This window comes from Streptomyces sp. NPDC051636 (genome assembly GCF_044453765.1).
GTDB lineage: Bacteria > Actinomycetota > Actinomycetes > Streptomycetales > Streptomycetaceae > Streptomyces.
This window is the reverse complement of sequence record NZ_JBITDA010000015.1, coordinates 1-55,543: the sequence shown is the minus strand read 5'-3', so window position 1 is coordinate 55,543 and position 55,543 is coordinate 1. Positions and strand designations below refer to the sequence as shown.

Genomic DNA, 55,543 nt, shown 5'->3' with positions numbered 1-55,543 from the left:
TGCGGATTGCCGCGCGACGGCTGGGGCGGCAGATGATGCGGGCGGCGCGGGCGGCGTGGCCGTCCGCTGAACTCGCCGCCCTGGCAGGGCAGTTCCCCAAGGGTGCCCATCAGCCGGTGGTGCTGGGAGTTGCGGCGCGGGCGGCGGGGCTGGGGCCGGACGACGCGGCGTACTGCGCGGCGTACGAGAGTGTGAGCGGGCCTGCGACGGCGACGGTGCGGTTGCTGAGTCTGGACCCCTTTGACGCCACTGCCGTGCTGGCCCGGCTGGCGCCGCAGCTGGATCGCGTCGCGGATCGGGCGGTGGATGCGGCGCGGCGGGTGGCCGACGAGGGTGTTGACGCCCTGCCCGCGTCGTCGGCGCCGTTGCTGGAGGTCGGTGCGGAGTGGCATGCCGGCTGGCCTGTGCGGCTGTTCGCGTCTTAGGGGCTCGTCCCCTTCGACCCCGCCAGAGGGCTCCGCTCCCTGGACCCCCGTTCGGCCTGAACGGCCTCGTCCGCAAACGCCGGACGGGCTGGGAATGGTCAGGCCGGCTGAGAAGCAGTACGCCCGATGGGCGCTTGAGCAGACAGTTTGGAGCCGTCTCCATGCATCTCGAACACACTCACACCCACGAATCCCCCGCCCTCAGCGCCGACGCCCGCCGCCCCGACGGCACCCGCCGCGCCCTGCGGATCGGGCTCGGCGGGCCCGTCGGGTCCGGGAAGACCGCCACCGTCGCCGCCCTCTGCCGGGCTCTGCGGGACGAGTTGTCGCTGGCCGTCGTCACCAATGACATCTACACGCGCGAGGACGCCGAGTTCCTGCTGCGGGAGGCCGTGTTGCCGCCTGAGCGGATCACGGCCGTGGAGACCGGCGCCTGTCCGCACACCGCGATCCGGGACGACATCTCCGCCAACCTCGAAGCGGTGGAGGACCTGGAGGACGAGGCCGGGCCGTTGGACCTGATCCTGGTGGAGTCGGGTGGGGACAATCTGACCGCGACCTTCTCCAGGGGGCTCGTCGACGCGCAGATCTTCGTCATCGACGTCGCCGGGGGTGACGACATCCCGCGCAAGGGCGGGCCCGGGGTGACCACCGCCGATCTGCTCGTCGTCAACAAGACCGACCTCGCGCCGTACGTCGGCTCCGACCTCGTGCGGATGGCCGCCGACGCGAAGGCGCAGCGGGCCGAACTGCCGGTGGTCTTCCAGTCGCTGAGGAGCGAGGCGGGCGTGGCGGAGGTGGCCGGCTGGGTGCGCGCGCGGCTCGCGGCGTGGACGGCATGACCGCGACCGGGGTGCGGGCCACCGCACGGATCGTCGCCCGGGTCGACGGGCGGGGCGGTACCGCGCTGCCGGTGCTGGACGGCGAGGGGCCGCTGGCGCTGCGCCGCACGCGGGCGAGCGGAGCCGAGGCGCGGGTCATGCTCGTCGGCGCGATGAGCGGGCCGCTCGGCGGTGACCGGTTCGCCGTGGAGGCGGAGGTGGGGGAGGGGGCCCGGCTGCATGTCGGGTCCGCCGCCGCGACCATCGCGCTGCCGGGGCAGGTGAAGGGGGAGGCCCGGTACGGCGTGCGGCTCGATGTCGCCGACGGCGGTGAACTGCGTTGGCTGCCCGAGCAGTTGATCTCTGCTCGGGGAAGTGACCTGTACGTCACCACGCGCGTCGATCTCGCGGCCGGGGCCCGGCTCGTGCTGCGCGAGGAGCAGGTGCTGGGGCGGGCCGGGGAGGAACCCGGGCGGCTCACCAGCCGTCTCACGGTGCGGATCGCGGGGCGTGCCGTACTCGACCAGGAGCTGGCCTGCGGGCCCGGCGCCCCGGGTGGCTGGGACGGGCCCGCCGTGCTCGCGGGACATCGTGCTGTCGGCCAGCTCGTCGTCGCACGGCCCGAGTTCGCGCGGGAACCGGTGGCGTCGCGGATGCTGGGGGAGGGCGCCGCCCTGGCCCCGCTCGCGGGGCCCGCCGTACTGGTGACCGCCGTCGCGGCCGACGCGCTGCGGCTGCGGCGGGTGCTGGACCAGGCGCTGGTGCTCCTGGCGTAGGGCGGCCCTCGGTGGTGGTCCGCTGAGCGGTGCCTGACCTCCCGGTTATCGGATTGGCAAAGAAGGTCAACAGCCCCTGTTCTCAGGCAGCTCACAGCCGCGAGGATCCCTCTGACCATTCACGACGAAACAGGGGGAGGGGCCCACTTGAGGGACAACAGCCCGAAGAAGCGCGTGCTGGCGCTCGGTTCGGCCGGAGCACTCGTCACGGCTACCCTGATAGCCGGCGCCGTATCGGCGCCCGCGGCCGGCGCGGCCGAGCGGCACGGCCAGGACCGCGAGGCGCGCGGCGCCGCGATCGCCGCGGCCCGGGCCGCCAAGGCCGGGATCGACTGGCAGGACTGCCCCGCCGACTGGGGGCTGGAGAAGCCGATCCAGTGCGGCTGGGTCTCCGTACCGCTGAACTACGCGAAGCCGTACGGCAAGCAGATCAAGCTCGCCGTCGACCGCATCGGCAACACGGGGACCAAGCAGGAGCGGCAGGGCGCCCTCGTCTACAACCCCGGCGGTCCGGGCGGCTCCGGCATGCGCTTCCCGCGCCGGGTCACCACCAAGAACCCCCTGTGGGCCAACACCGCCAAGGCGTACGACTTCGTGGGCTTCGACCCGCGCGGCGTCGGCCACTCGGCGCCCATCTCCTGCGTCGACCCGCAGGAGTTCGTCAAGGCGCCCAAGGCCGACCCGGTGCCCGACACCGAGGCCGACAAGACCGCCCAGCGCAAGCTCGCCCACGAGTACGCCGACGGCTGCTACGAGCGCAGCGGCGCGATGCTGCCGTACATGACCACGCCGAACACCGCCCGCGACCTGGACGTCGTCCGCGCCGCCCTCGGCGAGAAGAAGCTCAACTACCTCGGCGTCTCCTACGGCACCTACCTAGGCGCCGTCTACGGCACGCTCTTCCCGGGCCACGTCCGCCGGATGATCGTCGACAGCGTGGTCAACCCCTCGCGCGAGAAGATCTGGTACCAGGCCAACCTGGACCAGGACGTCGCCTTCGAGGGCCGCTGGAAGGACTGGGAGGACTGGGTCGCCGCCAACGACGCCACCTTCCACCTCGGCACCACCCGCGCCGCCGTGCAGGCCAAGTGGCTGCAGCTGCGCGCCACGGCCAAGAAGAACCCCATCGGCGGACTCGTCGGCCCGGCCGAGCTGATCTCCTTCTTCCAGAGCGCCCCGTACTACGACTCCTCGTGGGTGCCGGTCGCCACGGTGTTCGGCAAGTACGTCGCCGGTGACACCCAGGCGCTGGTCGACGCCGCCGCCCCCGATCTCACGGACACCGCGGGCAACATCGCCTCGGAGAACGGCAACGCCGTCTACACCGCCGTCGAGTGCACGGACGCCAAGTGGCCCACCAGCTGGCAGAAGTGGGACCGCGACAACACGCGGCTCAACACGGACCACCCGTTCATGACCTGGGCCAACGCATGGATGAACCTGCCGTGCGCGACCTGGCCCGTCAAGCAGCGGACACCGGTGGACGTCAAGACCCACCAGGGCCTGCCGCCGGTCCTCATCGTGCAGTCCACGCGGGACGCCGCCACCCCGTTCGGCGGTGCCGTCGAACTGCACAAGCGCTTCAAGGGCTCCCGTCTGATCACCGAGAGGGACGCGGGCTCCCACGGCGTGACCGGCCTGGTCAACCCCTGCGTCAACGACCGCGTGGACACCTACCTGCTCACCGGCAAGCTGGACACCGCGGACGTCACCTGCGCGCCGCACGCGACGCCCAAGCCGTAACCGCATCCGCCGCTACACCCCCCGAGGGGCGGCCGGGAATCCGGCCGCCCCTCGGGCATGCCGGCGGTCAGCTCAGCGGCAGCCGGGGGCGGCGGCGCTCCTTCTCCGCCTGCACCGCCGCCTGCTCCGCCTTGACGACGGCCGCGTACTGGTCGACGTACTCCTGCTCGGACAGCGACAGGATCGCGTACATGATCTCGTCGGTGACGGCCCGCAGGACGGCCTTCTCGTCCTCCATGCCCGCGTAACGGGAGAATTCGAGGGGCTTGCCGAAGCGAATGACGACCGGGTGGACGTGCGGGATGACCTTGCCCGGGGGCTGGGCCTCGAAGGTGCCGATCATGGCGCAGGGGATGACCGGGACCCCCGCCTTCAGCGCCATCACCGCGACCCCGACCTTGCCCTTGTAGAGGCGGCCGTCGTGCGAACGGGTGCCCTCCGGGTAGATGCCGAGCAGCTCACCCTTGCGCAGCACTCCGAGCCCCTCCCGGATTGCGGCCTGCCCCGCGTCCTTGCCGGAGCGGTCGACCGGGATCTGCCCGGCGCTGCGGAAGAAGGCCGCGGTGAGCCGGCCCTTGATGCCCGGGCCCGTGAAGTACTCGGCCTTGGCGAGGAAGGTGATGCGCCGTTTGAGTATCGCGGGCATCAGGAAGTGGTCCGAGAACGACAGATGGTTGCCTGCCACGATGGCCGGGCCGGACGACGGCACGTGCTCCAGGCCCTCGATACGCGGCCGGAAGACGAGCCTCAGCAGCGGTCCCAGCACCACGTATTTGAGCAGGTAGTAGAACAAGGGGGGGCGCTCCTCACTTGTCCGGATCGGCTCAACCGCAGCGTTCTCGCAGGTCAACCGGCTCGTGAGGTGCCAGTGTAAGTGCAGGCGCGCTCGCGGGAAACCGGGACCGGCCGTTTCGGCCTGCTGTTACTCGTCGGTAGGCCGATGAGTCACGTGCGGCCCCGCCCCGGTCGGGTACCCGGCCGTTGCGCGGTGCGGGAACGCACCGCGGGACCTGACGAAGGGAGGCGTCATGGCTCAGCACGTACGCGACATCATGACCAGCCAACTGGTGACGGTGGAACCGCAGACGTCGGTGACGACGGTGGCCCGCCGGATGCGTGACGAGAACATCGGAGCCGTCCTGGTGACCGAGGGCGACGAGCTGCGCGGCCTGGTCAGCGACCGCGACCTGGTGGTGCGCGCGCTGGCGGAGGGCGGCGACCCGGAGCAGAAGACGGTCGCCGCCGCATGCAGCGACGATCTCGTCACCGTGACCCCCGACGAGGACCTCGACCGCGCGGTGCGGCTGATGCGGGAGCACTCGGTCCGCCGCCTGCCGGTCGTCGACCACGGCCACCCGGTGGGCATCGTGTCCCTCGGCGACATGGCCATCGAGCGCGACCCGGAGTCGGCGCTCGGGGACATCAGCGCGGCGCAGCCCAACCAGTAGGACCCCAGGTCGCCGTTCGGGGCGCCGGCGTGTCGCCGGCCCCCGCGGCGTCCCGCCGTCAGGCGGCCAGCACCTTCGCCAGGGACTCCAGTGCCGACCGGAGTTCGTCCTCCGTGATGGTCAGCGGCGGCGCCAGCCGGATCGTGGAGCCGTGGGTGTCCTTGACCAGGACGCCCTCCCGCATGAGGCGTTCGCTGACCTCGCGGCCGGTGCCCATGGCGGGGTCGACGTCGACGCCCGCCCACAGCCCGCGCGAGCGGAAGCCGACCACGCCCCGGCCGACCAGCTCGGTCAGCCCGGCGCGCAGGACCACACCCAGCTCGGCGGCGCGGCGCTGGAATTCGCCCGTCTCCAGCAGCTCGACCACCGCCGTGCCGACCGCCGCCGCGAGGGGGTTGCCGCCGAACGTGGAGCCGTGCTCGCCCGGCCTCAGCACGCCGAGCACCTCACGCCGGCCCACCACCGCCGACACCGGCACGATCCCGCCGCCCAGCGCCTTGCCGAGCAGCACCAGGTCCGGGACGACGTCCTCGTGCTCCACGGCGAGCGTGCGGCCGGTGCGGCCCAGGCCCGACTGGATCTCGTCGGCGACGAACAGGCAGCCCTTGCGCCGGGTCAGCTCACGGACACCGCGCAGATAGCCGTCGGCCGGGATCATGACCCCCGCCTCGCCCTGGATCGGCTCGATCAGCACGGCCGCCGTCGTCTCGTCGACCGCCTCCTCCAGCGCGGCCAGGTCGTTGTACGGGATGATCCGGAAGCCCGGCGTGAAGGGCCCGAAGCCGGCGCGGGCCGTCTCGTCGGTGGAGAAGCCGACGATCGTCGTCGTACGGCCGTGGAAGTTCTCCGCCGCGACCACGATCGTCGCCCGGTCGGCCGGGACGCCCTTCACCTCGTACGCCCACTTGCGGGCCACCTTGATGCCGCTCTCCACCGCCTCGGCGCCGGTGTTCATCGGCAGCACCATGTCCTGACCGGTCAACTCCGCGAGCCTCTCGGCGAATTCGGCGAGCCGGTCGTTGTGGAAGGCGCGCGAGGTCAGGGTCAGCTGGTCGAGCTGGCGGTGGGCCGCCTCGGTCAGGGCCGGGTGACGGTGGCCGAAGTTGAGCGCCGAGTAGCCGGCCAGCATGTCCAGGTAGCGGCGGCCCTCGACGTCCTCGACCCAGGTGCCCTCGGCACGGGCGACGACCACCGGCAGCGGGTGGTAGTTGTGCGCGAGGACCGGCTCCTCGGCACGGATCAGGTCCTCGGACGTACGGGCGCGCGCGGGTGCGGTCATGAGCGGATCTCCTGGGTGCAGCACTTGATGCCGCCGCCGGCCTTGTGGAACTCCGACAGGTCGACGGGGACGGGGACGTAGCCGTGGTCGGCGAGGCGGGCGGCGAGGGCCTCGGCCCGCGGCGCGATGAAGACGTGCCGGCCGTCGGACACGGAGTTCAGGCCGAACGCCATCGCGTCGTCGCGGGTCGCGAGCACCGCGTTCGGGTAGAGGTGCGCCAGCACCTCCCGGCTGCCCGGCGAGAAGGCCTCCGGGTAGTACACGATGTTGTTGTCGTTGCTGTCGTTGCCGTCGTCCAGAACGAACAGCGCCGTGTCCAGGTGGTAGAAGTACGGGTCCACCAGCGTCAGGCTGATCACCGGATGGCCGAAGAACTCCTGCACCTCGCGGTGCGCCTCACGGGTCGTACGGAAGCCGGTCCCGGCCAGCAGGTACCGGCCCGTCCACACCAGGTCGCCCTCGCCCTCGCAGACGGCCTCGGGACGGTGGACGTCGAAGCCCGCCGACTTGAACCACGTGTCGTAGTGGACCGACTCCGGGCGCCGCTCGGGCGCGTGGAAGAGGGAGCCGAAGACCCGGCCGCCGACGACGACCGCCGAGTTCGCGGCGAAGACCATGTCCGGCAGGCCGGGGGCCGGATCCACGGCGTCCACGGTGTGGCCGTGGGCACGGTAGGCGCTCATCAGCGCCTGCCACTGCTCCCGGGCCAGGTCCACGTCGACGCGGGTGTCGGGACGCATCCAGGGATTGATCGCGTACTGCACGGCGAAGTGTCTGGGTTCGCAGACGAGGAAGCGCCGAGGGCGCGGCACACGGCTGTCGGGCACAGAGGTGTTCCTCCGCTTTCCTGCGGTGTCGACTGAGGGGTGACACCAAGGTAGGAAGGGACGGATACGCTCGACAAGGAACGACAGCTGCGCATGTGCGCAGGAATGCTGCGTTGTGTGCCGGATCAGCGCACGTCTGCTGCGTGGTCTCCGGTCTCCTGCGGGGCCGCGTGGGTGGCACCCGCCTCCGGGCTCTCCGGGAGGAGGTGGGACAGCACCATCACGCTGATCGTCTTCCGGATGAACGGCTCCGTACGGATCCGCTCCAGCACCTCCTCGAAGTGCTCCACGTCCCGCGCCCGCACGTGCAGCAGCGCGTCCGCGCCGCCCGTCACGGTCATGGCGGCGGTGATCTCCGGATGGTTGCGCACCACCTCCGCGAGCCGCCGCGGCGGGGCCGCGCCCTCGCAGTACACCTCCACGTACGCCTCCGTGCGCCAGCCCAGCGCCGACGGTTTCACCGTGGCCGTGAACCCCGTGATCACGCCCGTGTCCCGCAGCCGGTCCACACGCCGTTTGACCGCGGTGGCCGACAGCCCGACCGCCGAGCCGATCTCGGCGAAGCTGGTCCTGGCGTTCGCCATCAGCGCGGTGATGATCTTCCGGTCGAGCTCGTCGAACGGGACGGTCCTGCTGTTCATGTCGGCACTGTATCCAGCGGGAACGTCCGCACCCGGCAGATGTCCAGGCATGCGGATTCCTCCTACACTCCACGTTCATGCTGCGCGCCCTCGCCGTCGACGACGAACGCCCCTCGCTCGAGGAACTCCTCTACCTGCTCAACGCGGACCCGCGCATCAGCAGCGCCGAGGGCGCCGGGGACGCCACCGAGGCGCTGCGCCGTATCACCCGCGCCCTGGAGTCCGGGCCGGCCGGGCCCGACGCCGTCGACGTGGTCTTCCTCGACATCCAGATGCCCGGCCTGGACGGCCTGGAGATGGCCCGGTTGCTCACCGGGTTCGCCCGGCCGCCGCTGGTCGTGTTCGTCACCGCCCACGAGGACTTCGCCGTACGGGCCTTCGACCTCAAGGCGGTCGACTACGTGCTCAAGCCCGTCCGCAAGGAACGACTGGCCGAGGCCGTCCGCCGGGCCGCCGAACTGCGCGGCACCGTGCCGCCGATCCCCGTGCACGAGCCCGACCCCGACCGGATACCCGTCGAACGCGGCGGGGTGACCCGCTTCCTGGCGGTCGACGACATCACCCACGTCGAGGCGCACGGCGACTACGCCCGGCTGCACACCGGCCGCGGCAGCCACCTCGTCCGCATCCCGCTGTCCGCCCTGGAGGAACGCTGGCGGGCCCGCGGGTTCGTCCGCATCCACCGCCGTCACCTCGTCGCCCTGCGCCACATCGGCGAACTCCGTCTGGACGCGGGCACCGTGAGCGTCCTGGTCGGCGGTGAGGAACTCCAGGTCAGCCGGCGGCACGCCCGCGAACTGCGGGACCTGCTGATGCGCCGGACCGCCGGTTAGGGAGGCCGCAGTGGAACCCACCGAGCGCCGCGTCACCGTCACCGGACCGCCCCGCCGCACCCTCCCCCGCGCTCGGCTTCGCTCGCGCGGGCGGTACCCCCACGCCTCCGGCTACTACCGGCCACGCACCGAGATCGACGAGCTGACCACCCTCGGCCACACCTACGTCCGCTCCCTGATGCGCACCCAGCTGCGCGCCGCCCTGACCGGCTTCTCCGTCCTGGTCCTGCTCGTCGGCCCGCTCCCGCTGGTCTTCGCGGCGGCCCCGGACGCCCGCCGCCTGGCCTGGGCGGTGCTCGGCTTCTGCCTGTACGCGCCGCTGATCCTGCTCGGCCGCTGGTACGTGCGCCGCGCCGAACGCAACGAGCGCGACTTCGTGCGCCTGGTGGAGGACCGATGAACGACGAGGACCGATGAACTCCGGTTACGCGGTGCCCGCCGTCGCCCTCGTCGTCGTGGCGACCGTTCTCGTCGGCGCCTTCGGCCTGCGCATCTCCCGCACCACGTCCGACTTCTACGTCGCCTCGCGCACCGTCGGCCCCCGCCTCAACGCGGCGGCCATCAGCGGCGAGTACCTCTCCGCCGCCTCCTTCCTCGGCATCGCAGGCCTGGTCCTGGTGCAGGGCCCGGACATGCTCTGGTACCCGGTGGGCTACACGGCCGGCTATCTGGTCCTGCTCCTCTTCGTCGCCGCCCCGCTGCGCCGCTCCGGCGCCTACACGCTGCCGGACTTCGCCGAGGCCCGGCTCGCCTCGCAGGGCGTGCGTCGGCTGGCCGGGGCCTTCGTGGTCGGCGTCGGCTGGCTGTACCTGCTGCCCCAACTCCAGGGCGCAGGGCTGACGTTGGCGGTGCTCACCGGTGCCCCCGACCCACTCGGCGGGCTCATCGTGGCCGCGGTCGTGGTGGCGACCGTCGCCGCGGGCGGCATGCGCAGCATCACCTTCGTCCAGGCCTTCCAGTACTGGCTCAAACTGACCGCGCTCCTCGTTCCCGCCCTCTTCCTCGTCCTCGCCTGGCAGGCCGACGGCGGCCCGCGGCCCGCCTTCGGGGAACCGGCCGGCTTCCGCGAGCAGCGCACCGTCCGCCTCGAGGACACCGTCGACCTGCGCCTCGACAAGCCGCTCACCGTCACCGTCACCGGCACGGTCGACGGCCGCGCCCACGACGACACCCGGCTCCGCCTGGCCACCGGTACCCACCGCATCGAGCAGGGCACCCGCCTCACCTTCGCCCGGGGCGCCCCCCTTCCCGTCGCCGGCCGGGGCGGCAACGGCGGCATGTCCACCTCACTGGCCGCGAGCCGCGAGGAACGCCCGCTGTACGCCACGTACGGACTGATCCTGGCCACCTTCCTCGGCACCATGGGCCTGCCGCACGTCGTCGTCCGCTTCTACACCAGCCCGCACGGCGTCGCCGCCCGCCGCACCACGGTCGCCGTCCTCGCCCTGATCGGCGCCTTCTACCTGCTGCCGCCCGTGTACGGGGCCCTGGGCCGCGTGTACGCCCCCGAGCTCACCCTCACCGGCGACGCGGACGCCGCCGTCCTGCTGCTGCCCGGCCGCATCATCGGCGGCGTCGGCGGCGACCTGCTGGGCGCGCTGGTCGCGGGCGGAGCCTTCGCCGCGTTCCTGTCCACGGCGTCCGGGCTGACCATGGCGGTCGCCGGGGTGCTCACCCAGGACGTGCTGCCCTCGCGCGGGGTGCGGCACTTCCGGCTCGGCACGGTGCTGGCCATGGCCGTACCCCTGGCGGCCGGCACGCTGGTGGGCGGGCTGCCGGTGGCCGACGCGGTGGGCCTGGCCTTCGCGGTCTCGGCGTCCTCCTTCTGCCCGCTGCTCGTCCTCGGCATCTGGTGGCGGCGGCTGACCCCGCCCGGCGCGGCCGCGGGCATGGTGGTGGGCGGCGGCTCGGCGTTCCTCGCCGTCGCCGCGACCATGGCCGGCTTCCCGGGCACCGGCTCGCCGCACGCCCTGCTCGCCTGGCCCGCCCCGTGGTCGGTGCCGCTGGGCTTCCTCACCATGGTCCTGGTGTCCCTGGCCACCCCGGCCCGGGTGCCTCCCGGCACAGCGGCGATCCTGGCCCGCTTCCACCTGCCCGAGGAGCTGCGCGCCGAGGTGAAGGCATGAGCGGCTTCCTCGCGGGCCTGTGCGTCGCCGTGCTGCCGCTGCTGGCGGGCGGTTTCTGGCTCGGGCGGCGCACCGCCCGCCCGGAGACCCTGGCCGGCCTCGGCACGCCGGTGGAGCACGCGACCTTCCAGACGCTGCACACCGCCTCCCTGGCGGCGCCCCCGCTGCGGGCCGGGCTGACCGAGGAGACCGCCCGCAGGTCGGCCCGCGGGCTGCGCACGCTGCTGGGCACGGACGCGCTGTGCCTCACCGACCTCAAGGAGGTCCTGGTCTGGGACGGCGTGGGCGGACACCACCGCGCCGAGATCATGGAGCGGCTGGCGGGGCCGCTGGAGACCGGCCGCGGTGAGGCGTTCCGGCTGACCTGCGCCACCCCCGACTGCCCGGTCCGCTGGGCGGTGGTCGCGCCCCTCACCGTCGACGACCGGGTGCACGGCGCGCTCGTCGCCTGCGCGCCGCGCGAGTCGGCGGTCCTGGTCCGGGCCGCCGGTGAGGTGGCCCGCTGGGTGAGCGTCCAACTGGAGCTCGCGGACCTCGACCAGTCCCGGACGCGACTCATCGAGGCCGAGATCAAGGCCCTGCGCGCCCAGATTTCCCCGCACTTCATCTTCAACTCGCTCGCGGTGATCGCCTCGTTCGTGCGCACCGACCCCGAACGCGCCCGCGAACTCCTGCTGGAGTTCGCCGACTTCACCCGCTACTCGTTCCGCAGGCACGGCGACTTCACCACCCTGGCCGACGAACTGCACGCCATCGACCACTACCTGGCGCTGGTGCGGGCCCGCTTCGGCGACCGCCTCTCCGTCACCCTGCAGATCGCCCCCGAGGTGCTGCCGGTCACCCTGCCCTTCCTGTGCCTGCAGCCCCTTGTCGAGAACGCCGTCAAGCACGGCCTGGAGGGCAAGTCCGACGCCTGCCACATCCAGATCACCGCGCGGGACGCGGGCGCCGAGGCACTGGTCGTCATCGAGGACGACGGCGTCGGCATGGACCCCGCCGTGCTGCGCCGCATCCTCGCCGGGGAGGGCGGCCCCTCGGGCGGCATCGGCCTGTCCAACGTCGACGACCGGCTCCGCCAGGTCTACGGCGACGACCACGGCCTCGTCATCGAGACCGCGGTCGGGGCGGGCATGAAGATCACCGCGAGGCTGCCCAAGTACCAGCCGGGAGTGCACTCGGCGGGACGGCTCGGGACCGGGTGACCGCCGGGGTGCTCAGGGGCTCTGGGTCACGATCATCGCGAGCGTGAGCAGTCCGAGGACGACCCAGCCGAACCACAGCCAGCCGTTGCTGCCGAGCGCCACCGTGTAGGCCGTCACCACGACGAGTCCGCCGACGGTGAGCACCCCCATGGCCTTCGTGGAACCGTTCGTGGAACCGGGCATCGCACCAGCCTCCTCAGGGTCCGTCCCTCCATGGTGCCCCGTGTTCCCGGCTTTCTCAGCCCTCCCGTGCGTTCAGTGAGGCCAGGTACGCGTTGTACGCCTCCAGCTCCTGGTCCCCGTCCCGGTCCGCGGCCCGGTCCTTGCGCTTGGCCTGCCGCTGCTCCGAGCCGTACCACTGGAACAGCAGCGCGATCAGCACCAGCACGGACGGGATCTCGCTGAACGCCCAGGCGATGCCGCCGGCCGCGTTCTGGTCGGAGAGCGCGTCGATGCCGAGCGAGGCGGGCGGATTCCTGAACGTCTCCACCATCGGCGTGGAGGCCATCATCAGCGCGATCCCGAAGAACGCGTGGAACGGCATGCCCGCGAACAGCTCCAGCATCCGCATCAGGTGCCCCGGCCGGTACGGCCCCGGGTCCACGCCGATGATCGGCCAGAAGAACACCACGCCCACCGCGAGGAAGTGCACCATCATCGCGACGTGCCCCGTCTTCGACCCCATCAGGAGGTCGAAGACCGGCGTGAAGTACAGCGCGTACAGACTCGCGATGAACAGCGGGATCGTGAACGCCGGATGCGTGACGACCCGCATGTACCGGCTGTGCAGCAGCGCCAGCAGCAGCTCGCGCGGACCCTTGCGCCCCTGGCCCGCGGTCGGCAGCGCGCGCAGCGCGAGGGTGACCGGGGCGCCGAGGAGGACCAGGATCGGCGACAGCATGCTGATCACCATGTGCTGCACCATGTGCACGCTGAACATGACCATGCCGTAGTCGTTCAGCCCGGTGCACATCACCAGCCCGATGGTCAGCACACCGACGGCGTACGAGACCGTCCGGCCCACCGGCCACGCGTCACCGCGCCGCCGCAGCCGCACCACACCCCAGCCGTACAGCCCGAGCCCCACCAGGCAGGCGACGAGGAAGAACGGGTCCGCCGACCACTGAAGACCCCGCCCCAGCGTGAACGGCGGCAGATCCATGATCATGCCGTGCCCGCTGTGATGCATCCGCCGGCTCCTGATTCGTGGGGGTTGTGCGCTGTCTGTCCACAGCTGTCTGTCCGCACCCCAGAGTAGGACCGCCCCCGGTCACGGGTGTGACCGGGGGCGGTGTTCACGCACAGGTGGCCTACAGGACGCACTCCGCTTCCTCGTACCGCTCCTGCGGCACGGTCTTGAGCGTCTCCACCGCCTCCGCCAGCGGCACCATCACGATGTCCGTGCCGCGCAGCGCGGTCATCTTGCCGAACTCCCCGCGGTGCGCGGCCTCCACCGCGTGCCAGCCGAAGCGGGTCGCCAGGACGCGGTCGTACGCGGTCGGCGTGCCACCACGCTGCACGTGCCCGAGGATCACCGGCCGCGCCTCCTTGCCGAGCCGCTCCTCCAGCTCGACGGAGAGCTGCCGGGCGATCCCGGCGAACCGCTCGTGGCCGTAGATGTCCTTGCCGCCCTCGTCGAACTCCATGGAGCCGGCCTTCGGCTTGGCGCCCTCGGCCGCCACCACGATGGCGAACCGCTTGCCCGCCTCGAAGCGCTCGCCGACCTTCCGGGCCAGCTCCTCGATGTCGAAGGGGCGTTCCGGTACGACGATGGCGTGGGCGCCCGCCGCCATGCCGGAGTGCAGGGCGATCCAGCCGGTGTGGCGGCCCATGACCTCCACGATCAGCACGCGCTGGTGGGACTCGGCGGTGGTCTTCAGCCGGTCCAGGGCCTCGGTGGCGACACCGACGGCCGTGTCGAAGCCGAAGGTGACGTCCGTGACCGCGATGTCGTTGTCGATCGTCTTCGGCACGCCCACGATGGGCAGACCGTTGTCCGACAGCAGGCGGGCCGCCTTCAGCGTGCCCTCACCGCCGATCGGGATGATCGCGTCCAGGCCGAGCTCCTCGACATGGCCCCTGGCTCGCGTCACACCGTCCCTGAGGTGCTCCGGGCGGACCCGGGAGGAGCCGAGGATGGTACCGCCGCGCGCCAGGATGCCGCCCACGGCGTCGAGGTCGAGCTTCAGATAGTCGCACTCCAGGAGGCCTTTCCAGCCGTCCCGGAACCCGATGACCTCGTCGCCGTGGTCGGCGACGGCACGGTGCACGACGGACCGGATGACGGCGTTCAGGCCGGGGCAGTCGCCGCCGGACGTGAGGACACCAATGCGCATAGCCCGAATAACCTTCTCAACGTGGGCCGGGAAACCGGACCACGCTGTCCGGCTGGATCCCGGCCACCCTACCGGCGTGAGGGGGTGGCTCCGTAGCGGGCGTCCGCCTGCTGGACGCGCCCGCACATGTGAGCGGACGCAGTGTCAGGCGGGCCCACGGACAACCCTGCCGGAGGGAGCCTGAAGGCGACTTGAATACCTCTGGACCGGCCGGTTCAGGCGGGCTGCTGCGCGGACGCGATGCGCTCGTTGCGCAGCGCCTCGTACCACCGGTCGTCGACCGGCGGCAGCGCGTTGACGTCCAGCGCCAGCTTCAGCAGCAGGTCGGCGATCTGCGGGTTGCGGGCGAGGACGGGCCCGTGCATGTACGTACCGAAGACGGTGTCGTTGTACGCGCCCTCGGTGCCGTCACCCGTACCGTTGCCCTTGCCCAGGCGGACCTGGGCGAAGGGGCGGGCGGTGGGGCCGAGGTGGGTGACGCCCTGGTGGTTCTCGAAGCCGGTCAGCTGGGGCAGGCCCAGGCGCGGGTCGATGTCGGCGAGGACGTCGCCGACGCACCGCTCGCCCTCGCCACGCGTCGTGGTCACGTCGAGCAGGCCCAGGCCGGGCTCGCGCTGGCCGAGGTCGTTGACGAACTCGTGGCCGAGGATCTGGTAGCCGGCGCACACCGCGAAGACGATCGCGCCGTTCTGCACCGCCTGGTACAGGTGCCCGTCGCGGCGCAGCCGCTCGGCCGCGAGCCGCTGCGGCCGGTCCTCACCGCCGCCGATCAGGTAGATGTCGCCGGAGGTGGGGATCGGCTGGTCGCTGCGCACGTCGAGCCGCGCCACGTCCAGGCCGCGCTGCCGGGCCCGCCGCTCGACGACGAGCGCGTTGCCCTGGTCGCCGTAGGTGCTCAGCAGGTCGGGGTAGATCCACACCAGCCGCAGTTGGTTGTCGCTCATCAAGTGATCGTCCTTCGTGGTCAGTTGCCGACGCGGCGGCGCAGGTCCTGGAACGCGGTGTAGTTCGCGATGACCTCGACCCGGCCCGGCGGGCACGTCTGCACGGCCTGGTCCAGGTTCTCGCAGACCTGGAAGTGCTGGTTGGCGACCTCCAGGCGGACCGCGAGGTCCAGCTTCCGGTCGCCGATGACGAAGATCGGGTGGCCGGTCAGCCGCGTGTAGTCGACGTCCCACAGCCAGGAGGTGTCGGTGCCGTCGGCGCCGCGGGCGTTCACGGAGAGGATCACCGGGGCGGGCGGCGGGTCGATCAGGGAGAACGTCTCCAGCCAGCCGGCCGGGTTCTTCGCCAGCAGCAGACGCAGGTCACGGCCCTGGAACTGCACGACGTCGTACCGTCCCGCGACCGCCTGCACCTGGTACATCCGCTCCAGCGCGACCTGCGGCGGCACGCCGAAGACGGCGGCGACGGCCGCGGAGGAGGTGGCGTTGGCCTTGTTGGCGCGGCCCGGCAGCTGCAGGTGGATCGGCCAGGCGGAGCCGTGCGGGTCGAGCACGTGGTCCCCGGACAGCGCCCAGCTCGGCCTCGGACGGCGGAAGCCGCACTCGCCGCAGAACCAGTCGTCGCCCGGCCGCTGCATCACACCGCCGCAGGAGGGGCAGGACCAGGCGTCGTCCTTCCACATCTGCCCGGCGGCGACCCAGATCACATTGGGGGAGGAGGACGCGGCCCACACCACCAGCGGGTCGTCGCAGTTGGCGACGATGACGGCCTTCGTCCCGGCCAGGCCCTCACGCCAGTTCTCCGCCAGCATCCGGGTCTCGGCGGCGCGGTCGAGCTGGTCGCGGGAGAGGTTGAGCAGGGCGATGCACTTGGGGTCGGTGTCCCGGGCCACACCGGCCAGGTACTTCTCGTCGACCTCGATCACGCCGAACTTGGCGTCCGAGCCGCCCGCCAGCGCCGACGTGATGCCGGCCGGCATGTTGGCGCCCAGCGCGTTGGACACGACCGGGCCGGCGGCCCGCAGGGCCTCGGCGATGAGCCGGGTGGTGGTGGTCTTGCCGTTGGTCGCCGACACCAGGACGACGTCCAGGTTCTGGGCGAGCCGGGCGAGGAGGTCGGGGTCGAGTTTCAGTGCCACCCGGCCGCCGATCACCGATCCGCTGCCGCGCCCCGCGGCGCGCGACGCCGCCGCGACCGCCTTGCCCGCGGTCACGGCCAGCTTGGCCCGCGGCGTGAGCGGGTCCGAGTTGCCTGCCATCAGTTCTCGATCCTCCTTGCGTACGCGCCGCGCCTGAGCCATCCGGCAACGTGGTGTGGACCTGAAGCCTATCGAGCTTCACTCACCTGCCCGAACAGCGGCCCACGCCTGCGCGGCGGGCGTGGGCCGAAGGAACCGTACCCTTGCGGCCATGCGACACGGTTCCATTCCGGGCGCCCGCGGGCGGGTCCGGCCTCTCACCCTGCTCGGCGACCCGGTGCTGCACGCCCCCTGCGAGGAGGTCACCGACTTCGGCCCCGGACTCGTCCGGCTCGTGGAGGACTTGTTCGCGACGATGTACGCGGCGCAGGGCGTGGGCCTGGCCGCGAACCAGATCGGCGAGCCGGTGCGGGTGTTCGTCTACGACTGCCCCGACGACGAGGACGTGCGTCACCTCGGCCATGTGGTGAACCCCCGGCTGGTCGAGGCGGACGGTGTGGTCGTCCGCGGTCCCGAGGGCTGCCTGTCCCTGCCGGGGCTGGAGGCGGGGACAGAACGGTACGACCACGCGGTGGTCGAGGGTTTCACGGTGACGGGGGAGCCGGTCACCGTCCATGGCACGGGATGGTTCGCTCGGTGCTTGCAGCACGAGTGCGACCATCTCGGGGGCCGCGTTTACGTGGATCACCTCACGGGGTGGCGTAGGCGGAGGGTGCTGCGGCAGGCCGCGCGAGCGCCGTGGGGGCCGTGATCAGAACCCCGGGCCGCCGATCCTGTCGCCTGCCGCCGCCAAGCGGCCCCACAGCAGGTCGGCCAGGCTGCGAACCAATTCCGCGCGCGAGCAGGGCCGTTCCCCGAGCCACCAGTCACCGGCGGCATGCATCATGCCGACGATCCCATGCCCCCACACCCGGGCCAGTTGCTGACTGCCCGGCCCGAGATCCAGCCGCTCCTCGATGACCTGGGCCAGTTCCTCACCCATCCGCCGAAGCAGCGGAGCCGAATGCTTGCCGACGTCGAACCCCTGGTCACCCCCCTGACCGCCCTCCGCGGGGTGCATCAGGAACCGATAGACCTGAGGCCGAGCCTCAATGGCCGCAAGGTAGGTGTCCAACGTGGACTCGACCCGCTCCCGCCGCTCCGCCGGGGCGTCCAGCGCGGCCCGCAGGGAATCGAGCAGGGCGTCGGTGTGCCGCTTGGCCAAGGCGGCGTAAAGACCCCCCTTGTCGCCGAAGTGGCGGTACAGGATCGGCTTGGTGATACCCGCCTCCGCCGCGATGGCGTTCATCGAGGCCTGCGGGCCGTCGCGGAGCACCACCCGGTCGGCGGCCTCCAGCAGCTCGCGCCGTCGGCGGTCGGCGGATCGCTGCTGATCGGTCCGCTGCGTGGTGTCCATGTGTTCTCTCCCCGCCCGTGCTGATTCGGTGACGCCTGCGCAAACTAACACTGACCGCGGCCCTGACATCGAACGGGATGCCGAGAAGCGGCCGGGAGTTGACTTTTCCTACCGGCGAGTAACAGACTCCTGTTACCGCAGGTAACAGCACGTGCCGCCGCTGGAGGGGACATGGCCGAGTTCACCATGGAGCTCAACGACGAACAGAAGGAGGTCCGGGACTGGCTGCACGGCTTCGCCGCCGACGTCATCCGGCCCGCGGCCGCCGAATGGGACGAGCGTGAGGAGACTCCCTGGCCGGTCATCCAGGAGGCCGCCAAGGTCGGCATCTACTCCCTCGATTTCTACGCGCAGCAGTACTTCGACCCCACCGGCCTCGGCATCCCGATGGCCATGGAGGAGCTGTTCTGGGGCGACGCGGGCATCGCCCTGTCCATTGTGGGCACCGGTCTCGCCGCCGTGGGCGTTCTCGCCAACGGAACCGAGGAGCAGATCGGCACCTGGATACCCCAGATGTACGGCGACGCGGACGACGTCAAGGTGGCCGCCTTCTGCTCGTCCGAGCCCGACGCCGGTTCCGACGTGGCCTCGATGCGCACCCGTGCGGTCTACGACGAGGCGAAGGACGAGTGGGTGATCAACGGCACGAAGACCTGGGCGACCAACGGCGGCATCGCCAACGTCCACGTCGTCGTCGCCGTGGTCGACCCGGAGCTGGGCTCCAAGGGCCACGCCTCCTTCATCGTCCCGCCGGGCACGCCGGGCCTCGCGCAGGGCCAGAAGTTCAAGAAGCACGGCATCCGCGCCTCGCACACCGCCGAGGTCATCCTGGACAACGTGCGCGTCCCCGGCTCCTGCCTCCTCGGCGGCAAGGAGAAGCTGGACGAGCGCCTGGCCCGGGCCCGGGAGAGGGCCAAGGCGGGCGGGGAGCGGGTGAAGAACGCGGCGATGGCCACGTTCGAGGCGAGCCGCCCCGCGGTCGGAGCCATGGCGGTGGGTACTGCCCGGGCCGCCTACGAGGTTGCCCTCGACTACGCCAAGACCCGTGAACAGTTCGGCCGGCCGATCATCGACAACCAGGGTGTGGCCTTCCGGCTCGCGGACATGCGGACGCAGATCGACGCCGCCCGTCTGCTGGTCTGGCGCGCGTCCTGGATGGCGGTCAACGGCAAGCCGTTCACCGCGGCCGAGGGCTCGATGTCCAAGCTGTTCGCCAGCGAGACCGCCAAGAAGGTCACCGCGCAGGCGATCCAGATCCTGGGCGGCAACGGGTACACCCGTGAGTACCCCGTGGAGCGCATGCACCGGGACGCGGCCATCTACACGATCTTCGAGGGTACGAGCGAGATCCAGCGCCTGGTGATCGCGCGCACGTTGTCGGGCATGCCGATCCGGTAGCGCCGCAAGGGCTCACCGGTGCCTCAACGGCGTCAGCTGCTCGATGTCGTACTTGGCCCTCAGTTCCTCGATGGCCTGCTGGTCGGGCGGCCCCCCGTTCCCCAGGATCTCCAGCAGCTCCTCGAAATAGAGCTCGTGATCGGGCGGCGGAGACGCCTGGAAGAACATCTTCGCCGGGGCGTCCGTGGGGTTGGCGAAGGCGTGTGGGCAGCCGGGGGGTACGACGATGACCGTGCCCGGGGTCGCCCGGACCACCCGGCTGCCCGAACTCGACTCCCACTTCCGCCAGTTGTCGGGGGTACGGATGCGCGGCTCGAAGGCAAGGACGTCCAGCTCGCCCTCGAGCACGTAGAACAGCTCCTCGCTGCGTGTGTGCACATGGGCGCCCACGTCGAAGCCCGGCGGGACCTCCACCTCGAAGGTGGAGGCCATCCGCGAGTGCATGCCGGTCACCTTGAAGGTCACGCGCTGGGCCGGCGTCTGCACGACCCGGCCGTGGCCCGGTGGCACGAGCAGCCCCTCGGTCGCCGTCATCGATCGCTCACCTCCAGGTCACCGGAAGGGTCTCGGGGCCCCGGGTCAACGCCCCCTTCTCGGGCAGCCGGATGCGGCTCACCGGTCCCTCGCGCATCAGCTCGGTCAGCACCGGGTCGAACTCCACCCCGGCCGGGTCGAGCGCCGGCCAGGGCCGGATCGGGTGCGAGGGCTCGGCGAGCGTCTCGGTCAGCGTGTCCTCGGTCATGCCGTCTCTTCGTTCTCGCCGCGCCAGCGACCCAGCGTCATCTCCGCGGTGATGCCGGGACCGAATCCGGCCAGCAGCCCGCGCGCCCGGTGCTCGGCGCCGCCCTCGTCGAACATCCGGCGCAGCGCGTCCAGCACGACGGCGCTGGCGATGTTGCCGTACTCGGTGAGCGTGGCCCGGCTGAAACGGAACGCGTGCGGGTCGACCTGCAGGAACTTGCTGAGGTCGTCGAGTATTCGGGGACCGCCGGCGTGGACGATGTAGAAGTCCAGGTCGGACGCGTCCCAGCCGTGCGTGCCGGCCAGGTTCTGCAGCGCCGGGGCGAGCGGCTCCATCGTCGCCGGGACCCGCTTGTCCAGCAGGAAGTGGAAGCCGGTGGCCCGGACGTCGTACATGATCCACTCTTCGGTCTTGGGGATCAGGTACGAGCCGTTGCGCTCGAGTTCCACGCCGGTGCCGCCCCTGCCGCGGACCACGGCGGCGGCGATGCCGTCGCCGAACAGGCCGTTGGAGAGCAGCGAGCCGACCTCGATGTCGGTGGGCTGGTAGCACAGCGAGCAGAACTCGCATGCCACGATCAGCGCGTTGGCCCGGGGGTAGGCCGTGCAGAAGTCGTGGGCCCGGTTGATCGCCGCTCCGCCGGCCGCGCAGCCCAGCTGGGCGATGGGTATCTGCCGGGTGGTGCTGTCGAAGTCCATCTCGTTGATCAGCCACGCCGTGAGCGAGGGCATCATGAAGCCCGTGCACGAGACGAAGACGATCACGTCGATGTCGGTGGTGAGCAGCTCCGCGTCGTCGAGCGCGCGCTGGATCACCGCGGGGACCCGGGCCTTGGCCTCGGCCTCGTAGAGCTTGTTGCGCTCCTCGAAGCCCGGGTGCTTCAGGGTGTCCTCGATCGGCTGCACGATGTGCCGGGTCCGTACGCCCGTGTTCTCGATCAGGCGGAGCGCCAGCGGCAGTTGCGGGTGGTCCGCGTGGCGGGAGCGCGCCAGCTCCAGCGTCTCCTCCATCGTGATCACGTGTTCCGGAACCGACACCGAGGGTCTGCACAAAGTCGCCATGAACCGTGCCTGCTTTCGCCGTCCGGCAGGCAGGAGCCCGCCGGTCAGAAGGTGGTTCACCTCAGGAGGTGGTTCATCCACGATCACCCGGGAGGGCGACGATCTCGCGTCGGGTTACTCCAGACCGGTGACCCCGTGTCCGGACGCCGCTACGGCGCGCCCCCGCTGCTGTGCGCGATGCACGCCACATCAATCCGGTCGGCCAGCTTCGCGAGCTCGATCGTCAACGCGGCCACGGTGTCCTCGTCGAGCCCCTCCTGCCCCGCCTCGACGAGACGCAGCCACCTCCCGCCCACCGTGCGGAGCAGCTTGCTCACTTCGGCCGCAGACACCTGCAAGGTACCGCGGTCGTCGACGATCAGAGGCAGAGTCACTTCGCGGTTCACAGACGGGATGGTAGTCGTGGAACCGTCACGCACCCTGCCAAACGGTCGTGATGTTGCAGAACTCCCGGATTCCGTGCCCGGACAGCTCACGCCCGTACCCGGACCGCTTCACACCGCCGAACGGAAACGCCGGATGGGACGCCGTCATGCCGTTGACGTACACCGCACCGGCCTCCAGATCCCGTACGAACCGGTCCACCTCGGCCTCGTCACGCGTCCACACGTTCGAACTCAGCCCGAACGGCGAGTCGTTGGCGATGAGCACCGCTTCGTCCAGGTCCTCGGCCCGGTACAGGGTCGCCACCGGCCCGAAGGCCTCCTCGCGGTGGATGCGCATCTCGCGGGTGATGCCGGCGAGGACGGTCGGCGGGTAGTACCAGCCGGGCCCCTCCGGCCGTTCGCCGCCGCACAGCACGCCGGCCCCGCCGCGCCGGGCGTCGTCGACCAGTTCCTCCAGGTCGGCCCGGCCCTGCTCGCTGGAGAGCGGCCCGATCTCCGTGTCCTCCTCCAGCGGATCGCCGGTCTTCAGCGCCTTCATGCCCGCGACGAACCGTTCGGCGAAGCGGTCGTACACGTCGGTGTGCACGATGAACCGCTTCGCGGCGATGCACGACTGCCCGTTGTTCTGCACCCGCGCGGTCACCGCGACCTCGGCGGCCCGGTCGACGTCGGCCGACGGCATGACGACGAACGGGTCGCTGCCGCCCAGCTCCAGCACCGTCTTCTTGATCATCTCGCCGGAGGTGGCGGCGACCGCCCGGCCCGCGGGCTCGCTGCCGGTGAGCGTGGCCGCCTTCACCCGCTCGTCGCGCAGGATGTCGTCGACCGCCGCGGAGCCGATCAGCAGGGTCTGGAAGCAGCCCTCGCTGAAGCCCGCCCGGTGGAAGAGGTCCTCCAGGTACAGGGCGGTCTGCGGGACGTTGGAGGCGTGCTTGAGCAGGCCCACGTTGCCCGCCATCAGCGCCGGCGCCGCGAAGCGGATCACCTGCCACAGCGGGAAGTTCCAGGGCATCACGGCGAGCACCGGGCCGAGCGGCCGGTAGCGCACCCGGACCCGGGAGGCACCGGAGTCCTTCACGTCGTGCTCCGCCGGCTCCTCGTCGGCGAGCAGCCCCTCGGCGTGCTCGGCGTACCAGCGCATCGCCCTGGCACACTTCGCGGCCTCGGCGCGGGCCTGTTTGACCGGCTTGCCCATCTCGGTGGTCATGACGCGGGCGATCTCCTGCTGGTCCTCGTCGAGGAGATCGGCGGCCTTGGTCAGCAGCCGGGCGCGCTCCGCGAAGGTCGTCGTCCGGTACGTGCGGAAGGTGGCCTCGGCGAGCTGGAGCCGGCGCTCCACTTCCTCCTCGCCCAGGGCCTCGTACGTCTTGAGCGTCTCGCCGTTCGCCGGGTTCACCGTCGCGATGGGCATGGCTGACCTCCCTCGGAGCAGGGCTGTGTTACGACCTTCCCGCGCGGCGGTGGGCACCGCAACGCGGAGCGGCTACTCGGCCGAGTGCTCCGCCAGCCGGTCCAGAAACGCGGCCTGCGCCGTGACGATCACCTCGCGGCCCCGGTCCAGGCCGAACCACTCCACACGGTCCAGCTCGGGGAACTCCTGGACGCGGCCCGACCTGGGAGGCCACTCCATCGTGAAGGTGCCCGGGTCGATCGCCCGCGGGTCCAGGTCGGCCTCGACCGCCCAGGCCGTGACGATCTTGCCGTTCGTCTGCCGGACCTCGCCCAGTGCCACGGCCTTCCCGTCGGGCGGCGGCAGGCCCAGCTCCTCCTGGAACTCCCGGCGGGCCGCCTCCCAGGCGGGCTCACCGGGGTCGTACTCGCCCTTGGGGACGGTCCAGGCGCCGGCGTCCTTCCTGAGGAAGTAGGGCCCGCCCATATGCCCGAGCAACACCTCGAGGCCGTCGTCCGTGTGCCGGAACAACAGCAGTCCGGCGCTGCGCTTCGGCGCGGTCGGGCTCACGGCCTCACCTCCGGATGGGCGGCCAGCAGCGTCTCGACGGTGTCCGCGTCCTGAGGACGCTTGTCGTCACGGTAGCGGACGACCCGGGCGAAGCGGAGGGTCACGCCGGCCGGGTAGCGGGTGGAGCGCTGCAGGCCGTCGTAGGCGATCTCCACGACGAGTTCGGGGCGCACGGTCACCCCCCAGCCGTGTTCCTCGACGGCCAGTTCCCGCAGCCGCTCGGTCTGCCAGGTGAGCATCGCGTCGGTCATGCCCTTGAAGGTCTTGCCGAGCATGGCGAAGCCGCCGTCGGCGGCGCGGGCGCCGAGGTGGAGGTTGGACAGCTTGCCGGTGCGGCGGCCGTGGCCCCACTCGGCGGCCAGGACCACCAGGTCGAGGGTGTGCACGGGCTTGACCTTCAGCCAGGACGCGCCGCGCCGGCCCGCGCTGTACGGGGCGTCGAGGGCCTTCACGACCACGCCCTCGTGGCCACGGGCGAGGGTGTCGGCGAGGAACCGTTCCGCCTCGGTGACGTCCTCCGGCCCGGACACCAGCGTCCGCCGCACCCGCATCGGCTCGGGCACCAGCCGGGCCAGCTCCGCGTGCCGCTCGGCGAACGGCAGGTCGAGCAGGTCGCGGCCGTCGACCACCAGCGCGTCGAAGAAGACGGGGGAGACGGGTACCTCCTGCGCCGCCTTCGCCACGTCCGTCCGGGAGCCGACCCGGCCCGCCGTCTCCTGGAAGGAGCGGGGCCGCCCGGCCGCGTCGAAGGAGATCACCTCGCCGTCCAGGATGAACCGCTCGCCCGCCAACTCCAGCGCGGTGGATGTCACTTCGGGCAGCCGGTCGGTGATGTCGTCGAGGGTCCGGGTGACGACCCGTACCGTGGACCCGTCCCGGTGGACCTGCACGCGGATGCCGTCCAGCTTCTCCTCCACCGCGCACGCGCCCAGCTTCTCGACCGCCTCGGCGACCGAGGAGGCGCTGTGCGCGAGCATCGGCAGCACGGGGCGGCCGACGGTGAGCCGGAAGCGGTCCAGCGCCGCCGGCCCCTCGGCGAGCAGCGCCTCGGCGACCGTCTGCAGCGAACCGGCGAGCATCACCGCCCGCCGTACGTCCGCCGCGTCCGCGCCGGTCGCCCCGGCCAGTCCCTCCACCGCGACGGCGTCCAGCGCACCCTGCCGCACCTCGCCGGTGATCAGCCCGAGCAGGAAGCGCTGCTCGTCCTCGGTGGCCGCGCCCATCAGCTCGCCGACCAGCCGGGCCCGTTCCGCCTGGGATCCGGGCCCGGAGACCTTGCCGAGCTCGGAGAGCCGGGCGTCGACCTCGCGCACGGTGAGGGACGGCTCGGCGGCGGGCGGCACGCGGCGGGACAGCACCTTCCAGCCCACCCCGAGCCGCCCCTGCGGCAGCCGTCCCGCCAGGTACGGGATGACGATCGGCACGTCGTCCGCCTCCGCCTCCCGGAACAGCTCCGCGAGCAGGGCGGTCTTCCGGGACCGCGCCGACGTCGCGGCGACCTCCCGGGACACGTGGGCGAGCCGGGTCAGCAGCATGCAGCCATGGTGCAACGGGGCCGCCGCGGCTACACCCCCACGGCCGCGTCGAGATCGGCGAACAGCAGCTCCGCGTTGACCGCCGCGCCCGCCCGGTAGCCGCGGCTGGCCGCATTGACCACCTGCTCCGCGAAGCCGCTCGCGTTGCCCGCCGCCCACAGCCCGGGCACGGTCGTCAGGCCGCGTTCGTCGATCACCGGGTACGTACCGAAGGGTGTTTCCCTCATCTCCGCGCCCAGCCGGGAGAGCAGGCCGGTCCGCGGCACGGCACGCGGCGCCACGAACAGCACCTCGCGTTCGTACACCGACCGTCCGCGAGCCGGACCCCGGTGAGCCGGTCGTCGGCGACGGCGAGCTCGGCCACCTCGCCGGGGACCACCCGGACGCCGGCCACCGCCAGCCGGCGCAGATCGTCGTCCGTCAACCCCGTCTCGGTGACGGTGTGCAGGAAGAGGGTCACGTCCTTGGACCACTGGCTGACCATCAGGGCCTGGTGGGCGCTCATCGGCGTGGTGGCGAGCACGCCGAAGGCCCGGTCGCGCACCTCCCAGCCGTGGCAGTACGGGCAGTGCAGCACATCCCGGCCGAAGCGCTCGGCGAGGCCCGCGACCGGCGGCAGCTCGTCCTTCAGGCCGGTGGCGACGACCAGCTGCCGGGCGTGCGCGGTGCGCCCGCTCTCCAGCCGCACGGTGAAGCCGGTTCCCGCGGCGGCGTCCACCGCCCGGTCCCGGACCAGTTCGACGCCGTACCGCGCGATCTCCGCGCGGCCCACGGCCAGGAACTCGGCGGGCGGCATGCCGTCCCGTGACAGATAGCCCTGCATGTGCGCGGCGGGCGCGTTGCGCGGCTCGCCCGCGTCGACCACCAGCGTGCGGCGCCGGGCCCGGCCGAGCACCAGCGCGGCGGACAGGCCGGCCGCCCCGCCTCCGACGATGACGACTTCATAGGTGTTCTCGGTGTTCTCGGTCATGGTGAGACAGTCGCCCAAGCCCTGCGGGATTGACAAACGTCCTTGCCGATCCTGCAATAAAAGACATGAGCACCGACGACGTACTGGCCGAAGTGGGCCCCCGGCTCCGCCGCATCCGCAAGGACCGGGAGGTGACCCTGGCGGCGCTGTCGGAAGCGACGGGGATCTCCGTCAGCACCCTGTCCCGGCTGGAGTCCGGCCTGCGCAGACCCAGCCTCGAACTGCTGCTGCCGATCGCGCAGGCCCATCAGGTGCCGCTGGACGAGCTGGTCGGCGCGCCGCCCGTCGTCGACCCGCGGGTACGGTCCAAGCCGATCGTGCGGGGCGGGCGCACCCACTGGCCGCTGACCCGCCAGCCCGGCGGGCTCCAGGCCTTCAAGGTGCTGGAGCCGCAGCGCAGGCTCGAACCGGACCCGCGCTCCCACGAGGGCTACGAGTGGCTGTACGTGCTGGCCGGGCGGCTGCGGCTGGTGCTCGGGGAGCATGACGTCGTGCTCACGGCCGGGGAGGCCGCCGAGTTCGACACCCGCGTTCCGCACTGGTTCGGGTCGACGGGGGAGGGGCCGGTGGAGTTCCTCAGTCTGTTCGGGCCGCAGGGGGAGCGGATGCACGTACGCGCCAAGCCCGCGCGGACGTGACGCACCCGACTGTTCCCTCATAGGCAAGCGACCGCTTAGTATGCAGTCGACCCCGGTCAGACGAAGCAGTCCCGTGGAGGCCCCGCATGCAGGCATGGCAAGTGCACGAGAACGGCGAGCCGAGTGAGGTGATGCGGCTCGAGGAAGTGGAGCGGCCCACCCCCGGTGACGGCCAGGTCCTGCTGAAGGTGCGTGCCGCCAACATCAACTTCCCGGACGTACTCATGGCCCGGGGCCAGTACCAGGTCCGGCCGCCGCTGCCCTTCACGCCGGGCGTGGAGATCTGCGGAGAGACGGAGGACGGGCGGCGGGTGCTCGCCAACCCGGCGCTGCCGTACGGCGGTTTCGCCGAGTACGCCGTCGCCGACGCCGCCGCCCTGCTGCCCGCGCCCGAGTCGCTGGACGACGCGGAGGCCGCGGCACTGCACATCGGCTACCAGACCGGCTGGTTCGGCCTGCACCGCCGGGCCGGTCTGGAGGCCGGCGAGACGCTGCTGGTCCACGCTGCCGCGGGAGGGGTCGGCAGCGCGGCCGTGCAGCTCGGCAAGGCGGCCGGGGCCACCGTCATCGGCGTGGTGGGCGGCGCCGACAAGGCCGCCGTCGCCCGGACGCTGGGCTGCGACGTCGTGATCGACCGGCGTGCCGAGGACGTCGTCGCGGCGGTGAAGCAGGCCACCGGTGGCCGGGGCGCCGACGTGATCTACGACCCGGTCGGCGGCGAGGCCTACACTCAGTCCGCCAAGGTCGTCGCCTTCGAGGGCCGGATCGTGATCGTGGGCTTCGCCAGCGGCAGCATCCCCAGCCCGGGGCTGAACCACGCCCTGGTGAAGAACTACTCGATCCTCGGCCTGCACTGGGGCCTGTACAACACGAAGAACCCCAAGCTGGTCCAGCACTGCCACGAGCAGCTCACCGAGCTGGCCGCCCGGGGCGCCATCAAGCCGCTGGTGAGCGAGCGCGTGCCGCTGAGCGGGGCCGCGGCCGCCGTGCAGCGGGTCGCCGACGGCGTGACCACCGGCCGCGTCGCCGTGGTGCCCGCCCTGGAGAACGGAGCCTCCGCATGACAGACGCAGCTGAACTCAAGAGCCGTACTGCGGAGTTGCTGGCCGCGCACCCGCCGGCCACCACCGACCGCCTGGAATTCCTCAGGGCCCGCTTCGACGCCGGGCTGGCCTGGGTGCACTACCCGGAGGGCCTCGGCGGCCTCGGCGCCCCGCGCTCCCTCCAGGCCGTCGTCGACGCCGAGCTGGAGGCCGCGGGCGCCCCCGACAACGACCCCCGGCGCATCGGCATCGGCCTCGGCATGGCCGCGCCGACGATCCTGCGCTACGGCACCGAGGAGCAGAAGCAGCGGTTCCTCAGGCCCCTGTGGACGGGGGAGGAGGTCTGGTGCCAGCTCTTCAGTGAGCCGGGCGCCGGATCCGACCTGGCCGCGCTGAGGACCCGCGCCGTTCGTGAAGGCGACGACTGGGTGGTCAACGGGCAGAAGGTGTGGACGTCCAACGCCCACATCGCCCGCTGGGCCATCCTCATCGCGCGCACCGACCCGGACGTGCCCAAGCACGCGGGCATCACCTACTTCCTCTGCGACATGACCGACCCCGGCGTCGAGGTGCGACCGCTGCGCCAGATCACCGGCGAGGCCGAGTTCAACGAGGTCTTCCTCACCGACGTCCGCATCCCCGACGCCCGCCGCCTCGGCGAGGTCGGCGACGGCTGGCGGGTCGCGCAGACCACGCTGAACAACGAACGCGTCGCCATCGGCGGCATGCGGCTGCCCCGCGAGGGCGGCATGATCGGCCCGGTCTCCAAGACCTGGCGGGAACGCCCCGAGCTGCGCACCCACGACCTGCACCAGCGCCTGCTGAAGCTCTGGGTCGAGGCAGAGGTCTCCCGCCTCACCGCCGAACGCCTGCGCCAGCAGCTCGTGGCCAGCCAGCCCGGCCCCGAGGGCTCCGGTATGAAGCTCGCCTTCGCCCGCCTCAACCAGGAGATCAGCGGCCTGGAAGTCGAACTCCGCGGGGAGGAGGGGCTGTTGTACGACGAGTGGACCATGCGCCGCCCGGAGCTGGTCGACTTCACCGGCCGTGACGCCGGCTACCGCTACCTCCGCTCCAAGGGCAACAGCATCGAGGGCGGGACCACCGAGGTCCTGCTGAACATCGTCGCCGAGCGCGTCCTGGGCCTGCCCGCCGAGCCGCGCACCGACAAGGACGTCGCCTGGAAGGACCTCGCCCGATGAGCACCGAGCCCGACCTGCTGTACTCGGAGGAGGAAGAGGCGCTGCGCGCCGCCGTCCGAGACCTGCTCACGGACCACTGCGACGCGACGGGCGTGATCGCCCGCGCCGAGTCGGACGCCCCGCACGACCTCTCCCTCTGGAAGGCGCTCGCCGACGGCATGGGCCTGGCCGGCCTCCTGGTTCCCGAGGAGCGGGGCGGTCAGGGCGCCACGCACCGGGAAGCCGCCGTCGTGCTGGAGGAGCTGGGCCGCGCGGTCGCGCCGGTGCCGTATCTGACCAGCGCGGTGGTGGCCACGGAGGCCCTGCTGGCCTGTGACGACGACGAGCTGCTCACCCGGCTGGCCTCCGGGCGGACCATCGGCGCGCTCGCCGTCGGCCTGCACGTGCCCCCGGGCGGCGGCTTCAAGGCCGTACGGCAGGAAGACGGCGCCCTGCACGGCGAGCTGGCCGGGATCGCGGACGCGGCCGTAGCGGACGTCCTGCTGGTGCCCGCCGACGACGGTGAGCTGTACGCCGTCGACGCCGACGCCGTGACCGTCACTCCGCAGGTCTCCCTGGACCTGACCCGTCCGGTGGCGACCGTGCGCCTCGACGGGGCGCCCGGCCGTCGGCTGGGCGCCGCCGAACCCGCCGTACGGCGGGCGCTGCGCGCCGGGGCCGGACTGCTCGCCTCCGAGCAACTCGGCGTCGCCGACTGGGCGTTGACCGAGACGGTGCGGTACCTGAAGGAGCGCAAGCAGTTCAACCGGCCCGTCGGGGGCTTCCAGTCGCTCAAGCACCGGCTGGCCCAGCTGTGGCTGGAGGTCGTCAACCTGCGCGCGGCGGCCCGCAACGCGGCGGACGCGCTCGCGACCGGCCGGGATGCCGATGTGGCGGTCGCCGTCGCCCAGGCCTACGCGGCCCCCGTCGCCGTCCGCGCCGCCGAGGAGGCGGTGCAGCTGCACGGCGGTATCGGGATGACCTGGGAGCACCCGGCTCACCTGTACCTGAAGCGCGCCAAGGCGGACTCGATCGCCCTCGGCACGGCGGGCGCGCACCGCGAGGCACTGGCCGAACTGGTCGACCTGCGCGCCCCCTGACGTACACCTGGCCAAAGCCCGAGAGAGCCCGTCCCGCCAGGGACGGGCTTTTTCGTGTGCACTGCAGCGACGAAGCGAACTCATGACGGCAGTCCGGCCAACTCCCCGCACAGACCTGCTCCTCGGCCCCGAACGGATCGCACAATCGCTGAGGTTCCGTAAGGCCTACCAGGGAGGCAGAGCATGGCCCTCACCACCCGTCGCAGAGCCCTCACCACCCTCGGCGCCGCACTCGCGGGTCCGCTCGCCCTGCCCGGCGCGCAGGCGCTGGCGGCGCAGCGGAAGCACGGCCCGCGCCCGTTGTGGCGCGCCCACGCCCACAACGACTACGAACACCCCCGCCCCCTCTTCGACGCCCTCGGCCACCGCTTCGGCAGCGTCGAGGCGGACATCTACCTCGTGGGCGACCAGCTCCTCGTCGCCCACGACCCGGTCGAGCTCGACCCGGCCCGCACCCTCGAGTCCCTCTACCTCGACCCGCTCGCCGCCCGGGTGAAGGCCAACCACGGCTCGGTGTACCGCGGTTGTCGCAGGCCGCTGCAACTCCTCATCGACATCAAGACCGAGGGCTCCGCGACGTACCTCGAACTCGACCGCCACCTCCAGCGCTACCAGCACCTGTTCACGACCTGCGCCCACGGACGCGTCCACCCGGGGCCGGTCACCGCCGTGATCTCCGGCGACCGGGCCGCCCGTACCCCCATGGAGGCCCAGACCGTGCGCCGGGCCTTCTACGACGGCCGGCTCACCGACCTCGGCGGCGCGGCCCCCGCCTCCTTCATCCCGTTGATCAGCGACAACTGGACGCTCAACTTCAGCTGGCTGGGCGACGGCCCGTTCCCGGACGCAGAGCGGCAGAGGCTGCGCGGCATCATCCGGGCCGCGCACGCGCACGGGCAGCAGGTCCGGTTCTGGGCCACCCCCGACACGGCCGGCCCGCCGCGGGACGCACTGTGGACGGAACTGCTCGCCGCCGGCGTCGACTACCTCAACACCGACGACCTCACGGGGCTGGAGGCGTTCCTGGACGCCCACCCGACCCCGTAAACACCACACGAACGGGGGACATGTCAGCCCATGGCGCGAACCCTCCGCTACGCCACACTTGCGGGCGAACGCCGCGAAATGGATGTGGCGGAGGAGGTTCGCGATGGCCGTTTCCATCTCTGTGGTGCTGCTGCTCCTGATCATGGCGGTGATCTTCATTCGCAACGGCGCGCTGAAGATGTCCCACGCCCTGGTCTGCGTGCTGCTCGGCTTCTACCTGGCCAGCACGAGCATGGCCCCCACCATCCACAGCGGGCTCACCGCCACCGCCGAACTGGTCGGCAGCCTGCGGCCCTGAGCGGCCCGCGCGTCATGGTGCCGAGAAGACCCCGATGCCGTTGGGCACGGGGCGCTCGGCGCCGCCGCTCGGGTGGTTGCGTACCGACACCGCGGTGGCGCCCGGCTCGCGCGCGACCAGCTCCGTCGAGCCGCCGCCGTCCAGGCTGAAGGCGTCGACCGATCCCAACGCCCGCATGCCGTCGGCCACTTCGGCGATCGTCAGACCACTGCGGTAGGCCGGCGCGCCGTCCAGCGCGAACAGCAGCAGCCGTCGCCCGCCGCCCGCGATGCCCACGGCCGTGCGCACCGCCGAGGTGGTGTGATCGAGCCCGGGCAGCGGCTGCCCGTCGCGCAGCACCGGGTAGCCGCCGAGCGCGAAGCGGTACGGGACCCCGGACGCGGACGCCACCAGCCCGTGCCGTACCGTCACCCGCTCGCCGATGGACAGCTTCCGCAACTGCCCGGCCCCCGCCTCCCGGCCGACCAGGACCGTGGTGCCGGCGGCGATGGGACCGCTGCCGGGCTTGTCGGAGGCCGACACGATGCGGCCGTGGCGGACCGTCACCTCGTAGGTGTCCGTGCTGCACGGGGCCGCCCGGTCGGTGTCCGTGCCGCAGGTGGAGCGCACCCGGGAGGCGCTGCCCCACCGCGCGGTGAACGCGCCGACGGAGTCCACCGGCAGCGCGTACTGGTTGAGCCCGCCAAGCGGCAGCCGTCCCTGCGGTGTGCGCACGGACCCGTGGAGGGCGAGCCGGTCCAGGCGGGCCCGCCGGTCGGTGCCCACGCCGAGGACGTCCTCGGTGGCCGTGCCGGGCGGCAGCGCCGGGCCGAACCGCTGCCCGTCCGGCACCGCCGCCTTGAGCACCCGGCCGTGCGCGATCGCCGGGCCCACGGTGGCACCGGTCGCCTCGACGCCCGGGTGCTGGGTCTCGGTGATGTTGAAGAAGTCGCCGTTGACGCCCGCGACCGCCCCCGCCGTGTCGGCCAGCTGCGAGACGGGGGCGCGGGCAGCCACCGCGCCCGGGTACAGCAGGTCCAGGCGTACGTGCGGGTCGCGCAGGTCGACGGTCAGCAGATGGGCGTGGGTCACGCCCTTGCCCGCCGGAAGGTCGAACTGCTCGTAGGTGACACCCGGCGCGATCCGTGTGCCGGCGCCCCGCACGGCGGAGGCCGGTGCCGCACCCGTCAGGGCCGCACCGGCCAGCACGCCGAAGGCCGTGAGAACCGTGCAGACCGCTCTCGCCGCTCCGTACCGCTTCCTACGACGCGCCACTGTCCCCCCTGATGTCTTGTCAACTGTCACAGGACTCGGGGGAAGTGCACCAGATCGCGGTGGCCCGCGCGGTGGCTATGCGTCGACTACGCGAGAACGGGTGAGGAAGCGCACCCCCTCGGGTGCCTCCAGTGAGAAGCCGCTGCCCCGTCCGGGTACCACGTCCACGATCAGCCGGGTGTGGCTCCACACCTCGTACTGACTCCTCGACATCCAGAACGTCACCGGCTCCTCGACGCCCTCGACCTCCAGCTCGGCCAGCAGCACGTCCGAGGCGCCCGTGCGGAACTCGCCGTCCGGGTAGCACATGGGCGCGCTGCCGTCACAGCAGCCGCCGGACTGGTGGAACATCAGCGGACCGTGCGCGGCACGCAGCCGGCGCAGCAGATCGGCGGCCTGAGGGGTGAGTTCGACGCGCGGGACTTCGGTTTCCTGGTCCATGCCCACCGAGTCTCACGGCTCGTCAGCAAGGCGTCCAGAGACGGGCTCGGGGATTACGGCGATCGTTCCCTGGGCCACGGCGCACAGGGTCTCCCGGCCCTCCGCGTCGACGGCGGAGACGTCGCACCGGCAGACGGCGAGGGTGCGGCCCGCCCGGACCACTTCGGCGCGGGCCCGCAGGAGTGTCCCACGGGCCGGGCGCAGGTAGTCGATGGTGTAGCCGGCGGTGATCAGCCGGGGGCCGAGGACGGAGCCCGCGGCGAAGGTCAGGGTGTTGTCCGCCGCGTAGCCGAGGACCCCGCCGTGCACGAAGCCGTACTGCTGGAGCAGTTCGGTGCGGATGTCCAGTTCGAGTTCGGCCCCTCCGTCGCCGAAGGCCGTCAGCCGGGCGCCGAGCAGTTGGCTGAAGGGCTGCTCCGCGAGCGCCTTCCGGGCGTGTTCCAGGTCCAGGGTTTCCACGTTCTCCCTCGTGCTCCATGCGGGCCGGATGAGTCACTTCACTAGTGAAGTGAGACTGGCGCGGCCCTCGCCCGTCTGTCAAGATCGGCCCATGTCCGAGCCGTCAGACCAGCGCCTGTTCTTCCTGCTGCAGCGCGCAGCGCACCAGCTGCGCACCACCGCCGACCGGCGCTGTCTGGCCGCCGCGGGGGTCACCACGGCCCAGCTCGGCGCGCTGTACGCGGTGCGCGACCGGCCGGGCGTCACGCAGGGGGAGCTCGCCCGCACGCTCGGCCTTCGGGAGTCCGCCGTGACCGCGCTCGTCCGGCGGCTCACCACGGCCGGGCTGGTGGCCCGGAACCCGCATCCCCGTGAACACCGCGCTGTCGCCCTGGAGTTGACGGAAGCCGGAGGCGCCGCCCTGACCGCCGCGCAGCCCGAGGTCGAGCGGTTCAACGCCGAACTGCGCGGCCTGCTGGGGGAGGACGGGTTCAGCCGGACGGCCGCCGCGCTGGACCGGCTCGCCGCCTGGGAGGCCTGACCGCCCGCGCCCCGGCCTCAACCCCCGGGCGGCGGAACCGGCTTGGTCCAGTCCGGGTCGGCCCACCCTCCCGGCTCAGACGGACCGGGCAGGTCCGGGCGGTACCCGGGGTCGCGTTCCCGCCGGAGCCGGACGCTCGCCCCCGGCCGGCCGGCCCGTGCGCGGTGGCCGACGACATGGTCCCGACCCCGGGGTCGTAGCAGAGCAACTGCCGCGCCGGGTCGTCGGCCTCCAGCATCTCCAGTAGCCGGACCACGTTGGTGGGGGTTCCCCCCCGCTAGCCGGCGGGCGGTCCGGACGCGGTGCCCCGCCCGGGGCCGTTCTGCCGCGCGAACGCCTCCAGCGCGACCGGGCTGCTCGGCGGCAGGACCGCCATCTTGCCGAGCTCCTGGGCCTCCGCCAGGGTGTCCGCCGCCTCGCTGCCCTCGGGCACGAAGGCCAGCCGTACGTGCCCGTCGCCGGAACCGCGCCGGTCCACCGGGGCCACGGCGCCGTGGGTTCCGTCGGGCAGGGTGACCCACAGCTGGAAGTCGTCGAACCGGATGTAGTCCGCGGCCTTCACCGGCCAGGGGTAATGGTGTTCACCGGGCGGCACCTTGGGCAGGATCGCCTGGTGGTGTCCGTGGCTCAGCGGCACACACGCGTTGAACAGGGAGTCGGTCCACGCCTCGACGCCGTCGGCGTCCTTGACCGGGGCGCGCAGCAGGTCCTCGGCCTCCTCGTATCCCAGTTCCGCCAGGGCGGGCACGGTGAGCGGGAAGGCGTCCACGAGTTCGGCCGCGTCCTGCCGCAGCCGGTCCACCTTGGCGGGGTCGGCGCAGAACTGCATGCTCCACTCGATGCCGACCCGGGCGCGGTACATCCGCCAGCCCCGCGCTCCCTTCACCCACAGGCTGCCCCCGTGGTGCATCTCCCAGTGCTCGGCTCCGGCCGGACGGGGCCCGTACGGCAGGTCCTCGTCGGCCATCTCGCCGAGGATCTTCTTCGCCACCCGTTTCGCGGCACGGAAGAACGCCGACTCGAAACGCGGGGGATGGTCGACGAGACGTATCTTCCACGGGTGGTTCTCCGACTCGACACCGCCCGGCTGTATGGCGTCGGCCATGCCTGACCTCCTCGGGGCGGCCTCGCGGGCGGCTGAGCGGCTCGCGGGGCGGACTCCCCCTGCCTCCATCGTGCGCCGCCGGCCGGCCGGCCGCTACTCGGCGGAAGGACCCTCGACGGGACCCTTCTCAGGTGCCGGTTCCGAGCGGCCGGCGTTCCGCGAGGCAGTGCGCCACGTACAGACGCACCGCGTCGTACAACCGGTAGCGGATACGGCCGTTCCGCTCGACGCCGGCGACGTGGATCATCTGGCGGTGCAGCAGGTCCTCGACGAGGTCGACGGCGAGGTCCCTGGACGGCGTCACCCGGGTCAGCAGCTCCTCCACGCCGAACTCCCCGGGCGCCGCGTGGAGTTGGCGCAGCGACTCCTTGAGCGGGGGCGGCAGCAACCGGTGATAGGCCGTCACGCTCGCTTGCAGGGAGAGGTCTCCGACGCGCAGGAACGCGAGGCGGCTCCGCTCGTCCGCCAGGCGGTCCGCCAGGTCGCGCAGGGACCGGTGCGGCCGGGCCGTGAGCCACAGGCCGGCGATGTGCAGGGCCAGCGGCAGCCGGGCGCAGGAGTGCAGGACGCTCAGGGCGGCGGACCGTTCCGCCCGGGTGCGCGCGACGCCGACGAGGTCCTCCAGCACCCGGTGGGCGTCCGGCTGTGCCAGAGCGCCGATCCGGTGACGTAACTGCGCGGGAAGCGCGGGCAGTTCCCGCCGCGCGGCCACCAGGACGGCGCTGCGCACCTCGTCCACGAGCAACGGGCGGACCTGCGCCTCGCTGTCGACGTTGTCGAGGACCACCAGGACACGGCGCCTGCTCAGCGTGTCCCGCAGCCGGGCGGCCGCCTCCTCCGCGCTGTCCGCGGTGGACGCGGCGCCGAGGGAGCGCAGGACGCGGCGGACGAGCGTCTCCGCCGTGAAGGGCAGGGAGGAGGCGGGATGCAGGTCCACGAAGACCTGCCCGTCCGGGAACCGGGTGCGTACGCCGTGCGCGGCCCGCAGGACCAGCGAGGTCTTCCCCGCGCCGGGCGGCCCCACGACGACGGCGGGCCCCGCGTCGCCGCGGTCCCGCTCCGAGAGGTGGGTCTTCAGGGAGGCGACGGTCCGCTCCCTCCCGGCGAGCCGGTGCCGCGGTGCCGCGGGGAGCTCGGCGGGCATCGGCCCGGCCGGGCCTCCGGGACGCGGCGGCCTCAGCAGCCGTCCGGGGGGCAGACCGAGGGCCCGGGCGAGGAGGAGCAGCGACTGCTTGCGGGGGCGGGCGGTGTGCCCGGTCTCGAGGTTGCGGATCGCCCGCACGCTGAGACCCGACCGGACCGCCAGTTCCTCCTGGGTGAGGCAGGCCGCCTCACGGGCGCCGACCAGAGCTGCCGCGAGCGTCTGTGGCGTGGGTATTTCTGTCACGACAAGCCCATCTCGTTGTGCGGTCTTGTTGTGCGGTGCCGACCTGAGCGGGCGTCAGCCGTGTTCTCGGTCCGCCGGACGCATCAGCGCGGCCACGAACTTGTAGCGCGAGCCGCGGTACACCGAGCGCACCCACTCCACCGGTGTGCCCTCGGCGTCCCGCGAGTGACGCGACAGCAGCAGCATCGGCAGGCCCACGTCGGTGGCGAGGAGCCCGGCCTCGCGCGGGGTCGCCAGGGACGTCTCGATGATCTCCTCGGCCTCCGCGAGCTGCACGCCGTACCTCTCGGCGAGCGCCGTGTACAGCGAGGTGTACGTGGCGAGCGACCGTCTGAGGCCCGGGAAGCGGCGTGCGGACAGGTGGGTCGTCTCGATCGCCATGGGCTCGCCGCTGGCCAGCCGCAGCCGTTCGATGCGCAGCACCTTGTCGCCGGCGTCGATGCCGAGCAGCCCCGCCAGCTTCGCGTCCGCGGCGACATGGCCGATGTCCAGCACCTGGGAGGCCGGGTCGAGCCCCTGGGCCCGCATGTCCTCGGTGTGCGAGGTCAGCCGCAGGGTTCGGTACAGCTTCGGCCGGGCGACGAACGTGCCCTTGCCCTGGATGCGGTCCAGCCGTCCCTCGCCCACGAGTTCCTGCAACGCTTGCCGGACGGTGGTGCGCGAGGTGTCGAACCGTACGGCGAGCAGCCGCTCGGCGGGCATGGCCGAGCCGGGCCGGAGGGCCTGGGTGATCTCGAGGATCTGCTGCTTGACGCGGTAGTACTTCGGCACACGCGCGCTGCGACCGGGCACCCCCCTGCGGTGCTGGGCGCTGCTGACGTCGATGGTCATGGCCTGCCTTCCCGGCTCACTCGGCGGTCTCCCGTTATAACCCCCAACTGCCCAATGGTCTAGTCCAACCCGAGGCGCGTCGCCGCTCCCGAGGACCGCCCGCTGCCGTCCGGTGACTTTCTCGTAACGGACGGCACCGCTTCCCGAACCGCCCTTGACACCCCCAAAGGTCTAGGCCAAGCTCCACGTACTGGTCTACACCATTAGTGGCCAGGTCCCGAGTCCCACGTGCAACAGCGACTTCGCAGGTCACGGCCGGGGGCGTGGGGGGTCAGTGGCATCCCTGAGGAGGGTGGCGTGAAGCGCAAGCTGATAGCCGCGATGGGTATCGCAGGCATGATGGTCTCCGTCGCGGCGTGCGGCGGGGACGACGGCGACAGCGGCAAGAACGCGGGACCGGACAGCTTCAAGGGCCAGACGCTTCGGGTCTGGACGATGACCGGGTCCGCTCCGGAGCAGTGGACCAAGGACGTGCAGGCCGCCTTCGAGAAGAAGACCGGCGCGAAGCTGAAGTTCGAGATCCAGAAGTGGGACGGGATCCAGCAGAAGATCACCACGGCTCTCTCCGAGGACAACCCGCCGGACGTCATCGAGGTCGGCAACACCCAGACCCCGGCGTACGCGGCCACCGGCGGCCTCGCCGAACTGGGTGACCTCAAGCAGGCCATCGGCACCGACTGGACCCCGTCCGTCTCGCAGTCCTCCGTCTACGACGGCAAGCAGTACGCGGCTCCCTGGTACTTCGCCAACCGGGTCGTCATCTACAACAAGAAAATCTGGGCCGAGGCCGGCATCAAGTCCACCCCGAAGACCCGGGACGAGTTCTTCGACGACCTGAAGACCATCGGCAGGAAGACCGACGCCGAGCCCCTCTACCTGCCGGGCCAGAACTGGTACTTCTTCGACGGCCTCACCATCGGCCAGGGTGCCGACCTGGTGAAGAAGGACGGCGACAAGTACGTCTCCAACCTGGCCGATCCCAAGGTCTCCAAGGCCATGGAGATCTACAAGCAGTACGCGTCCTACTCCGAGGCCCCCAAGGACAAGGACGAGGCCAACCCGCAGCAGGCCGAGGTCTTCGCCAAGGGCAAGACCGGCGCGTTCATCGGCATGGGCTGGGAGGCCGGCACCGCCGTCACCGCCAACAAGTCCATCGAGAAGGACCTCGGCTACTTCACCATCCCCGGTGAGACCGCCGGCAAGCCCGAGGGCGTCTTCCTCGGCGGCTCGAACCTGGCCGTCGCGCAGGGCAGCAAGAAGCAGGCGCTGGCCAAGGAGTTCCTGAAGCTGGCCCTGTCCGACAAGTTCGAGGGCGAGCTGTCCAAGCTCAACGGCGTCATCCCCAACAAGGAGTCGCTGCAGACCAACCTCAAGGGCAACGTCGTGGCGGAGGCGGCGGCTCCGGCGGCCGCGGTCGGCGGCACCACTCCGCTGATTCCCGAGTGGGCGGCGGTGGAGAACACCCCGAACCCGATCAAGTCCTACATGACGGCCGTGCTGAACGGTAAGTCCCCCGCGGCGGCCGCCAAGGAAGTCGAGGGCGAGATCAACAAGCGTCTGGCCCAGCAGAACTGATGACCCGCGCCGGGGGCGCCGCACGTCGCCCCCGGCTCATTCGTGTCGTTCGTACGGCCGGTACGACCCGTACGGCCAGTACGGCCATGGAAGAGATGGCAACTCATGTCAGTGCAGACCGAAGGCACGGACACGGCCGGGGAGCCCGCTGTCCGCAAGGCCGAGGCGCCGGTGCCTCCCCGCGGTGAGACACGCGGGTCCGGGCCCTCGGCCCGGCGCGGTGCCGCCGCTCCCTATCTGCTCCTGCTGCCCGCGCTGCTGGCCACACTGATCCTGCTCGGCTGGCCGCTGGTGAAGAACGGCATGCTGTCGTTCCAGAACCTCAACCCCCGGCAGCTCATCCAGCACCTCACCGAGTGGAACGGCGTCGACAACTACAAGTCCGTGCTCACCGCGGCGGACTTCTGGCACGTCGTCGAGCGCTCCGTCGTCTTCACCGCGGCCAACGTCGTGCTGATCATGCTGTTCGGCACCCTGGTCGGCCTGCTGCTGGCCCGTCTCGGCCGCAAGATGCGGCTGACGCTGATGCTGGGCCTCGTCCTCGCGTGGGCCATGCCCACCATCGCGGCCACCACCGTCTACCAGTGGCTGTTCGCCCAGCGGTTCGGCGTCGTCAACTGGGCGCTGGACAGGCTCGGCTGGCACTCCATGGCCGACTACAACTGGCTCGGCAGCCAGTTCTCCACCTTCTCCGTGGTCACCCTGCTGGTGGTCTGGCAGTCGATCCCGTTCGTCGCGATCAACCTCTACGCCGCCACGACCACGATCCCCAGGGAACTGTACGAGGCCGCGTCCCTGGACGGAGCCGGCGCCTGGAAGAGCTTCACCTCGGTGACCTTCCCCTTCCTCAGGCCCTTCCTGTACGCCACGGCCTTCCTCGAGGTCATCTGGGTCTTCAAGTCGTTCGTGCAGATCTTCGCCATCAACGAGGGCGGCCCGGACCGGCTCACGGAGACCCTGCCCATCTACGCCTTCGTCGAGGGCGTCGGCAACCAGCACTTCGGGGTGGGCGCGGCGATCTCCTTCCTGACCATCGTGGTGCTGCTCGTCATCACCTCGTACTACCTGCGCATGGTGCTCAAGCAAGAGGAGGACGAGCTGTGAAGCGCTCACTGTTCGGCCGTATCTGGCCCAACGCGACCGCCGTCGTCCTCTTCGTCGGCTTCGCGTTCCCCGTGTACTGGATGTTCGCCACGGCCTTCAAACCGACCGGCGACATCATCGCCGAGAACCCGGTGTGGTTCCCGACGCACGTCACCCTCGGCCACTTCACGAAGGCCGTGCACGCCGACCACTTCTGGACCCTGGTCGGCAACTCCGTCCTCGTCACGGTCTGCGCGGTGCTCTTCTCGCTCGTCATCGCACTCTTCGCGGCCTTCGCCCTGGCCCGGATGCAGTTCAGGGGCCGGCGCGGGCTCATCGTGACCTTCATGCTGGCGCAGATGGCCCCCTGGGAGGTCATGGTCATCGCCATCTACATGCTGGTCCGCGACAACGACATGCTCGACAGCCTCGTCCCGCTCACCGTCTTCTACACGATGATGGTGCTGCCCCTCACGATCCTGACCCTGCGCGGCTACGTGGCCGCCGTGCCGAAGGAACTGGAGGAGTCCGCGATGGTCGACGGCTGCACCCGCACCCAGGCGTTCGTCAAGGTGATCTTCCCGCTGCTGGCACCCGGCCTGATGGCGACCTCGCTGTTCGGCTTCATCACCGCGTGGAACGAGTATCCGCTCGTCCTGATCCTCAACAAGAGCATCGAGAAGCAGACCCTGCCGATCTGGCTCTCCCAGTTCCGCACCGCCTTCGGTGACGACTGGGGTGCCACGATGGCGGCGTCGACGCTGTTCGCGCTGCCCATCCTGATCCTTTTCATCGTTCTGCAACGCAAGGCGGTCAGCGGCCTGACCGACGGCGCCGTGAAGGGATGACACCCCCGATGACCACACTCGCCACCGGCAACCACACCCTGACCCGCGACGCGCTCACCGTGCTGCAGCCGGGCTTCGCCGGCACCACCGCGCCGGACTGGGTGCGCCGCCGGGTCGGCGAGGGGCTTGCCTCCGTCGCCCTGTTCGGCCGCAACGTCGCCAGCCAGGAGCAAGTCACCGCGCTCACCGCCCAGTTGCGGGCGGAGCGGGACGACCTGCTGGTGGCCATCGACGAGGAGAGCGGTGACGTCACCCGCCTGGAGGTCCGCACCGGTTCCTCCTTCCCCGGAAACCACGCCCTCGGCGCCGTCGACGACCCGGATCTCACCCGGGGCGTCGCCCGTGAACTGGGCCGGCGCCTGGCCGCCTGCGGCGTCAACTTCAACTGGGCGCCGTCCGCCGACGTCAACGCCAACCCCGACAACCCGGTCATCGGCGTACGGTCCTTCGGTGCCGGCACCGACCTGGTCGCCCGGCACACCGCCGCCTACGTCCAGGGCCTGCAGTCCACCGGCGTCGCCGCGTGCACCAAGCACTTCCCCGGCCACGGCGACACCAACGTCGACTCGCACCACGCCGTCCCGCGCATCGATGTCGACGCGGAGACCCTGCACGAGCGTGAACTCGTTCCCTTCCGCGCGGCCATCGCGGCCGGCACCCGCGCCGTGATGAGCGCGCACATCCTCGTCCCCGCCCTGGACCCGCACCACCCCGGGACCCTCTCCCACCGGATCCTCACCGAGCTGCTGCGCGGTGAACTCGGCTACGAGGGGCTGATCGTCACCGACGGCATGGAGATGCGCGCCATCTCCGGGACGTACGGCCTGGAGCACGGCGTGGTCCTGGCGATCGCGGCGGGCGCCGACGCGATCTGCGTCGGCGGCGGGCTGTGCGACGAGGGCACGGTGCTCAGGCTGCGGGACTCGCTGGTCGCCGCGGTCCGCTCCGGCGAACTGCCCGAGGAGCGCCTGGCCGCCGCCGCCGCCCGGGTACGGCAGCTGGCGCGCTGGACGGCCGAGGCGCGGCACGGAATGGGGGCCGAGGCCGAACCCGCCCCGCAGATCGGACTGTCCGCGGCTCGCCGCGCGCTGACCGTGACCCGAGCGGGCGCCGCCTCACCGGTCACCGAGCCGGTGTACGTCGCCACCTTCAACCCGGCCGCCAACATCGCCGTCGGGAACGAGACCCCCTGGGGGCTCGCCGCCGAACTGGAGCGCCTGCTGCCCGGCACCACGACCGGCTCCTTCACCGGCGCCGACGCGGGCAGCGCCGCCCTCGCGGCAGCGGACGGCCGCCGGGTCGTCGCAGTGGTCCGCGACGAGCACCGGCACGACTGGATGCGCGCGGCCCTCGACACGATCCTCGCCGCCCGCCCGGACACGATCGTGGTCGAGATGGGCGTACCGCAGGCCCCTCCCCGAGGCGGCCTGCACCTCGCCACCCATGGCGCCGCCCGCGTCTGCGCGGTGGCGGCGGCGGAGCGCGTCGTCGAGGGCTGACCCAGCGGTTTCCCGCGCCGGCGTGGCACACCTGCCCGCCGGCGCTTCCGTTTGGCCCACGACCGGCACTTCACAGGCACTTGGCGGCATTTTCGGCCATGATCCGTTGACACCCCGAATTGGTCTAGTCCAACGTGAGGACACGTCAGTTCGATCAACCCGGAGTCGCCGCCATGCCGACGCCTGACCGCCACCTGTACCGAGCGGCATCGCACCGCCCCTACTTCAGCGCGGACGCCGAGACGTACCTCGCCCAGACCCCGCTGAGAGACATCGAGAAGTCACGCCCGCTGCGCGTGCTGTCCGAGGCGGACCTCGCCTTCTGGCAGACGTACGGCTATGTCGTCGTCCGGGACGCCATCTCCCCGGGCGCGGCCAAGAGCCTGCTGGAATTCGCCTGGGAGTTCCAGGGTCTCGACCCCGACCGCCCCGAAACCTGGTACGAGGAGCGGGAGTTCCGCTCGGACCTCGATCGCGACCTGCACGTCTACGGCTTCGTCGAGGCCTACCACCACCAGCTCATCTGGGACAGCCGTCAGACCGAGCGCGTCTACGACGCCTTCGTGGACGTGTGGGACTGCGAGGAACTGTGGGTCACGCTGGACCGGCTCAACCTCAACCCGCCCAACCGGGGAACCCGTTCGCGCTCGCTGATCGAACCCACCGACGAGGGCTTCGACATCGAGCTGCACTGGGACGTCGACACCACCCTCGGGGTGCTCCCGCAGCGCGTCCAGGGCATCATCGCGCTCACCGACACCCGCCCCGGACTCGGCGGCTTCCAGTGCGCGCCCGAACTCTTCCGGCGGTTCGACGAGTGGCGGGTCGCCCAGCCGGCCGACCGCGACCCCATCAGGCCCGCGCTCGACCGCGCCGAGTTCCCCGTCGTTCGGCCCGACCTCCAGGCCGGCGACCTGCTGATCTTCAACGGGCTGCTGGCGCACGGCGTGGCCCCGAACCGCTCCGACAACGGTGTCCGAGCCGTCCAGTACCTGTCGATGATGCCCGCCCTGGAGGAGCACACGGACCTGCGCCGCTCCCGAGTCGAGTCCTGGCGCACCCTGAGCACCCCCGACTGGAACCCGACCCTGCTCGGCGACGCGCGCGAGCCGGAGGCCCTCCGCTACGGCCCCGCCACGCTCGACAGCCTGGGCCGCAAGCTGCTGGGACTGGACTCCTGGAACGGTCAGGGCGGGCAGAGCAGGCAGAGCGGTCAGGAGGGCGAGCGGTGAACCGGGCGACCGGCACGCACCGGATCTGTCTCACGCTTCCCACCAACCGGGCGTGCGCCCCGACCCTGGCCGCCGTCGCCGGGGAGGCGGCCCACGCGGCCCGCCGCTTCGACGCCGAGGTGCACCTGCTGATCCTCGACTCCTGCGACGAGCCGACCCGGTCCGAGCACGCCCGCGTCCTGGCCGGGCTGCCCCCGGTACCGGGCCTGATCACCCATCACCTGGACGAGGCGGATCAGCGGCACTTCCTGCGGCGCGTGATCCACCGGACCGGCCTCGCCGACCCGGACCGGATGCTCGCCCTCATGCTCCCGGCCGGCGTTTCCTACGGAGCCTGCACCAACCGCGCCTTCCTGACCGCCGCCGCGCTCGGCTGCCGGTCGGTGCACCGCCGGGACTCCGACAGCGCCTACCAACTGCTGGACGGCGAGCCGGTCTTCCCCGTCCACCACGAACTCCCGTCACTCGGCAGACGCGCGGCCGACGCCGCGGCCGGCGTGTCCGAGACGGACCTCGACCCTGCCCACGCCGACCGCCCGGTGTCGCTGGCCGGCGCCTCCTTCATCGGCGAACTCTCCGTGGACATCGGCGAGATCCAGCGCCTGGACGAGGACATCCACCACGAGGTCGTGAGTTTGTGGGCGCCCGGCCACTGGTCGGAGGAGCGCAAGCGGGACCTGGTGGAGGAGTCCTTCAAGGGGGCCGGCACCGCCCCGTTCACGCAGGACCACTCGACGCTGACCCTGGTCGACCCCATGCGGGTGGACATGTGCAACATCGCCCTCCACCGCGAGGTGTACGAGCGGGTGCCGCTGCCACCGGCCACCGACACCATCGGCAGCGACTACTTCCTCCTCCACCTCGTCCACGACGCCACGCTGCCGGGCGTCCTGCACAACCGCCACATCGAGAACTTCCACACCCCGGAACGGCGTACCGGCACCGGCTTCCTCGCCTACCAGACGCGGTTCGTGAAGTTCCTGCTGTCGATGCTCTACTTCCACCACGTCTACGACCGGATGGCCGAAGCGGGCGCCGCCCTCCTCGACGACCGGCAACGCGTCCGGGCCGAGGCCGTCGTCGGCTTCCTCCGTGACAGCACCCGCCTCGACCCTTCCGAGAACGTGTGGCGGCTGGACCGCGTCGACAGCGCCTACCGTAAACTGGGCGGCAGGTATGCGGAGTTCGCCGACCTGCTGGCGACGCGCCGTGAACGGCTGCTGGACGAGGCCCGGCGGGACATCGAGGACTTCGCGCTGCTGACCGAGGCCTGGCCCGCGCTGGTGAGCGCGGCCCGGGAGACCGGACCCGGGAGCGCGGGCCGGTGAGCGGGGATCTGAGCGCGCCGCTGTCCGCCGCGCTGGCCGCCGCGTCGCAGGACGCCGTCGTCTTCGACCTCCTGGGGATCGAGGCCCGGTACGACGCCCTCGTACGGGAGTTGCCCGGCGTCACCGTCCGCTTCGCCGTCAAGGCGTGCCCCGTCGACGAGGTACTGGCCGGCCTCGCCGACCGGGGCGCCGGCTTCGACGCGGCGAGCCCCGCCGAGATCGCGCAGGCCCTGCGGACGGGTGTGGCCGCCGACCGGATCCACTACGGCAACACCGTCAAGTCCGACGCGGCCATCGCCGAGGCATACCGGCTCGGCATCCGCACCTTCGCCACCGACAGCGTGCAGGACGTGGCCGCGATCGCCGACCGCGCTCCCGGCGCCCGGGTGTTCTGCCGCCTCGCCACCAGCGGGGAAGGGGCGCTGTGGGGCCTGAGCCGGAAGTTCGGCTGCTCGCGGGACGACGCCGTGGCGGTGCTGGCGGCGGCACGGGCGGCCGGACTGACCCCGGCGGGGCTGTCCGTGCACGTCGGCTCGCAGCAGATGACCGTAGAGGCCTGGCAGGACGCCGTCGACTCCCTCGCGGACGTGCTCGTGGCGCTCCGCGGGCGGGGGATCGTGCCGGACCACGTCAACCTCGGCGGCGGCCTGCCCGCGCTCGGCTGCCTCGACCGGTGGGGACAAAGGCTCGAACCCCCGCTGGACAAGATGTTCGCCGTGATCCGCGAGGGCATGGACCGGCTGCGGGACGTCAGCGCGACCCCGCTCGGCTTCGTCATGGAGCCGGGCCGCCACCTGGTGGCCGACCACGGCGCCGTCCGGGCCCACGTGTACCGGATGACCGCGCGCCGGCGGCCGGACGGAGAAGCCGAGCACTGGCTGTACCTGAGCGTGGGCAAGTTCAACGGGCTCTACGAGATGGACCGGTTGAGCTACCCACTGCTCTTCCCGACCCGGGCCGGGCAGGAAGGCGCGGAGTACGTGCCCGCCGTGGTCGCGGGCCCCACCTGCGACAGCGACGACGCCTACGGAGCCGGGCACCACCGGGTGCGCGTACCGGCGGACCTGGCGTCCGGCGACCCGGTCTGGATCCTGTCCGCCGGCGCCTACGCCACCAGCTACATGACACAGGAATTCAACGGCTTCCGCCCGCTGCCGTACGACGTCGTGCGCATCCGCCCCGTCGCCGACGCCGACTGGCCGGCCGTCGCGGCCCTGGAAGCCGCCGCGTACGCGCACTGCTCGCTCTCGGAGGGGCGGTCCGCGCTGGAGTCCAGGGGCCGTGCCTCGCCCGGCACCTGCTTCGTACTGGATCTCGGCGGCCGGATCGCGGGCTACCTCCTCGCCCTGCCCTACCCGAGGTTCCGCTGCCCGGACCTGGCCCGGCCGGAGGAGACCGTCTTCCACTCCCGCAACCTCCACCTGCACGACCTCGTCATCGCCGAGGACTTGCGGGGCCGGGGACTGGGCACACGGCTGCTGCAACGCCTGACGGCCGTCGCCGGGGCGGGCGGGTACGGGCACCTCTCGCTGGTCGCGGTCGGCGGCGCGGAGACCTACTGGCAGGCCCACGGCTACCGGGCCCACCGCGAGGCCGGCCTGCCGCCGGGCTACGGCGAGGACGCGGTGTACATGTCCACCGGGGTGTGCGCGAGCCGGCCCCACGACGGGGAGGGGGCGGGCTGATGCGCGTGCCACGCGACCACGACGGGTTCCGCCGCGAGAAGTGGGCGATCGCGGCCCTGTTCTGCTTTCTCGGCTTCCAGTACGCCACCTGGGCCTCCCGGCTCCCCGCCCTGAAGACCCGGCTGGACCTGACCGAGCAGGAACTGGGCCTGCTGCTGACGGCCTGCGGTGCGGGCGCCGCCGCCTCCTTCCCGCTCGTCGCGTTCCTGACCCGGCGGCTGGGCTCCCGGCGGCTGGCCCTCGGCTCCGCCCTGTGCCTCGCCGCGCTGCTCGTGGCCCTGTCCGTGGTGCCGGACTACCCGACGGCGCTGCTGGTCGTCTGCTGCGACGGCGTCGCCGTGGGCTGCCTGAACGTCGCCATGAACGCGCAGGGTGCCGCACTGGAGACCAAGTACGGGCGCACCGCCATGTCCCAGCTGCACGCGACGTTCAGCGCCGGGCTGCTGGGCGCCGCGCTCCTGGCCTCCGGGGTGAACGCGGTGACGCCGGCCGTCACCGCGCACTTCGCGACGGCCGCCGTCCTGCTGTCGCTGCTGCTCGCCTGGGCACGCCCCCGGCTGCTGGCGGACAGGGACGGCGCCGGCGCAGCCGATACGAGCCCACCGGCAACGGAGGGGAAGCCGGGAAAGCGGCGTGGCGCCCTGACCCCGCCGTCGCGGATGACGCTGTGGATGGGCTGCGCCATGGCTTTCGGCACCATCACCGAAGGCGCCATGAACGACTGGTCGGCGCTCTATCTGAAGGATGTCGTCAAGGCCTCGTCGACCGTCGCGCCCCTGGGCATCGCCGTCGTCTCGGTCATGATGCTGCTGGCGCGCGCGTGTGCCGACCGCTGGCGCAGCCGTTGGGGCGACGGCCCCGTCGTCCGCGTCGGCAGCGCCGCCGCCGGTCTCGGCCTGGCGCTCGCCCTGCCGGCCGGCGGGGTACTGCCCACGCTGGTCGGCTTCGCCTGTGTCGGGCTGGGGGCGGCGGCGATCACCCCGTGCGTGTACGTGGCCGCGGCGGCGCGCGGTGCGGACGCGCTGGCCCTGGTCGCCGCGATGGGCACCACGGGCCTGCTGGCCGGCCCCGCCCTGATCGGGTTCGTCGCGGGCGCCGGCGGCCTGACCCTGGGCATGGGCGCGGTCGCGGCCTCGGCACTGATCGTCTCCCTGTGCGCCCTGCGGATCCGCTGGGGTGCCCTGGGCCCTGCCGTCGAAGTCCCGTCGTCGGCTCCGTGACGAGGCCGGTCCGTCGCGAGGGCCGTCGGCCGGGCCCGGCCGTGTGGCGTCGCGAAGGCCGCGCACCCCTTGCCTGCGCGGGGCGCCCGGCGCACGCTGGTCGTATGGGCGCTCATGACGGCCCCACGCTCATCACTTCCGTGCAACGGGCCTTCCGGCTGCTGGAAGCGGTGAGCGCGCACGAGAACGGCGCGCCGGCCAAGCAGCTGGCACGTGAGACGGGCCTGCCCCTGGCCACCGCCTATCACTTGCTGCGGACCCTGGTGTACGACGGATACGTACGCAAGCTCGACGACGGCGGTTTCGTCCTCGGCGACAAGCTGCAGACCCTGCACACCGAGGGCCGCGGGCAGGCGCTGCTCAGCCGCGTCCGCCCCACGCTCGCCGCTCTGCGGGACGAGCTGACGACCGCCGCCTACCTGACCTTCTACGAGGACGGCGAGATCAGGGTCGCCGAGATCGTCGATGGCCCCCGGGCGCCCCGGGTGGACCTCTGGGTGGGCTTCGAGGACGCGGGACACGCCACCGCGCTGGGCAAGTCCGTGCTGCGGGAACTGGACGACGAGTCGCGCGAGGACTACCTCTCCCGCCACCACCTCGCCGACCTCACGCCACGGACCATCACCAGCCGGCCCGAGCTGCTCCGGCGACTCGACTCCTCGCCCGTGGCCCCCGCCGTCACGGACCTGGAGGAGTACACCCTCGGCACGGTCTGCGTCGCCGTGCCCGTCTACAGCGGCGACACACTCGGCTCGCTCGGCGTCTCACTGCCGGCGGACCGGCTCTCCAGCCTTCAGGAGATCCGGGCGCGGCTGCTCCCGACCGCGAGCCGCGTGACCAGGAGCCTGTCGCTCACTATCTGAAAATCCGGTCCTTGCGGCACCGGGCATCGAACCCGTTTCCTGAATAAAGCGGACTTTTCGAAACCCCCGGCGTACAGGTGAGGACTGCGGACGCGACATGAGTCAGGCGCGAGACCATGGCGGTGACCACTGGCCGATGCGGCTGTTCAGGAGCCGAGCGGCAGGTCTTGGGGTGTCGGCCCAAAGACACGCCGGCGCCCATCTGGCCGCCGGTGTGCCCGTACTGCCCGTGCTGATCGTCTGCGTCGTCGTGTTCGGCGACGTCGTCGGCGGAGCGGGGATGATCTGGCTGCCCCTGCTCGCGGCCGGACCCGCGCTGGCCGCCACCACCAACGGGCCGCGCGGTGTCCTGTGCGTCGGTCTGCTCGCCGCGGTGCTGGGCGCGTCGCTCGGCACCCGGGACGGCGTTCCGGGCAGCGAACTGACGGCCGTACTGTCCGCCCTCGTGGCCGTCACCTTGGCGAGTGCCCTGGCCAGCACGCTGCGCGGGCGCCGTGAAAGGGTGCTCGCGGCTGTCCGCTCGGTCGCGGAGGCCGCCCAGCACGCGCTTTTGAAGCCGATACCGGCGACGGTCGGCCCGTTCCAGGTGGCCGTCCGCTACAGCGCCGCGGCGGCGGAGGCCCGTATCGGCGGGGATCTCTACGCCCTGGTGCCCACCCCGTACGGGGTCAGGCTGATCGTCGGTGACGTACGCGGCAAGGGGCTGCCCGCCGTGGGGACCGCCGCACTGGTGCTCGGTGTCTTCCGTGAGGCCGCCTACGACGAGCCCGATCTCCTGTCCGTCGTCGGCAGGATCGAGCGGAGCCTGGCGCGCAACCTCGGTGACGACGACTTCGTGACCGCGGTGGTCGCCGGATACCCGTCGGACGGGCATCTGGAGATCGTCAACTGCGGACACGCGCCGCCGCTGCTGGTGCGGGAATCCGGTCGCGTCGTGGCGGTGGAGCCCACCCACCCGGCCCCGCCCCTCGGGCTGCGGGCCCTGTCCGGCGAGGCCCCTGGCCTCCAGGTGCTGCCCTTCGCCGACGGAGATCAGCTGCTGCTCTACACCGACGGGGTCACCGAGGCCCGCGACCATGGCCGTGAGTTCTACCCGCTCGCCGAAGGGCTGGCCCGCCACCTGTCCGACGAGCCGGCCCGTACCCTCGCCGCGCTCCATGACGAGCTGCTGGCGCACGTGGGCGGGCGACTGCACGACGACGCGGCGCTGCTCATGCTCCGCAAACCGGCCGGCTGCGAACCGGCGGTCACCGAATCGGCCGTCCAGGAACACGCCGGTGCCCCCCGAGCTCCCCTCGCCTCGGGGCGCGGCTCCCAGCGGCCGGCGAACTGCCCGCGGGACCCCCTACCCGACCAGGTCTGACCAGCCGGGCCGCGCACGCTCATGCGGCGACGAGATCCGCCCACCGGGTCACCCCGCCGGAGTGGACGCGTATGCCGTACCGGGCCGCCAGCGCGTGGACGATCTGCTCGCCCCGGCCGTGCTCGTCCGGGTCGATCCCCGCCGGTGACTGTCCCGGAGCACGCACCGGTCCCGCGTCGGTGACCTCGACGCGCAGGGTGCCGGATCCGTCGTCGGGGGCCCAGGACAGCCGCAGCTGGGCCGGTGGCAGGGCGTGGACGAGTGCGTTGGTGAGCAGTTCCGACACCACCAGGAGTGAGTCCTCGACGATGTCCCGGGACACGTTCCAGTCGGCGAGGACCGTTCCCACCCGCCGGCGTACGGCGGAGACGGCCCCGGTGACGGGCGGCAGCGGACAGACGTGCTCCACCGTGTCCCGAAGTATCGGATCGACCTCGAGCTGGACCGCCATGGACTCTCCTCCGGTGAGCGCTGTCGGCAGGACGCCGGGCCTCAGCGCGCTGTGCCGGGCCTCGTAGCACGTTAGGCAGCGCAGCGTTGCCGGTCAATGAACAGCGGTCGGCAATGCCGAACGCCCCGGCGCACCCGGCGCGCAAGCGTCCACCCGCACGGAAAGCGGACCCGCCATAGCGGTAATAGGCTCGCATCATGACCGGCCCGGTCCAGTCGATCGAACGGGCGGCGGCGATCCTGCGTCTGCTCGCCGGTGGACCTCGCCGCCTCGGGCTCGGCGAGGTGGCGGCCTCGCTCGGGCTGGCGAAGGGCACCACCCACGGCATTCTGCGCACCCTCCAGCACGTGGACTTCGTGGAGCAGGACGCCGCGACCGGAAAGTACCAGCTCGGGGCCGCCCTGCTGCATCTCGGCACTAGCTACCTCGACGTCAACGAGCTGCGGTCGCGCTCCATCAACTGGGCCGACGCCCTGGCCGCCCGCAGCGGGGAGGCGGTCCGCCTGGGCACGCCCCTGGAGGGCCAGGTCCTCGTCGTCCACCACGTGTTCCGGCCGGACGACACGCTCCAGACCCTGGACGTGGGCTCGCTGCTGCCGCTGCACGCCTCCTCGCTCGGCAAGGTCCTGCTGGCCTTCGGGACCGCGCCCCTGGAGACGGTCCTGGAGTCCGGGCTGGAGGCGTACACCCGGCACACCCTGGCCGTCCCGGAACAGCTCACCCGGGCACTCGCCGAGGTCCGGGAGGTCGGATGGGCCGCCGAGGTGCAGGAGATGAGCATGGGCGAAGCCGGCGTCGCCGCGCCGATCCGCGGGCACGGCGGCCTCGTCGTGGGCGCCATCGGACTGTCCGGACCGGTCGAGAGGATCTGCGACGGCCAGGGCCGTCCTCGGCCGAACCTGATCACCCTGCTCCGTGAGGCCGCACGGGCGATCTCCAGAGACCTGGGAGCCGCTCGCTGGTAGTTGCTGGTAGTTCGTCGGTATCCGCTGGTGGTGCCACCGCCTCCTAGAGACATCGGAAGGCAGACCCGATCATGGTTGAACGGTGTGTGATGTCCATCGATCAGGGCACCAACTCCACTCGATGCATCCTGTTCGACCACCACGGACGGCTCGTGTCCGTCGCCCAGCGTGAGCACCGCCAGCACTTCCCCAAACCCGGATGGGTCGAGCACGACGCCGTCGAGATCTGGCGCAATCTGCGGCGCATCGTGCCCGAGGCCCTGTCCGGCGCCGGTGTCGGCCCGGGAGGCGTCGCAGCCATCGGCCTGGCCAATCAGCGGGAGACGACGGTGCTCTGGGACCGGCGTACGGGCGTCCCGCTGGGCAGGGCGATCGTCTGGCAGGACACCCGCACCGCACCGCTCGTCGACGACCTCAGACGCCGGCCCGGAGAGGAGTTCTTCCTCGGGCGGTGCGGTCTGCCCCCCTCTACCTACTTCTCCGCGCTGCGGATCCGCTGGCTGTTCGACCATGTCAACGGGCTGGAACAGCGCGCCAAGGACGGCGAGGTGCTGTTCGGCACGATCGAGAGCTGGCTGATCTGGAACCTCACCGGGGGCGTGGACGGCGGCCTGCACATCACCGACCCCACCAACGCCAGCCGCACCATGCTGATGAACATCCGCACGCTCACCTGGGACGAGGAGCTCCTGGCGTTCTTCGGGGTGCCCCGCCCCATGCTGCCCGAGATCAGGTCCTCCGCCGAGACATACGGCGAGGCCCGCACCCTCCTCCCGGGCGTCCCCATCACGGCGGCCCTCGGTGACCAGCAGGCCGCCCTGTTCGGCCAGACCTGCTTCTCCCCGGGCGAGGCGAAGTGCACCTACGGAACGGGCAGCTTCCTGCTGCTCAACACCGGTGCCGATGTCGTGCGGTCCCGGCACGGACTCCTCACGACCGTCGCGTACAAGATCGGGAACCAGCCCCCGGTCTACGCTCTCGAGGGTTCGATAGCCGTCACCGGCTCCCTGGTCCAGTGGTTCCGCGACCGCCTGGGACTGATCAGCAGCGCGCCGGAGATCGAGACCCTCGCCCGGACGGTCGAGGACAACGGCGGTTGCTACATCGTCCCCGCCTTCTCCGGCCTGTTCGCACCCCGCTGGCGCAGCGACGCACGCGGCGTCATCGTCGGCCTCACCTCCTACATCACCAAGGGACACCTGGCCCGGGCCGTCCTGGAGGCCACCGGCTGGCAGACGCGCGAGGTCGTCGACGCCATGAACGCCGACTCCTCACTCGCCCTGAAGGAGCTCAAGGTGGACGGCGGCATGACGGCGGACAACCTGCTCATGCAGTTCGTGGCCGACGTGCTCGCCGTACCCGTGGTCCGCCCCATGGTCGCCGAGACGGTCTCGCTCGGCGCCGCCTACGCCGCCGGGCTGGCCGCCGGTTACTGGCCGGACCTGGAGGTCCTGCGCCGCAACTGGCACCGCGCCGCCCAGTGGCTGCCGGACATGGACCCCGAGCGGCGGGAGTCGGAGTACGACAACTGGCAGCGAGCCGTCGAGCGTTCGCTGGGGTGGATCAGACAGCCGAGGCCGGACTAGGGGGCGCCGTCAGACGGTCAGGCCACCCGCCGCCAGCCGATCGCTCACGTCGCTCACCAGCCGCTTGCCGAGGCTGTCGGTCCTGGTGAGGAGGGTCTCGAAATCCCTCAGGCGCCGAAACGTCTCGGCATAGGCCGCCTGCTTGTCGAGCGGGAGTCGCAGCACCTGGAGGCGCCGGATGTCGACCCGGGAGGAACTGGACGCGTGGGTGCCTGCCTGGCGTCCGTTGGCGGGCGCGCGCAGGCAACCGGCGAGGAAATGGGCATCCAGCTTCTCGGGATCCACCCGCAGGGCGTACAGCTGGGGGCCCAGAGCCATCGGCGGCCCTTCGTGCACCCACGCCTTGTAGGCCCTGACCACACCGGCGACCACGACGTCACCCTCCTGCGCGACGGCGTGCGCCGAGTCGGCGCAGAGCAGCCCGCTGGGCTTGCCGTCCATCAGCAGGTCGGGGACGGTGAGGAGCGGCACGGCGCCCTCGCGAGGCGGTGTGGCGCTCTCCGCCGGTTGTTGCCCGGCGCGCAGGGTCAGCGCACCGGCTTTGACGAGGTCCCCCACGGTGGCTGTGGTCTGCAGCGTCCCGGCATCGAAGCCGAGCTTGGACAGATGCTGCGCATGACCGGCCAGGTCGGCCAGCAGGGTGCCCAGATCGCCCCAGGAAGCGGCGAGTTCGACGCCCGAGGGTTCCGCGCTCGCTGCGGTGTAGCGCCCCGGAGTGACGTCCACCTCGTCGTCCAGAAGATCGAGCAGGGGAACGCGCACGGTGCCTTCCGGTGGATCGCTGTCAGGGCGGTCGAGCGTTTCCACGGCGGAGAGGACGAAGGAGCCGAGGGCGTCCCAGTCGGGTCCCGGCTCACGCACGCCGGGCCGCGCGAAGCGTGTGGCGTCCACGAACAGCGCGTCCTGACCGGGCGAAGCGGCGGCGGGGTTGTCCGGAGCGGCCCTGAGGACCCACAACTGGAGGGACACACTGTGCGGTTGCGCGCTGCCCGGCGGAAGGGCCACGACTGCTCGAAGTGTGCCGGTGCGCAGCAGGGAGCCCCGGATGCGGCGGCCCGCCTTGCGGGACGCGACCGCGGGCGGAAGGACGACGACGGCCGCTCCGCCGGGCCTGAGACGAGAGACCAGGTGCTGCACCCAGGCCAGTTCCGGTTCGGTCCGCGGCGGCAGCCCGTGTGCCCAGCGCTGGTCGGTGGCGAGTTCCTCGTAGCCCCAGTCCCGTTCGTTGAACGGTGGGTTGCAGAGCGCGATGTCGGCCCGCACTCCGGCGAACGGGTCCGCCCGAAGCGCGTCGGCCGTGGCGACCTCGGTACGCAGCTCACGATCCTCCGCGACGAATCCGAGCCGGGCGGAGGCCAGCGCGGCGAGCGCCGGGTCCCTCTCGCACGCCAGCACCGCCAGATCCTCGCCGTCGTACTCCTGCGCGGCCGCGGCGGGCAGGTGTCCGGTGCCGCAGGCCGGATCGAGGACGGTCAGCCCTCCTTCGCTCGCGCCGAGACGGACGGCGAGAGCGATCCGGGTCATCAGCGAGGCGAGTTGAGCAGGGGTGGTGCTGAGCTGTCTCACATGTGTCTCCAGCCACCGCTGCAACAGGAACTCGAACGTCTCCCGCGGCCCCTCGCGTCGCCCCAGCTGTGCTGCCTCGATGGCCAGATCGCGGGCCCGGTCGGACAGTCCGGGGTGCGAGGAACGCGTACGGGGAGAACGCATCCGGCGGGCCGCCTCGGCGACGGCCAGGCCCGACTCGTCCCTGCTGCCGAGCGCCTCGAAGCGCGGCCAGAGGAACTCCCGGCCGCCGACGTCCGTGAGTTTGCCGTTGTCACGCAGCCACTGTTCGACCTCCGCCAGTGAGAACTGCGGACTGACGTCGGTGCCCCCGATACGGATGGGAAACGAGTCGTGGCGCCGGCGCCAGTTGCTCACCGCAGCGCGGCCCACCCCGGCGATCCGGGCGATCTCGGCCAGGCTGACGGGTACCGCGTCGGGTGTACTCATCGAACAGTCTCCGAGGTGCTTGGCCGGCTGGGCTGGTCGGCGTCCCAGCGCCCGTGATGCAGGGAAGGCTACTACGCTCATTGACTTTGTTCACAGTATACGAATGCGATACCGCTGTGCGGAAAGTGTGGAGGATAGGGAAAACGCAGGAATTCGCTCCGGGGTGATGCGAGGCGGGGGCGTAGCCGCGCTCGGCTGCGGAGTAGCCGCGCGCCTCACGAGCTGCTCTTCTGTAATCTCTGTTCACAGTGAATTGTCGATGTTACGCTGCGGCCGCACCGTTCCGGTGGGGAGACGGGACACTGTCTACGGACGGCGGCAGCAGAACACCGAGGGGACAGCACCCATGACGCCAGCAGCTCAGCGCGAGACCGAGCGGACGGGGCGGAGCAGCTCCCCGAGGAGGGCCCGCCGCCCCGTGAGCCGTGGAGTCGCCGCCGCCAGGGCCCAGGCCGCCGACGGCCGCCGGCAGCACCAGGAGTGGCTCGACCTCGCCGAGGT

The 55,543-nt window shown here is 71.8% G+C and carries 54 protein-coding genes and 3 pseudogenes (1 of these 57 cut by a window edge); 31 read left to right on the top strand and 26 right to left on the bottom strand.

What is annotated here, in order from left to right:
• The 4 genes from ACIBBH_RS24935 to ACIBBH_RS24920 all read left to right on the top strand — a co-directional run.
• Positions 1-425 carry the 3' portion of an urease accessory protein UreF gene (locus ACIBBH_RS24935; RefSeq protein ID WP_399408097.1) on the top strand. It extends 250 nt beyond the left edge of the window, so only the last 425 of its 675 coding nucleotides appear in the window; the start codon falls outside the window, past its left edge; the stop codon is at positions 423-425.
• A gap of 161 nt (positions 426-586) precedes the next feature.
• The gene (gene ureG / locus ACIBBH_RS24930) at positions 587-1,267 is read left to right on the top strand and encodes an urease accessory protein UreG (RefSeq protein WP_399408095.1); all 681 of its coding nucleotides are present in this window, start codon (positions 587-589) and stop codon (positions 1,265-1,267) included.
• Complete coding sequence (locus ACIBBH_RS24925; protein WP_399408093.1) at positions 1,264-2,022, top strand: urease accessory protein UreD; 759 nt, start codon at positions 1,264-1,266, stop codon at positions 2,020-2,022. The genes ureG and ACIBBH_RS24925 overlap by 4 nt, the downstream gene beginning before the upstream one ends.
• A gap of 147 nt (positions 2,023-2,169) precedes the next feature.
• A complete protein-coding gene (locus tag ACIBBH_RS24920) occupies positions 2,170-3,765 on the top strand; it encodes an alpha/beta hydrolase (RefSeq protein WP_399408091.1) in 1,596 nt (531 codons plus the stop codon).
• Positions 3,766-3,832: 67 nt separating this feature from the next.
• Here ACIBBH_RS24920 and ACIBBH_RS24915 read toward each other — a convergent pair whose 3' ends face one another.
• Positions 3,833-4,558: a lysophospholipid acyltransferase family protein gene (locus tag ACIBBH_RS24915; RefSeq protein WP_399408089.1), complete on the bottom strand. Its 726-nt coding sequence runs from the start codon at positions 4,556-4,558 to the stop codon at positions 3,833-3,835.
• Positions 4,559-4,793: 235 nt separating this feature from the next.
• On the opposite strand from ACIBBH_RS24915, the gene ACIBBH_RS24910 reads away from it, so the two are divergent.
• Positions 4,794-5,213: a CBS domain-containing protein gene (locus tag ACIBBH_RS24910; protein ID WP_399408088.1), complete on the top strand. Its 420-nt coding sequence runs from the start codon at positions 4,794-4,796 to the stop codon at positions 5,211-5,213.
• 58 nt (positions 5,214-5,271) lie between these two features.
• Here ACIBBH_RS24910 and rocD read toward each other — a convergent pair whose 3' ends face one another.
• The 3 genes from rocD to ACIBBH_RS24895 form a co-directional block, all read right to left on the bottom strand.
• A complete protein-coding gene (gene rocD, locus ACIBBH_RS24905; protein WP_399408086.1) occupies positions 5,272-6,492 on the bottom strand; it encodes an ornithine--oxo-acid transaminase in 1,221 nt (406 codons plus the stop codon).
• Entirely contained in the window at positions 6,489-7,319 is an 831-nt protein-coding gene (gene ddaH / locus ACIBBH_RS24900) for a dimethylargininase (protein WP_399408084.1), read from the bottom strand. Before ddaH ends, rocD begins: the two co-directional genes overlap by 4 nt.
• A gap of 125 nt (positions 7,320-7,444) precedes the next feature.
• A complete protein-coding gene (locus ACIBBH_RS24895; protein ID WP_399408082.1) occupies positions 7,445-7,960 on the bottom strand; it encodes an Lrp/AsnC family transcriptional regulator in 516 nt (171 codons plus the stop codon).
• 77 nt (positions 7,961-8,037) lie between these two features.
• On the opposite strand from ACIBBH_RS24895, the gene ACIBBH_RS24890 reads away from it, so the two are divergent.
• The 4 genes from ACIBBH_RS24890 to ACIBBH_RS24875 are packed head-to-tail and all read left to right on the top strand — an operon-like array spanning position 8,038 to position 12,121.
• Positions 8,038-8,793 carry a LytR/AlgR family response regulator transcription factor gene (locus ACIBBH_RS24890; protein WP_399408080.1) on the top strand — a complete coding sequence of 252 codons (756 nt, stop codon included), beginning with the start codon at positions 8,038-8,040 and terminating at the stop codon, positions 8,791-8,793.
• Positions 8,794-8,803: 10 nt separating this feature from the next.
• The gene (locus tag ACIBBH_RS24885; RefSeq protein ID WP_399408079.1) at positions 8,804-9,193 is read left to right on the top strand and encodes a hypothetical protein; all 390 of its coding nucleotides are present in this window, start codon (positions 8,804-8,806) and stop codon (positions 9,191-9,193) included.
• Positions 9,194-9,206: 13 nt separating this feature from the next.
• Positions 9,207-10,919: a cation acetate symporter gene (locus ACIBBH_RS24880; RefSeq protein WP_399408077.1), complete on the top strand. Its 1,713-nt coding sequence runs from the start codon at positions 9,207-9,209 to the stop codon at positions 10,917-10,919.
• Entirely contained in the window at positions 10,916-12,121 is a 1,206-nt protein-coding gene (locus tag ACIBBH_RS24875) for a sensor histidine kinase (RefSeq protein ID WP_399408075.1), read from the top strand. Before ACIBBH_RS24880 ends, ACIBBH_RS24875 begins: the two co-directional genes overlap by 4 nt.
• A gap of 12 nt (positions 12,122-12,133) precedes the next feature.
• Here the strand turns inward: ACIBBH_RS24875 and ACIBBH_RS24870 are convergent, their stop codons facing one another.
• From ACIBBH_RS24870 to ACIBBH_RS24850, 5 genes are all read right to left on the bottom strand, one after another.
• The gene (locus ACIBBH_RS24870; RefSeq protein ID WP_361435722.1) at positions 12,134-12,304 is read right to left on the bottom strand and encodes a hypothetical protein; all 171 of its coding nucleotides are present in this window, start codon (positions 12,302-12,304) and stop codon (positions 12,134-12,136) included.
• A gap of 55 nt (positions 12,305-12,359) precedes the next feature.
• Entirely contained in the window at positions 12,360-13,310 is a 951-nt protein-coding gene (locus tag ACIBBH_RS24865; protein ID WP_399408073.1) for a cytochrome c oxidase assembly protein, read from the bottom strand.
• 121 nt (positions 13,311-13,431) lie between these two features.
• Positions 13,432-14,457, bottom strand: coding sequence for a 6-phosphofructokinase (locus ACIBBH_RS24860; protein WP_399408071.1), 1,026 nt, complete (start codon positions 14,455-14,457; stop codon positions 13,432-13,434).
• A gap of 215 nt (positions 14,458-14,672) precedes the next feature.
• Entirely contained in the window at positions 14,673-15,401 is a 729-nt protein-coding gene (locus tag ACIBBH_RS24855; protein WP_399408069.1) for a type 1 glutamine amidotransferase, read from the bottom strand.
• A gap of 20 nt (positions 15,402-15,421) precedes the next feature.
• Positions 15,422-16,660 (bottom strand): MurT ligase domain-containing protein, encoded by a 1,239-nt coding sequence (locus ACIBBH_RS24850; protein WP_399408067.1) that lies wholly within the window; start codon positions 16,658-16,660, stop codon positions 15,422-15,424.
• A 151-nt stretch (positions 16,661-16,811) separates the two neighbouring features.
• On the opposite strand from ACIBBH_RS24850, the gene def reads away from it, so the two are divergent.
• A complete protein-coding gene (gene def / locus ACIBBH_RS24845; protein WP_399408065.1) occupies positions 16,812-17,351 on the top strand; it encodes a peptide deformylase in 540 nt (179 codons plus the stop codon).
• Here def and ACIBBH_RS24840 read toward each other — a convergent pair whose 3' ends face one another.
• Entirely contained in the window at positions 17,352-17,996 is a 645-nt protein-coding gene (locus tag ACIBBH_RS24840; RefSeq protein WP_399408063.1) for a TetR family transcriptional regulator, read from the bottom strand. It abuts the gene before it with no gap.
• A 171-nt stretch (positions 17,997-18,167) separates the two neighbouring features.
• On the opposite strand from ACIBBH_RS24840, the gene ACIBBH_RS24835 reads away from it, so the two are divergent.
• Entirely contained in the window at positions 18,168-19,394 is a 1,227-nt protein-coding gene (locus ACIBBH_RS24835; RefSeq protein WP_399408061.1) for an acyl-CoA dehydrogenase family protein, read from the top strand.
• Positions 19,395-19,406: 12 nt separating this feature from the next.
• Here ACIBBH_RS24835 and ACIBBH_RS24830 read toward each other — a convergent pair whose 3' ends face one another.
• The 8 genes and pseudogenes from ACIBBH_RS24830 to ACIBBH_RS24795 form a co-directional block, all read right to left on the bottom strand.
• Positions 19,407-19,928 (bottom strand): cupin domain-containing protein, encoded by a 522-nt coding sequence (locus tag ACIBBH_RS24830; protein ID WP_399408059.1) that lies wholly within the window; start codon positions 19,926-19,928, stop codon positions 19,407-19,409.
• Positions 19,929-19,989: 61 nt separating this feature from the next.
• A pseudogene (locus ACIBBH_RS24825) lies at positions 19,990-20,136 on the bottom strand (cytochrome P450); the annotation flags it as partial.
• Positions 20,133-21,230 (bottom strand): type III polyketide synthase, encoded by a 1,098-nt coding sequence (locus ACIBBH_RS24820; RefSeq protein WP_399408319.1) that lies wholly within the window; start codon positions 21,228-21,230, stop codon positions 20,133-20,135. The gene ACIBBH_RS24820 and the pseudogene ACIBBH_RS24825, both read right to left, overlap by 4 nt.
• Before the next feature lie 116 nt (positions 21,231-21,346).
• Positions 21,347-21,583 carry a DUF6213 family protein gene (locus ACIBBH_RS24815; protein ID WP_388790152.1) on the bottom strand — a complete coding sequence of 79 codons (237 nt, stop codon included), beginning with the start codon at positions 21,581-21,583 and terminating at the stop codon, positions 21,347-21,349.
• Positions 21,584-21,608: 25 nt separating this feature from the next.
• On the bottom strand, positions 21,609-22,994 hold the full coding sequence (locus tag ACIBBH_RS24810) for an NADP-dependent succinic semialdehyde dehydrogenase (RefSeq protein WP_399408057.1): 1,386 nt from the start codon (positions 22,992-22,994) through the stop codon (positions 21,609-21,611).
• A 72-nt stretch (positions 22,995-23,066) separates the two neighbouring features.
• Entirely contained in the window at positions 23,067-23,543 is a 477-nt protein-coding gene (locus ACIBBH_RS24805; protein ID WP_399408055.1) for an NUDIX domain-containing protein, read from the bottom strand.
• A complete protein-coding gene (locus tag ACIBBH_RS24800; RefSeq protein ID WP_399408053.1) occupies positions 23,540-25,078 on the bottom strand; it encodes an ATP-dependent DNA ligase in 1,539 nt (512 codons plus the stop codon). Before ACIBBH_RS24800 ends, ACIBBH_RS24805 begins: the two co-directional genes overlap by 4 nt.
• A gap of 29 nt (positions 25,079-25,107) precedes the next feature.
• A pseudogene (locus tag ACIBBH_RS24795) lies at positions 25,108-26,048 on the bottom strand (NAD(P)/FAD-dependent oxidoreductase).
• 65 nt (positions 26,049-26,113) lie between these two features.
• Between ACIBBH_RS24795 and ACIBBH_RS24790 the strand changes: the two are divergent.
• From ACIBBH_RS24790 to ACIBBH_RS24765, 6 genes are all read left to right on the top strand, one after another.
• The gene (locus ACIBBH_RS24790) at positions 26,114-26,686 is read left to right on the top strand and encodes a helix-turn-helix domain-containing protein (protein ID WP_399408052.1); all 573 of its coding nucleotides are present in this window, start codon (positions 26,114-26,116) and stop codon (positions 26,684-26,686) included.
• An 86-nt stretch (positions 26,687-26,772) separates the two neighbouring features.
• Positions 26,773-27,750, top strand: a complete 978-nt coding sequence (locus ACIBBH_RS24785; RefSeq protein ID WP_399408050.1) for an NADPH:quinone oxidoreductase family protein — start codon at positions 26,773-26,775, stop codon at positions 27,748-27,750.
• A complete protein-coding gene (locus tag ACIBBH_RS24780) occupies positions 27,747-28,928 on the top strand; it encodes an acyl-CoA dehydrogenase family protein (RefSeq protein WP_399408048.1) in 1,182 nt (393 codons plus the stop codon). Before ACIBBH_RS24785 ends, ACIBBH_RS24780 begins: the two co-directional genes overlap by 4 nt.
• Positions 28,925-30,007: an acyl-CoA dehydrogenase family protein gene (locus ACIBBH_RS24775; RefSeq protein WP_399408046.1), complete on the top strand. Its 1,083-nt coding sequence runs from the start codon at positions 28,925-28,927 to the stop codon at positions 30,005-30,007. Before ACIBBH_RS24780 ends, ACIBBH_RS24775 begins: the two co-directional genes overlap by 4 nt.
• Before the next feature lie 183 nt (positions 30,008-30,190).
• Entirely contained in the window at positions 30,191-31,054 is an 864-nt protein-coding gene (locus ACIBBH_RS24770; RefSeq protein ID WP_399408044.1) for a phosphatidylinositol-specific phospholipase C/glycerophosphodiester phosphodiesterase family protein, read from the top strand.
• Between the two features lie 103 nt (positions 31,055-31,157).
• Entirely contained in the window at positions 31,158-31,352 is a 195-nt protein-coding gene (locus ACIBBH_RS24765) for a hypothetical protein (protein ID WP_399408042.1), read from the top strand.
• A gap of 12 nt (positions 31,353-31,364) precedes the next feature.
• Here the strand turns inward: ACIBBH_RS24765 and ACIBBH_RS24760 are convergent, their stop codons facing one another.
• The 3 genes from ACIBBH_RS24760 to ACIBBH_RS24750 form a co-directional block, all read right to left on the bottom strand.
• Positions 31,365-32,606, bottom strand: coding sequence for a phosphodiester glycosidase family protein (locus ACIBBH_RS24760; protein WP_399408040.1), 1,242 nt, complete (start codon positions 32,604-32,606; stop codon positions 31,365-31,367).
• Positions 32,607-32,681: 75 nt separating this feature from the next.
• On the bottom strand, positions 32,682-33,047 hold the full coding sequence (locus ACIBBH_RS24755) for a DUF779 domain-containing protein (RefSeq protein ID WP_399408038.1): 366 nt from the start codon (positions 33,045-33,047) through the stop codon (positions 32,682-32,684).
• A 12-nt stretch (positions 33,048-33,059) separates the two neighbouring features.
• A complete protein-coding gene (locus ACIBBH_RS24750; protein WP_399408035.1) occupies positions 33,060-33,506 on the bottom strand; it encodes a PaaI family thioesterase in 447 nt (148 codons plus the stop codon).
• A gap of 91 nt (positions 33,507-33,597) precedes the next feature.
• Between ACIBBH_RS24750 and ACIBBH_RS24745 the strand changes: the two genes are divergently transcribed.
• Positions 33,598-34,026 carry a MarR family winged helix-turn-helix transcriptional regulator gene (locus ACIBBH_RS24745; RefSeq protein ID WP_399408033.1) on the top strand — a complete coding sequence of 143 codons (429 nt, stop codon included), beginning with the start codon at positions 33,598-33,600 and terminating at the stop codon, positions 34,024-34,026.
• 277 nt (positions 34,027-34,303) lie between these two features.
• On the opposite strand, the gene ACIBBH_RS24740 is transcribed toward ACIBBH_RS24745, so the two are convergent.
• The 3 genes from ACIBBH_RS24740 to ACIBBH_RS24730 all read right to left on the bottom strand — a co-directional run bounded on the left by ACIBBH_RS24740 (position 34,304) and on the right by ACIBBH_RS24730 (position 37,349).
• Positions 34,304-35,131, bottom strand: coding sequence for a DUF6424 family protein (locus tag ACIBBH_RS24740; protein ID WP_399408031.1), 828 nt, complete (start codon positions 35,129-35,131; stop codon positions 34,304-34,306).
• 127 nt (positions 35,132-35,258) lie between these two features.
• On the bottom strand, positions 35,259-36,518 hold the full coding sequence (locus ACIBBH_RS24735) for an NB-ARC domain-containing protein (RefSeq protein WP_399408029.1): 1,260 nt from the start codon (positions 36,516-36,518) through the stop codon (positions 35,259-35,261).
• Positions 36,519-36,572: 54 nt separating this feature from the next.
• Complete coding sequence (locus tag ACIBBH_RS24730; RefSeq protein WP_399408027.1) at positions 36,573-37,349, bottom strand: GntR family transcriptional regulator; 777 nt, start codon at positions 37,347-37,349, stop codon at positions 36,573-36,575.
• Between the two features lie 297 nt (positions 37,350-37,646).
• On the opposite strand from ACIBBH_RS24730, the gene ACIBBH_RS24725 reads away from it, so the two are divergent.
• The 11 genes and pseudogenes from ACIBBH_RS24725 (at position 37,647) to ACIBBH_RS24675 (ending at position 50,045) form a co-directional block, all read left to right on the top strand.
• Positions 37,647-38,924, top strand: coding sequence for an extracellular solute-binding protein (locus ACIBBH_RS24725; RefSeq protein WP_399408025.1), 1,278 nt, complete (start codon positions 37,647-37,649; stop codon positions 38,922-38,924).
• A gap of 105 nt (positions 38,925-39,029) precedes the next feature.
• On the top strand, positions 39,030-40,028 hold the full coding sequence (locus ACIBBH_RS24720) for a carbohydrate ABC transporter permease (protein WP_399408023.1): 999 nt from the start codon (positions 39,030-39,032) through the stop codon (positions 40,026-40,028).
• On the top strand, positions 40,025-40,855 hold the full coding sequence (locus ACIBBH_RS24715; protein ID WP_399408021.1) for a carbohydrate ABC transporter permease: 831 nt from the start codon (positions 40,025-40,027) through the stop codon (positions 40,853-40,855). The genes ACIBBH_RS24720 and ACIBBH_RS24715 overlap by 4 nt, the downstream gene beginning before the upstream one ends.
• Before the next feature lie 8 nt (positions 40,856-40,863).
• On the top strand, positions 40,864-42,354 hold the full coding sequence (locus tag ACIBBH_RS24710; protein ID WP_399408019.1) for a glycoside hydrolase family 3 protein: 1,491 nt from the start codon (positions 40,864-40,866) through the stop codon (positions 42,352-42,354).
• A gap of 173 nt (positions 42,355-42,527) precedes the next feature.
• Complete coding sequence (locus ACIBBH_RS24705) at positions 42,528-43,586, top strand: phytanoyl-CoA dioxygenase family protein (RefSeq protein WP_399408017.1); 1,059 nt, start codon at positions 42,528-42,530, stop codon at positions 43,584-43,586.
• Positions 43,583-44,914 (top strand): DUF6271 family protein, encoded by a 1,332-nt coding sequence (locus tag ACIBBH_RS24700; protein ID WP_399408015.1) that lies wholly within the window; start codon positions 43,583-43,585, stop codon positions 44,912-44,914. Before ACIBBH_RS24705 ends, ACIBBH_RS24700 begins: the two co-directional genes overlap by 4 nt.
• A pseudogene (locus tag ACIBBH_RS24695) lies at positions 44,911-46,083 on the top strand (type III PLP-dependent enzyme); the annotation flags it as partial. The gene ACIBBH_RS24700 and the pseudogene ACIBBH_RS24695, both read left to right, overlap by 4 nt.
• Positions 46,081-46,599, top strand: coding sequence for a GNAT family N-acetyltransferase (locus ACIBBH_RS24690; protein WP_399408317.1), 519 nt, complete (start codon positions 46,081-46,083; stop codon positions 46,597-46,599). The pseudogene ACIBBH_RS24695 and the gene ACIBBH_RS24690, both read left to right, overlap by 3 nt.
• The gene (locus ACIBBH_RS24685; RefSeq protein WP_399408013.1) at positions 46,599-47,819 is read left to right on the top strand and encodes an MFS transporter; all 1,221 of its coding nucleotides are present in this window, start codon (positions 46,599-46,601) and stop codon (positions 47,817-47,819) included. Before ACIBBH_RS24690 ends, ACIBBH_RS24685 begins: the two co-directional genes overlap by 1 nt.
• A gap of 104 nt (positions 47,820-47,923) precedes the next feature.
• Positions 47,924-48,682, top strand: a complete 759-nt coding sequence (locus ACIBBH_RS24680; protein WP_399408011.1) for an IclR family transcriptional regulator — start codon at positions 47,924-47,926, stop codon at positions 48,680-48,682.
• A 97-nt stretch (positions 48,683-48,779) separates the two neighbouring features.
• Positions 48,780-50,045, top strand: coding sequence for a PP2C family protein-serine/threonine phosphatase (locus ACIBBH_RS24675; RefSeq protein WP_399408009.1), 1,266 nt, complete (start codon positions 48,780-48,782; stop codon positions 50,043-50,045).
• A 19-nt stretch (positions 50,046-50,064) separates the two neighbouring features.
• On the opposite strand, the gene ACIBBH_RS24670 is transcribed toward ACIBBH_RS24675, so the two are convergent.
• The gene (locus ACIBBH_RS24670) at positions 50,065-50,496 is read right to left on the bottom strand and encodes an ATP-binding protein (protein WP_399408007.1); all 432 of its coding nucleotides are present in this window, start codon (positions 50,494-50,496) and stop codon (positions 50,065-50,067) included.
• Between the two features lie 197 nt (positions 50,497-50,693).
• Here ACIBBH_RS24670 and ACIBBH_RS24665 point away from each other — a divergent pair, with 197 nt between their 5' ends.
• Positions 50,694-51,461, top strand: a complete 768-nt coding sequence (locus ACIBBH_RS24665) for an IclR family transcriptional regulator (protein WP_399408005.1) — start codon at positions 50,694-50,696, stop codon at positions 51,459-51,461.
• An 89-nt stretch (positions 51,462-51,550) separates the two neighbouring features.
• The gene (glpK, locus tag ACIBBH_RS24660) at positions 51,551-53,047 is read left to right on the top strand and encodes a glycerol kinase GlpK (RefSeq protein ID WP_399408003.1); all 1,497 of its coding nucleotides are present in this window, start codon (positions 51,551-51,553) and stop codon (positions 53,045-53,047) included.
• 9 nt (positions 53,048-53,056) lie between these two features.
• Here glpK and ACIBBH_RS24655 read toward each other — a convergent pair whose 3' ends face one another.
• On the bottom strand, positions 53,057-55,042 hold the full coding sequence (locus tag ACIBBH_RS24655; protein WP_399408001.1) for an N-6 DNA methylase: 1,986 nt from the start codon (positions 55,040-55,042) through the stop codon (positions 53,057-53,059).
• Positions 55,043-55,543 lie beyond the last annotated feature (501 nt).

What these genes read in the sequence shown, in the direction of transcription:
- ACIBBH_RS24780 (WP_399408048.1), top strand. Translation starts at nt 27,747, where the DNA reads ATGACAGACGCAGCTGAACTCAAGAGCCGTACTGCGGAGTTGCTGGCC.
- ACIBBH_RS24865 (WP_399408073.1), bottom strand. Translation starts at nt 13,310, where the DNA reads ATGCATCACAGCGGGCACGGCATGATCATGGATCTGCCGCCGTTCACG.
- ACIBBH_RS24665 (WP_399408005.1), top strand. Translation starts at nt 50,694, where the DNA reads ATGACCGGCCCGGTCCAGTCGATCGAACGGGCGGCGGCGATCCTGCGT.
- ACIBBH_RS24880 (WP_399408077.1), top strand. Translation starts at nt 9,207, where the DNA reads ATGAACTCCGGTTACGCGGTGCCCGCCGTCGCCCTCGTCGTCGTGGCG.
- ACIBBH_RS24710 (WP_399408019.1), top strand. Translation starts at nt 40,864, where the DNA reads ATGACCACACTCGCCACCGGCAACCACACCCTGACCCGCGACGCGCTC.
- ACIBBH_RS24835 (WP_399408061.1), top strand. Translation starts at nt 18,168, where the DNA reads ATGGCCGAGTTCACCATGGAGCTCAACGACGAACAGAAGGAGGTCCGG.
- ACIBBH_RS24775 (WP_399408046.1), top strand. Translation starts at nt 28,925, where the DNA reads ATGAGCACCGAGCCCGACCTGCTGTACTCGGAGGAGGAAGAGGCGCTG.
- ACIBBH_RS24745 (WP_399408033.1), top strand. Translation starts at nt 33,598, where the DNA reads ATGTCCGAGCCGTCAGACCAGCGCCTGTTCTTCCTGCTGCAGCGCGCA.
- ACIBBH_RS24730 (WP_399408027.1), bottom strand. Translation starts at nt 37,349, where the DNA reads ATGACCATCGACGTCAGCAGCGCCCAGCACCGCAGGGGGGTGCCCGGT.
- ACIBBH_RS24810 (WP_399408057.1), bottom strand. Translation starts at nt 22,994, where the DNA reads ATGCCCATCGCGACGGTGAACCCGGCGAACGGCGAGACGCTCAAGACG.
- ACIBBH_RS24720 (WP_399408023.1), top strand. Translation starts at nt 39,030, where the DNA reads ATGTCAGTGCAGACCGAAGGCACGGACACGGCCGGGGAGCCCGCTGTC.
- def (WP_399408065.1), top strand. Translation starts at nt 16,812, where the DNA reads ATGCGACACGGTTCCATTCCGGGCGCCCGCGGGCGGGTCCGGCCTCTC.
- ACIBBH_RS24655 (WP_399408001.1), bottom strand. Translation starts at nt 55,042, where the DNA reads ATGAGTACACCCGACGCGGTACCCGTCAGCCTGGCCGAGATCGCCCGG.
- ACIBBH_RS24840 (WP_399408063.1), bottom strand. Translation starts at nt 17,996, where the DNA reads ATGGACACCACGCAGCGGACCGATCAGCAGCGATCCGCCGACCGCCGA.
- glpK (WP_399408003.1), top strand. Translation starts at nt 51,551, where the DNA reads ATGTCCATCGATCAGGGCACCAACTCCACTCGATGCATCCTGTTCGAC.
- ACIBBH_RS24830 (WP_399408059.1), bottom strand. Translation starts at nt 19,928, where the DNA reads ATGACGGCGACCGAGGGGCTGCTCGTGCCACCGGGCCACGGCCGGGTC.
- ACIBBH_RS24860 (WP_399408071.1), bottom strand. Translation starts at nt 14,457, where the DNA reads ATGCGCATTGGTGTCCTCACGTCCGGCGGCGACTGCCCCGGCCTGAAC.
- ACIBBH_RS24765 (WP_399408042.1), top strand. Translation starts at nt 31,158, where the DNA reads ATGGCCGTTTCCATCTCTGTGGTGCTGCTGCTCCTGATCATGGCGGTG.
- ACIBBH_RS24705 (WP_399408017.1), top strand. Translation starts at nt 42,528, where the DNA reads ATGCCGACGCCTGACCGCCACCTGTACCGAGCGGCATCGCACCGCCCC.
- ACIBBH_RS24675 (WP_399408009.1), top strand. Translation starts at nt 48,780, where the DNA reads ATGAGTCAGGCGCGAGACCATGGCGGTGACCACTGGCCGATGCGGCTG.
- ureG (WP_399408095.1), top strand. Translation starts at nt 587, where the DNA reads ATGCATCTCGAACACACTCACACCCACGAATCCCCCGCCCTCAGCGCC.
- ACIBBH_RS24790 (WP_399408052.1), top strand. Translation starts at nt 26,114, where the DNA reads ATGAGCACCGACGACGTACTGGCCGAAGTGGGCCCCCGGCTCCGCCGC.
- ACIBBH_RS24670 (WP_399408007.1), bottom strand. Translation starts at nt 50,496, where the DNA reads ATGGCGGTCCAGCTCGAGGTCGATCCGATACTTCGGGACACGGTGGAG.
- ACIBBH_RS24855 (WP_399408069.1), bottom strand. Translation starts at nt 15,401, where the DNA reads ATGAGCGACAACCAACTGCGGCTGGTGTGGATCTACCCCGACCTGCTG.
- ACIBBH_RS24770 (WP_399408044.1), top strand. Translation starts at nt 30,191, where the DNA reads ATGGCCCTCACCACCCGTCGCAGAGCCCTCACCACCCTCGGCGCCGCA.
- ACIBBH_RS24685 (WP_399408013.1), top strand. Translation starts at nt 46,599, where the DNA reads ATGCGCGTGCCACGCGACCACGACGGGTTCCGCCGCGAGAAGTGGGCG.
- ACIBBH_RS24850 (WP_399408067.1), bottom strand. Translation starts at nt 16,660, where the DNA reads ATGGCAGGCAACTCGGACCCGCTCACGCCGCGGGCCAAGCTGGCCGTG.
- rocD (WP_399408086.1), bottom strand. Translation starts at nt 6,492, where the DNA reads ATGACCGCACCCGCGCGCGCCCGTACGTCCGAGGACCTGATCCGTGCC.
- ACIBBH_RS24785 (WP_399408050.1), top strand. Translation starts at nt 26,773, where the DNA reads ATGCAGGCATGGCAAGTGCACGAGAACGGCGAGCCGAGTGAGGTGATG.
- ACIBBH_RS24875 (WP_399408075.1), top strand. Translation starts at nt 10,916, where the DNA reads ATGAGCGGCTTCCTCGCGGGCCTGTGCGTCGCCGTGCTGCCGCTGCTG.
- ACIBBH_RS24800 (WP_399408053.1), bottom strand. Translation starts at nt 25,078, where the DNA reads ATGCTGCTGACCCGGCTCGCCCACGTGTCCCGGGAGGTCGCCGCGACG.
- ACIBBH_RS24925 (WP_399408093.1), top strand. Translation starts at nt 1,264, where the DNA reads ATGACCGCGACCGGGGTGCGGGCCACCGCACGGATCGTCGCCCGGGTC.
- ACIBBH_RS24910 (WP_399408088.1), top strand. Translation starts at nt 4,794, where the DNA reads ATGGCTCAGCACGTACGCGACATCATGACCAGCCAACTGGTGACGGTG.
- ACIBBH_RS24870 (WP_361435722.1), bottom strand. Translation starts at nt 12,304, where the DNA reads ATGCCCGGTTCCACGAACGGTTCCACGAAGGCCATGGGGGTGCTCACC.
- ACIBBH_RS24740 (WP_399408031.1), bottom strand. Translation starts at nt 35,131, where the DNA reads ATGGCCGACGCCATACAGCCGGGCGGTGTCGAGTCGGAGAACCACCCG.
- ACIBBH_RS24895 (WP_399408082.1), bottom strand. Translation starts at nt 7,960, where the DNA reads ATGAACAGCAGGACCGTCCCGTTCGACGAGCTCGACCGGAAGATCATC.
- ACIBBH_RS24890 (WP_399408080.1), top strand. Translation starts at nt 8,038, where the DNA reads ATGCTGCGCGCCCTCGCCGTCGACGACGAACGCCCCTCGCTCGAGGAA.
- ACIBBH_RS24755 (WP_399408038.1), bottom strand. Translation starts at nt 33,047, where the DNA reads ATGGACCAGGAAACCGAAGTCCCGCGCGTCGAACTCACCCCTCAGGCC.
- ACIBBH_RS24680 (WP_399408011.1), top strand. Translation starts at nt 47,924, where the DNA reads ATGGGCGCTCATGACGGCCCCACGCTCATCACTTCCGTGCAACGGGCC.